Genomic DNA, 57,671 nt, shown 5'->3' on the forward strand with positions numbered 1-57,671 from the left:
GGTTGATACAGCTAAAGGCAAAAGAACAAGGGTTCAGGCAGAAGCAAAATTTTTGCGAGGTATGACTTATTTTGATTTAGCCCGTGCATTTGGAAAGGCCTGGAATGATGGCGATCCAACAATAAACCTGGCTGTTCCTTTGATATTAATACCAACAACAACAATACCAGGAATACAAAAACCTAAAAGGAACACCGTTGCCGAAATCTACGCACAGGCAATAGCTGATTTAACGAGTGCCGAAGCTAATCTTGCCGGGAGCAATCCACCGTATGCGAGTTCTTCATCAGCATCAGCTGTACTGGCACGAATTTACCTTACGCAGAAAAAATATGATTTGGCAGAAACAGAAGCCACAAAGATCATTAACAGCGGGCTTTTTAAACTGGTTGAACACTTCTCCGACGAATTTCAGAATCCACCACAAGCTACGCACGTATTTAACTCTACCGAAGACATATTTGCAATTCAAATTTCACCCCAGGCTGGATTTAACGCATTAAATGAAGTTTATGCAAGTGCCGATTTTGCAGGTCGTGGAGAAACATATATTTATCCGCAACATCTGGCGCGGTATGAAGCCGGTGATGATCGTGCCAATGAGTTTTACGATTTTACAAATGGCCCTTTTACAGCCAAGTTTAACAATACCTTTGGTAACGTAATTACCATTCGTTTAGCTGAGATTTATTTGATCAGAGCAGAAGCAAGACTTCAGAAGGCTACTACTGATCTGGCAGGAGCAACAGCTGATATAAATGTTGTAAGAAACAGAGCAAAATTGGCCAACACACCAGCGGTCGTAAAGGATTCCCTATTTGTGGTGATGAAACGGGAGCGTCGTGTTGAGCTTCCTTTTGAGGGTGTAAGATTGGGCGATTTAAAGCGTTATGAGGAAGATACCAATTCAATAGACGGCGATGGTAACCCGGTAGAAACCTTTCATTGGAACTCACCAAAATTGATATTTCCGATACCTAAACGTGAGCGGGATGCAAATCCAAATTTAACGCAGAACGAAGGTTATCAATAAATGCCTTCATAAAAATAAAACAAAAAGCCCCGGCCTTATACATAAGGCCGGGGCTTTTTGTTGTTCGGGATGTATTGGGGTAACCTATATCATTTGTCTTTGCGTTAGAGTTGGAGTTAAATACATGTGTTATTACAGGGGCCAAATCATAGAAACACAGATGTACGTACTGTAATATAGCCTACTTAACCTGGTCTATGCCATTACATGGATGACAAAAAAGCCCTTTCTTCAAATGGTTTTGAAATATGCGTATAAACAAAAGATGCCGCTCAATAACTGAGCGGCATCTTTTGTTTATACGATAGTTTGTAATGTTCTTACCTTGATTTAAAAGTTTTAGCTTTTTTAACACCATAGTGGGGTTTGCCGGTAGGATAAATTTCAGGTGCGCCAACCAGGGTCATCGCGCAGCGGAAACCAACTTCAGCACTGGCCTCATCCTGATCCATAAAACGGCGGCTGGCCGGATTTAACCAATAAGCCATATCGTTCCAGGAACCTCCCTTGTAAACTTTTGAACGGTTGTTAACAAGCGTAGTATTTCCGTATAAAGCCAGGTTAACGGTGTCTTTATCGCCCCTCAAATCGGGATTAAATGCTTTACCCGAATTGCGGACAGCTAATTGTGCATTAGCACTTGCCGCATTAGCAGCAGCCACGCTGCCATTAGCTGCCGGGGCAGCCTGTGTGGCGTTTGTCGAATCTGGACGTTGGCCTTGTAAGGCTAAAAGCTCACTGTATTTTAATTTTCTATTGGCTTTTGCCGGATCTTTGATCGGGCGACCGTATTTATCTTTGGCGTAAAGACCTTTTGATGGGTCGGCTAAACGTTTATTGGTGTATTCGTTGCCACGGAACGGGTTAAAGTCATCAAACTCTTCAAATGAGGTTTGGCGGTAAGTGTCAGCAACCCATTCGTTTACATTACCAGCCATGTTATACAAACCAAAATCGTTTGGTGCATATGAACGTACTGGCGCAGTGATATCCGCCTTATCATTCAGGTAACCTCCAACACCAGCATTATCGCCGGCACCACGTTTAAAGTTGGCCATTATTAAGCCCCGGGTTTTACTCTTGGCAGAGCGTACACCCAGGCCATTCCATGGATACATTTTACCGTCGTCGATATTTTCAAACTGGGTATTGCCTGCCAAAGCCAGCGCAGCGTATTCCCATTCGGCCTCTGATGGCAGGCGGTATCCTTGTTTCAGTATACCATCTTCCATACGTACGGGCCTTACGGGTTTATTGCCTTTGCCAGTGCCAGCCTGCGCGTTAGGACTCAGATCCGGCATCATTTTCTTTCCGTCAAATCCGGGGCCTCTTTGTTGGCCGTTAAGGTACATATCGTTATTGTAAGGCTCTGATGATGCCGCCGGCTGGCCATTTTTGCCACCATTCAAATCTTTCCAGGCTACCATTTTGCCCGATTCGCGTAAGATATTCTCATTGGTGCGGTCGGTACGCCATTGGCAATAATCCTGCGCCTGATCCCAGGTTACACCCACTACAGGATAATCCTGAAACGCGGGATGACGCAGATAGTTATCTACATAAGGCTCATTGTATGATAATGGTTTACGCCATACCAATGTATCGGGCAAAGCATCATAATATAACTCCCTGTCATTTGGAAAAGTAATAGCTGTCCAATGCAGATAATCAAGCCAATCCTGGTTTGATACTTCGGTCTCATCCATGTAAAAAGATGGAACGGTTACCCTGCGTTTTACATTATTATAGTCGTAAGCAACATCCTGGTCTGCACTGCCACCCATCACAAAAGTACCACCTTCAATGGGCACCAAACCGGGCCCTGGTGAGGGATGGGTTTGCCTGAATCGTACATAACCACCATTGTTTTTGTCGTTATAAGTGATCCCGGTTTTTTGCGAAGTTTCGTGTTGTTTACTGCAGCTGCTTACCACGGCACTTACAGCCAACAGCACGAAAGCAGATTTAGTAAAAAGTATTTTCATATTTTTACGGTTATATTATAAGGTAAATTTAGAAAAAAATGGGTATAATGCTACTGCGTATAAACCATTATTCAAAATAATTCAAACTATTATCAGACATTTGAACGAAAATTTGTTGAAATTAGTTGCACCGGTTTGCTTTTTTTGATTGAGCAATTGTTGCAATAGATCTTTAAAAATGCTGAGTAAATTTTGGGCGTACCTGTATATGAATTAAAATATTAAAGCTAAATTCACCCAATGAAGTTTTCTACCTTTCGCTATTTTGTTTATTCCGTGCTCTTTCTGCTACCAGTTTCGGTTATTGCACAAACCCCAGTAGGCACAAGTACTGATGGTAGTAGCATCAGGGCGATACCTGTTCAGGTTCCTTTTTTAAATATATCTCCAGATTCGCGCTCAGGGGCAATGGGTGATGCCGGTGTTGCTATTTCGCCAGATGTTAACGCCAATTTCTGGAACCCCTCTAAACTCGCATTTCTGGAGAGTAACGATGCGCTTTCATTATCTTACAGCCCCTGGTTACGACACCTGGTGCCTGATATCAGCCTTTCATACCTAAGTTATGCCCATAAATTAAGTGACCGTAATACCATAGGAGCGTCTATGCGTTATTTTAATTACGGCTCGGTACAATTAACGGATGATCAGTCAAATGATCAGGGTACTTACACCCCTAATGAGTTTTCGATAGATGGTTCATTTGCCCGTAAATTTGGCGAAAATCTTTCATTAGGATTAACACTGCGGTATATACGCTCAAGCATATCAAGTATATCTTTTGCACAGGGATCGGGACAGGTTAACAAACCAGGTAACGCGATTGCTGCAGATGTGTCATTATTTTACAAAAAGCCGTACGGCAGCGCTAATCTTTTTGCCTTTGGTGCCCATATCTCCAACATCGGTACAAAAATAGGCTACAGTGATGTAGGGCCTAAATACTTTTTACCTACCAATTTAAAATTGGGTGTAGCCAATACCTGGGAGCTTGATGAAACCAATGAGGTAACAGCCACTTTTGATATTAATAAATTATTGGTGCCAACACCTCCTATACGTGATGTAAACGGTAATATCATCAAAGGGCATGATGATGATGTATCTGTACCGGCAGGAATCTTCCAGTCATTTGGTGATGCTCCGGGTGGTTTTAGTGAAGAGTTGAAAGAAATTAGCTTCTCTCCGGGTGTCGAATACTGGTATAATCATCAATTTGCGGTTAGAGCCGGGTATTTTTATGAAAATCCGGATAAAGGCGACAGGCACTATCTTACCCTGGGTTTAGGTATGAAGTATAATATCTTTAATTTCGATTTTTCATACCTGGCGGCCAGTCAGCAAAATAGTCCTTTGGCTAATACACTGCGCTTTACCTTGTCGGCAAATTTCGGTGGCATATCAAATGTGGGCAGGAGATAATGGGTAAGATAAAAGTAGGTTTTGGGTTTGATGTACATCAGTTAAAAGAACAGCACCCATTTGTTTTAGGCGGTGTAAAGTTAGAGCACCATTCCGGCGCTTATGGGCATTCAGATGCCGATGTATTGTTACACGCTATTTGCGATGCCTTGCTGGGAGCAGCTAATTTGCGCGATATCGGATTTCATTTCTCCAATACCGATAATCGCTGGAAAGGGATTAGCAGCCTGGTACTGTTACAGCATGTGGTGGCATTGATCAAAGAAAAGGGTTTTAGTATCGGCAATATTGATGCTATGGTATGCCTGGAGGCCCCAAAGATAAATCCGCATATACCCGCCATGAAAACTTATATAGCCGAAGCCGCATCTATCAGCGAAGAGGATATATCCATTAAAGCCACCACTAACGAACAAATGGGCTTTATTGGCCGCGAAGAAGGTGTAGTAGCCTACGCTGTTTGCCTTATTGAGCGCGATTAAGGTTTACTCACCGGGATCAACTGTACCTCTAATATTTTCATTAAACCAGATTTCTTTATTTCAACCGGCGAAATGATTAAGCTATGTACGCCAGGCTCAAGAGTTACGGTACCCAATACATGTTCTGTAACTTGTGCGCCTTTTGGTATAGCATAAATGCTGTCTTTTACTTTAAAAGCGCGAATGCTTAACTCGTAAGTGCCTTCATCGGCATTATCTGCCACGTATTTTAAAAGTACTTTATAAGTGGCACGTTCAATTAATCTGAAATCCCAGTTTACAGATTGATGGGTGTTTTTCCAGCCATCTACATAATAGCTATTGGTTTTTCCATCGCCAAAACCAAATCCCTTACCTTCCAGGCGCGCGTCAAATGCTAATAACCGATTGGTTGTTTCATGATTGGCTAGTAGGCGCAAGGTATCCGTTTCTATTGACCCGGTAGTTTCCATTACCAGAACCGTGTTGCTGGTATCGGGGGCCTGGGCAGGTAAATGGATAACCATATCAAGGGGATCTATCCGGTTAAACTTTAACTCTTTTTTATCAGCTAGCTGCCAAACTTTATTAACCCCACTTTTTAAACCGCCCACTACCAGTTTGCCATTTTTTGGCCAGTTGAATACATGCAGATAGAGCAGGTTATTTTTTCTTGTCGATACGCCCCAGCTTTGATAGGGTAAAGGTGTTTTAGTAGTTTGATAAATACTTGCCGAGTTTTTGCTCATCCACCGGCCTATGCCTTGTAGAATGGTCGTATCCTCAGGTGCAAATTCACCATTACCCATTTGGCCTATGTTCATCAGTAGGTTACCTCCACGCGATGCTGCTTTGGCCAGTAACCGGATAAAAAAACTCACAGGTTTATGGCTCTTATCAAATTTCGAATAACCGTATGATTCATTGGTAGTAGGTATAGCTTCCCAGTCGCCGCTTGCCGGGAAAAACTCTGCAGGGCGGTCGCCGGTGTTTTTATAATCGCCCATTTGTAAATTACCGCTGCCCCGTGCCAGTCTTCCGTTCACTACAATATTGGGATCGGTTTCGCGGATGGCCTTCAGAATGCGAATGTTTTCTGATAGCGGTAGCTTTTGAGGCGTATCAAACCACAATATATCCGGATGATATTTGGTGATGAGTTCTTTTATCTGGGGGATGGCCTTTTTATCTACATAATTAACTGCTTTAGGTAATAATTCCGGATGCAGATCATACCAATCGCGACCGCCAAACAAATTTAAATCGCCTCCCGGATTTTGGTAATCCCAATCGTTACCCGGCGCGTCCGGATGCTCCCAATCAAAAGCATGTGAATAATAAAAGCCGAATTTAATGCCGTACTTTTTACATGCCGCAGCCAGATCAACCATAGGGTCGTGTTTCCAGGCGGTTTGTTTCACAATATTATAATCCGAAACCTGCGAATTGTACATGGCAAAACCATCATGATGCTTGGCTGTAATGATCAGATACCGCATGCCTGCATATTTGGCTGCCTGTACCCATTTATCGGGGTTAAATTTTACAGGATTAAACCGGTGCGCCAGTTCCAGGTAGGTTGAACGTGGTATTTTAGCCTTACGCATCAGGTGTTCGGCATAGCCGCCGGTATTTTTGCCATCCCATTCCCCGGCAGGTAATGAGTATATCCCCCAATGTATAAACATCCCAAAACGGGCATCACGCCACCAGGCAATCCGGGTATCCCGGGTTTTCATTGAAGTCGACCACCAACCATTCATGGCTTCGTCAATAGCCTTTTGATCACGCGCTTTAACGCTGTTGGCCATGGTTTTATCCTCATCGCCTTTATCCTGAGCTACGGTTGTTAACGCGGATATACTAAAACATAAAATCAACAGGTATGAAAGCCAGGAAGGGCATACTGCAGGTATCTTATTGGTCATTGGTCAAAAATAGGTACCGACCAATATCGTTTAATTCTCAACTTATTTAATGGCAGAATTGAGCATATCTATACACTCGATTGGCATGTGATCGTATTTTAGCTATTAGTATAATCGTAAAGCGGTAATAACTTTAACAGAGGGGGCATTGCGAAGAGCAAAGTAAGAGCCTCACCCAACCCTCTCCAAAGGAGAGGGCTTTTCCCAATGACGCTTTGAATATATTTTTAAACCTGATTTTCCTTTTCTTTCTCAACCTTAACGTTACCCGTACGTTTGAGTACACCCCAGCCGCTAAGCTCACCTTTTAAAGCTTTTCTGATAGATTTAAACAGCACATAATACATCAGCTGACGCCACATAAAGCGCTGCGGGATAATGTAAATAAGTTTTCGGTAATCCTCTTTTTCCATCCGGAAAGCGATGATCCCCACGATGAAATCGATCAAAACAAAGGCTACATAGTAGAACAGCATTTTCTCTGGCTTGGCGCCAAAAAGAGCAAATATCATCATCAGATCTGCCAATGGCGAAAACAAAGGCAATATGATCTGGAAGATCAAAATGTTAGGCATGCCCACCATCCCGAAGAATTTATACTTTTTGTTAAACAGGGCATCGCGGTTTTTCCAGAAGCTCTGTATTACGCCAAAACTCCAGCGGAAACGCTGTTTCAATAACATATTCACCGTTTCGGGCGCTTCGGTATAGGCAATCGCATCGGCGCAATTTTTTACAATATAGCCTTGCTTTAATATGCGCATCGTCAAATCGCAATCCTCGGCAAGCGTATCATAGGTAAACCCCCCGGCCTTAAATATAGCCGATTTCCTAAACGCGCCAATGGCCCCTGGCACCACGGTAATACTGTTAATGAGATCAAACGCACGGCGATCCATATTTTGCGCCGTGATGTACTCGATAGACTGCCAACGGGTTATAATATTGGTTTCGTTACCTACTTTTACCGTACCGGCTACCGCACCAATTTCATCATCGGTAAAATAGGTCATTAAATGATAAATGGCATCTGTTTTTAGCTGGGTGTCAGCATCAATACAAACTACATAGTCATTTTGCGCATGAGTAATACCGAAGTTAAGGGCTGATGCCTTACCCCCGTTTGGTTTGGTTAATATTTTAACCAGCGGATTGCCTTCATAAGCCGCGGTAACCACCTCAAATGTTTTATCTTTTGATCCGTCATCCACAAAAATGATCTCGAATGAAGGGTATTCTGTTTTTAATAAACTTTGTATGGTAGCAACAGCATTCACCTCTTCGTTGTAGGCAGGCACAATGATGCTCACCGGTGGCAACGGGAAACCCTCACCACGTGCTTTTACCATCTTTTTATTTTCGCTATGTTGCCTTACAGCCAGTATGCCAATTAAAACAATACGGCCAATAGCCAGGAAAATAGCTGATAAAAATATGTAGATCAGTATCCAGTTAATGTAAAAATAACCGTGTACGGCAACATCATATACCGGCCCCAGGATACCTGTATGCGGGTCGTTTGGTATAGGTGGCATCAGATCAGCCTTGGTTTTACCCAATACATCGGCAATGGTAGTAAACTGATACCCATGCGATTTAAAGAAGTGGATAATTTCGGGCAATGCCTTTACCGTTTCTTCGCGGGTATCGCCACCGGCATCATGCAGCAATATCATCGACCCATTATCTTTTTGCCTGATGGTGCGGGCAATAATACTGTCGGCTGTTACACCGGGTTGCCAGTCCCATGGATCAATAGATTCGCCAATGGTAATATAACTTTGCCTGCGGCTTTCCGCTACCGGGATAACCTCGGCGAGTGTTTGCGGCTCCGCATCAGCATTAAATGGCGGTCTGAACAGGATGGTGCTTCGGCCGGTTATAGATTCAATGAGCTTACGGGTGGAGTTAAGCTCTAAAATAACACGGTCAAGACTGATGGTTGAAATATCGGGGTGGAAGAACGTATGGTTACCAATTTCATAACCTTCTTCATACTCACGCCGTACCAGTTGCATGTTCTTTTCGGCCATGGAGCCTACTACGAAGAAGGCCGCAGGTACGTTTTCTTTTTTGAGGATATCTAAAATACGTGGCGTAAAGTCCGGATCGGGGCCGTCGTCAAAAGTTAAAACTACTTTTTTAGGCGCGTAGCCATAGCGGCGAATCACGTACTTGGTAGGTAGTTTAATATACTGCTGATTGGTAATGGTATAGCTGCTGGTATCCAGTTTTACATCTATTTGGCCTGTTGTTGGGGTGGTGATCAAGTCAAGCACTTCGCCTTCGCCATCATAATCAACGTTCACCCGGTTATTTAAACCTACCGTGGTTAATTTTTTCAGATCGATACCCGTTTTTCTTAAAGAGTCGATGGAAAGATTTTTCTGGAAATACGACCATAAACGCGGATCCTCAGATCCCAGGCGCCACAGTGCCACGCCACCGGTAGCCCAGTCATCGGCCATGCGGATCACATTAAAATTGGTGGCGGCATCCGTAAAATAAATGGTATGGGCAAGACTATCCTGATCAACATAATTAAAATGCAGATTGGCAGACAGGGGATCAAAAATGATCTTGCTTTTTTTCTCCTGGGCGGTACTGATGGCTTGTTGGTAACCTATGGCGTGACCAACACTCTTTTCTGGCCAGTCATATCCGCCGGCGGCAAAAGTCAAAATAACCTTTTCACTGGGTACCTTGCTGCAAACGTCATCCAGTATCTGTTCAACCCAGTGCTGGTTTGACAGGTCGCCGGCGTTGGTGGCATCATAATGCTCATCAATGGCCATCACAAAAAGGAAGTCGTTATAATGCTGCAGCTTAACCAAATCATAAGCTTCATCATCGGCAATTACGTTTTGGGTTACCAGGAAGTTTTTGGCATGTAAGGCTTTGTAAAGCTCCTGCAAAAAGGTAAGGTACTCTTTACTGTTGCGGTCTTTAATTTCATTAAAATCGACATTAATACCCTGGAATTTGTGTTTAGTGAGGCTGTTGATAATACTGCTGATAAAGCCGGTACGGAGCCTCTTGCTTTTAATGATCCGTTCAACGTCTTTAGTGTCAAAGCCACCGCTTACGTTATTGTAATTAACGTAGTTGGATAACATGACGAGCACCGGCTTATTGAACTTTTTATTGATATTGACAAGTCCGGTATCAATTTTAGTAATTACGGTATCAACTTTGGGTGCTATGGAAAAACCTTCGCTTACCACCATATCCAGGTGCCCCAGATTGGTGATCAGTGAATTATAAGCCTGAGGATCCCAGGCCAGGTAAAAGGCTGCGTTAATACGGTCTTTATTATTCGGGTGTTTAAGCTGGTGCAAACGCCGGGTTCGCTCCATAGCCTCAATCTCGGATTTTTGTATATTGAAGTACTTGAACTTGGTCGACCTTTTTAACTGGTCAAGCTCCTCTTTCGACATTTTTTTTGGAGCCGGATTCAGGTTAGGCAGATCGGGATAGTAGGTTGATTTAATGGTAACTATTACGGCTATTATCCCAATGATAAGTACTGCAAGAAGTACGCGGCTGAGCCACTTGAATTTATTCCATCTACCTGGTGAATCGGCTTGAAAAACTTGCTTATTTGAAGACATTAAGTGAGTTTACTTCTAAATTTAAAAGTACGGGTTACAGATGAAGATTTAATGAATGATATTGCTTTATTGATGTGTTTTGCCCGGCTCTATACCAGAAAAATCAACACCACATTTACAATTACCACCACATCCCTTTTTTGCGGTCAAACTCTTATACATCATACGGCTGATGTAAAAAATTGCGCCGGCAAAAAGTATGATTACTATAATGGTTTGAATATTCATGTCACAAAAATACTACATTTTTAATATATACCCTATTATACGTATAGACGTTCCGATTAGTATAAAGTTTAACGCTGTTGAAAGGCAATTGTTCCGCCAACCCAATCAAAATTTTGATTATAACGCACGCCTATCATTTTACCGCGACTAAGCCTGGCCAGGTTAATGGCTAATGTGGGTTTAGTATCGCCGTCGGGCCATAAGTATAGCAAGCGTATCTCGGCCTTTACGCCGCCATCCGGAGCTTGTACCACCGGTTCATAGTTTACCTTTTGCTGTAATATCCAGTTTTCTGGATCCATGATGTTTTTGATGTCATCGGGGGTAACGTCAATGATTACGCCCTGGCCGGCAAAAGAAAACAGGGGTTTAAGTACATAATTCTCCAGGTCGGCAGGTATTTGAGTTAACTCGTGTAAAAAATGTGTTTTGGGGATATGATCGCCATTCAGGTAAGGCATCGTAAATTTACTGATGCGGTAAAACCAGTTAGGGTGTGTTATCCACTCCACATCAAGCGGCTGGCGTATGTCAACTACCTGGTTAAAAATGTTGTCATCTCCCTCGATCTCATCAAATATCAGCCGGTTGTAAATACGCCTGATGCGTTTTTTTTCGCCATTTATCTCATAAAAAAGCTGATCGCCCTGTTGCTGCAGATCGCTTAAAGAAACAACCGGGATGCCCAGGTATCGCTGGGTAATATAAAAATCAACCGCGGTTTTTTGTTCGGGAGCGTTCACATCCATCAACACCACCTCATCGGGTTGGTAGGGGCCAAGGATGGTTTTTTTCAGCAGATCAAGGTAGGATTGTTCATGAAGGCCGCCAAAGTAGATGGTTTTGTCGTTATCGATATTAAAAACTTCACGATAAGTGTTGCCCAAATGAACCTGGAAACCATACAGGGAAGGAAAGCCCTGCAACTCGATCAGCTTAGGGACTATCCGGCCATCCGCATCCTTACAAACACCAAAATCAAGCGCGATGAAATGGGGATGATCATTTTCATTGGGCAAGCGCCATTTATGGGGGATGGAGCGCTCAGTAAGCTCTTTAAACCCGGGCTGCAAAATGGCATCGATGATACTATTACCCGCTACTACCAATTTATCGCGAAAGTCATCGGTCAGGAAAACCGGTGTTTCGGCTACGCGGAAAGTTACAGGGTTGTGCAAGCCTTCATTAAGACGGTTTAAAAATACCTGGTATTTTTCGGCTGTAAAATGCTCGTTAAATGTTTCTCTGGCTGATGGATCCATAGGTATAGGGTATAAAACAAACTTAACATTTTAAGGAGCAAGGAACAAAGATTTTTGGAGCAAGGATTTTTGGAACAAGGAGCAAGGGCTTTGGGAATAAGGGTAAATAGCAGAGGAGTGATATCGAATAACGAATTTTGAATTTCGAACACCGAAATCATTATTTCACATCCGGTACCTGATATTTAATGACATGGAATGCTTCGAATTATGGTTTACATGTAAACCCACTTTTTAATGATAAAATTTATATAAGTTATTGATTGTTAAATATATATGTCAATGTTAACCGTGAAAAGTGTAAACCATGTAAACCCAATTTGTAACAAAATGACCGCCCGTTTAGGGATTATGCTTAAACCCATCTTTACTCCAAAAATCCTTGCTCCTTATTCCTTGTTCCGAAAAATCCTTTCTCCTTTTACCTCAATTTTTCATTAATTTGCTTTGTCAATTAAAACCTGGCAATATCATTTAATGCAAAAAAATAAAAAGAGGATCGCGGTTGTTGGCGGAGGGAGCTGGGCTACAGCCAATATTAAAATGCTGGCTGATAATACTACAGAAAAGGAGATTTTTTGGTGGATGAGGAATGTGCAGGCGGTGGAACATCTGCATAAATTTGGGCATAACCCGCATTATTTAAGTTCGGTTGAAATCAAATTGCCAAAGCAAAATATTTCGGTTAATCTAAAAGAGATCATACAACATGCTGATATCATTTTACTTAATGTGCCAGCGGCATTCTTAAAAGATGCCTTAACCGGGATAACACCTGCTGACCTGGCCGAAAAAAAAATAGTATCAGCCATAAAAGGGATAGTGCCTGATGAGAACCTGATCATTGGCGAATTTTTAAACCGGAAGATGGGTGTTTCGTTTGATGATTTTATGGTGATTAGCGGCCCATGCCACGCGGAAGAGGTAGCGCTTGAAAAACTATCATACCTCACCATCGCATCGGGCGATACCGACCTGGCTGCCGAATTTGCCGGGATGATCAATACCCGTTATATCAAAACCATCGTATCCGATGATATATATGGCACCGAATACGGGGCTGTATTAAAAAATGTGTACGCCATTGCCAGTGGTATTTGCCATGGCGTAGGTTATGGTGATAATTTCCAGGCGGTACTGATATCAAACGCTATACGTGAGCTGGAACGCTTTGTCGACGCAGTGCACCCCATCAACAGGGATATTAAGGAGTCGGCTTACCTGGGCGATCTGCTGGTTACAGCTTATTCCCAGTTTAGTCGCAACCGTACTTTTGGTAATATGATAGGTAAAGGGTATACGGTAACATCGGCCCAGCTGGAAATGAATATGATAGCCGAAGGATATTATGCAGTAAATTGCCTACACGAGGTGAATAAACAATACAATGTGAACATGCCTATATGTGATGCTGTTTATGCCATTTTATATCAGAAAAGCCCTCCTGCATTTGAAATGAAGAATTTGGCCGAAAAATTGAGCTGATTTTGTAATTATAAACTAATTGCAATTCCATATGAAAAATCTATTCAAAATTGCCCTGCTTGCTGTGTGTACGTTTGTAATATCACCAGCTTTTTCACAAACTAAAACCAAGAAGGATACCAGCTTCTTTAAAAAAGTGGGCAACAAAACTGGCAAAGTCGCCACATCAGTTGGGCATAAAACAGCCGAAATTGCCTCCAAAGGCGCAGCGGGTGTAGCTGATAAAAAATATGCCGACAAAGTGGGCCCGGGTGGACAAACCATTTACATTGACAAAAACTCTCACTACTTTTATGTAAATAAAAAAGGGAAACATGTTTATGTTAGTAAAGCTAAATTGAAAGATAAACCCGTTGAGAAAAAATAACAAAACCCGGCAGCTCGGGATATGGGTATAAAAAACTAAATATGAAACATAAAGCTTTATTGATCCCGGCAGTTGGATTGATATTATTGGTTTTTGCCTGCAATAGGGCTCCGGAGCACCAGGTTAACAAAAAACTGGTTGGCAAATGGCAGTCAAAGGATGGTGAAACCAAGCTTGAAATAACCGACAAAGGATTTACGATGGACGATGGCAAGCCTGTTACTGAAGATTATTTTGTAACGAATGATACCATCTTTACTTCTTACCAGGGAAGTAGACCATTTACCAAATTCCTGATCAAAAATTTGGATGATCATAAGCTCACACTGTTTTACCCAGACTCAGACCTGGTTGAATTTGGCCGATAAAAAAGAAGCAAGATATTAGAATCAAGACTCAAGAAAACAAAAACATTGGGTTTTATCCTGATTCAGATGCCGGCTTTAATTTGGCCGCTAAAAAAACAAAAGCCTTCATGCTGCGGATGCAGCTGAAGGCTTTGTTAACAAAACTAAACTAAAACTAATGCTTCTTTACCAGAGAAGCTACATGAAAAACTATTTTCTTTTTAGAATCAAGAAGTAAGAGTCAAGAATCAAGATGAAATCACACTGCTCATGGATTTCTGTCCTGATTCTTGGTTCTAATCTCTTGACTCTTTGAATTAGAATCTTCTGCGACGTTCCGGACGCTCTTCACGGCTTTTGCCAGAGAAATCACGGAAACCACCACCGCTGCTGCTTCTTTCGCTGCTGCCACGATGACCACCGCCTTCACGACGTTCGCCACCACGGTAACCACCACCGCCTTCGCGACGCTCGCCACCACGATATCCACCTTCACGACGCTCGCCACCGCCACGGTATCCACCGCCGCTGCTGCGATTGTCACTGGTGCCTTCGCCAGATATTTCTATCCTAACCGGACGACCTTTATATTCGATCTCTTTATAAGCAGTCATTACTTTTTCTACATCCTCATGTGGAACTTCGAAAAATGAATAAACACCTTTTACATCAATTTTACCAACTGTACGGCCGCTTATTTTGGTAGTGTTGCAAATGTAACCCAGCAAATCGCCACGGTTAAATTCATCAACAGAACCTAAGTTTATAAATAAACGGGTATAAGCTGATGGTCCGCTTGATGCACCACGTTCCGGACGGTCGTCCCTGTCCCTGGTACGGCCTTCTTCGGCATTTGCATTCAGGTCCGGAGCATTTTTGTAATAATCAAGGAAACGGTTAAACTCGATAGAAGCAAAACGTTTGATAAAATCTTCTTTGCTTATATCTTTAAATTCCTCAATGATGCGTGGCAGGTATTGTTCAATCTGCTCCTCGTTAACTGTTACGTTATGTACTTTATGTACAATCGAGAACAGTTGTTTTTCGCAAACGTCAAAACCTGTAGGGATCTCGGCTTTTGAAAACTTTTTACCTATAACACGCTCAATTTGGCGTATTTTACCTAATTCTTTACCGTTAACGATAGAGATGGATACACCTGTTTTACCAGCACGGGCTGTACGACCGCTACGGTGGGTGTAATTCTCGATCTCGTCAGGTAACGAGTAGTTGATTACGTGGGTAACATCATTAACGTCGATACCACGGGCGGCAACGTCTGTAGCTATTAATAGCTGCAGGTTGCGTTCACGGTAACGTTTCATTACCTTATCACGTTGTTGTTGTGATAAATCGCCATGTAAAGAATCGGCATTATAACCGTCTTTGATCAGGGCTTCTGCAATATCCTGGGTCTCGATCTTGGTACGGCAAAAAACTATACCAAAAATATCGGGGTTAAAATCAACAATACGTTTAAACGCGGCATACTTGTCACGGGCACGTACTATATAGTACTCATGCTCAATGTTGGCATTACCGGTGTTTTTGGTGCCCATAGTAAGCTCAAACGGATTCTCCATGTATTTTTTGGCGATCCGCCTAACTTCGGCAGGCATGGTGGCTGAAAACAGCCAGGTTTTTTTCTCGTCGGGCGTGGTAGATAAGATATTATCAATGTCTTCCTGAAAGCCCATGTTGAGCATTTCATCAGCTTCATCCAATACTACGAATTTTACCTGCGAAAAATCTATCGCCTTGCGGTTGATGATATCAAGCATGCGGCCAGGTGTGGCCACTACAATCTGTACACCGCGTTTGATTTGGCGTAACTGATCGGAAATGCTTGCACCACCATACACAGCAACAACGTGAACGTTGTTCATATGCTTGGCGTAATTTTTAATGTCGTTCGTGATCTGTAAACAAAGTTCACGTGTTGGGCATAAAACAAGTGCCTGTGGATGATTTTCTTCGAAATCCAACAGCTCTAATAATGGTAGGCCAAAGGCAGCAGTCTTACCGGTCCCGGTTTGGGCTAATCCGACAAAATCGTTGCTGCCTGTTAACAATACCGGAATTGACTGTTCCTGGATTGGCGTTGGGTTTTCAAACCCTAACTCAGAGATGGCATTAACAATATCATGACGGATTCCCAGTTGAATAAATGGGTTCATGAATTAAAATAACGAATTTGGCAACATCGCCAAATCGGGCGCAAAGATAGGGATTATATATTTCATACACAATAGAAATGTTGATTTTTAAAAATATCATAACTTTTTGATAATTTGGGAGTTATGTTGGGTTGATGTTGTATGTGGGCATGGGAATTGAATTTCAATTTGGCAGTCGATTTTTTTTATGTAGGTTTAAAGCCGTTAATTAAGCTGAAATGAACGATCTGGAGTTATATTTTAATAATAATGATAAGCGGGTAATATATAAATGGGCTCATTATTTTGATGTTTATGAGCGGCATTTTAGTAAATACCGTGGTAAAGAAATTGTGATATTGGAAATTGGCACACTGCATGGCGGTAGTCTGCAAATGTGGAAAAGCTATTTTGGCGATAAAGCAAAAATTTACGGAATGGATATTAACCCGGCCTGTAAAGCGGTGGAAGAAGAGAATATTAAAGTGTTGATAGGCTCACAAACAGACCGTAATTTTTTAAGGCAGGTGAAGCGGGAAATTCCACCGATTGATATTTTAATTGACGACGGTGGCCATACCATGTTGCAGCAAATTGTATCATACGAAGAGCTTTTTGATCACGTTAAGCCTGATGGTGTCTACCTGTGCGAAGATATTCATACCTCGTACTGGCTCAAATATGGGGGCGGTCATAAAAGACGTGGGAGCTTTATTGAATACTCTAAAAATTTTATTGATCAGTTAAACGCTTACCATTCGGTCGAAAAATCATTGCCGGTGAGTTCCTTCACCCGTTCGGTAAATTCTGTGCATTATTATGATTCGATAGTAGTGGTAGAGAAACGCCCAACGCCGCAACCTACTTCGTCACAAACCGGAACTATCAAAACTCCGCCCATGAACCTGGAGGTTCACGGTGTTGCCAAGGTTAAAAAGAATTTAAGATATCGCCTAAAGCATATCGCCAATGTAGTAACCGCTTTTTTTAAACTGCCGTTCAAAAAAGGAAGCTTTGACTATTCATAAAAGGATTAAAAGATAAAAGGAGCAAGGAACAAGGACTTTTGGATCAAAGACAAAAAGCATCCTTATTCTTTGCTCCCCAAATCCTTACTCCTCAAACTATCTCAGTCTGTCCGCTGATTTTACCAGTTTTTCGTCGGGCTGTATACTTTTAGCCGCCAGAATCAGCAATACAATACTTAACGAGGTAAGGAATAATCCTATGCCCATCGTAAGGGTATCAAGCTGTACGCTGCCTATCGCTTTCTTAACGGTTTGGGCCATCCAAAAAACTGTAACCAATTAATACCGATATAGCGCTGCCGCCAACGGATTTGAATTTCGCTTTGGCGATCAGTAGCGTATGCAATTTAAATTATAATTTTTATATTTAAGGGATTAACTATTAGTCCATTATGAAAAACCTTAAAACCGCATTCGCAATCACACTTTTTACATTTATCGCCGGCTTTTGCAGCGCGCAGCAATTACCTGATAAGGATACGACCAAATACGGCCATAATCCGGCTGTGGGTAAGTATGCAGCTATCAGGGGATTTAAAATGTACTACGAAATTTATGGCAAGGGCCAGCCATTGCTTATCATTCACGGCAACGGCGGCTCCATCAATAACTTCAGGTACCAGATCCCTTATTTTGCTAAAAACTACCAGGTAATACTTGCCGATAGCCGCGCCCAGGGAAAATCAGTGGACGACAAAGATTCATTAAGTTATGAAATGATGACCGACGATCTGAACGTACTGCTGGATAACCTTAAACTAAAAGATGTTAATGTTATTGGATGGAGCGATGGTGGCATTGAAGGTTTGCTGCTGGCCATAAACCACCCGGATAAGGTAAAAAAACTGGCCATTACAGGCGCTAACCTTTGGCCCGATACCAGTGCGGTTGATGAGTTTGTGTACAACTATGCCTTTAAGATGAACCGGGTTGCTGCCGATACCATGAAAAAGATAAAAAACCCTACAGCAGAAATGAAAAACCAGGTAAAGCTTTTGCACCTGTTAACCTACGAGCCGCATATAAAGCTTGAAGCATTAAAGAAAATAACCTGCCCAACACTGGTAATTGGCGGCGATCATGATGTGCTGCGCACCAAACATACCATGCTTATTGCAGATAATATAGCAAACTCCTATTTATGGATCTTACCAAACTCCGGCCACTCCACCCCTATATTTTACAGAGATATGTTTAACCAGGTAGTTGGCGATTTTTTGAGCAAGCCTTATCGTAAAATTGAAAAATTCGGTAGGTTTGAGTAGTTGGTTGATTGAGTTGAATGGTTGATTAGGTGAGTGGTTCTAAGCAATCGCCCAGTTTCTTATACCCGCTACCGCAATCTGTCTGCTGATTTTACCAGTTTTTCGTCTTGCTGTATACTTTTAGCCGCCAGTATCAATAATACAATACTTAGCGAAGTAAGGAATAATCCAATGCCCATCGTATGCGTATCAAGCTGTACACTGCCTATCGCTTTTTTAACGGTTTGGGCCATCCAAAAGCTGTAACCAATTAATACCAGTATGGCGCTGTAGCAAATGGCTATCTGCTGTTTGCGGTTTTTGTATAAAAAAATAATCACCAATGGTATCAGGGCTACAATGGCGGTTATGGCGGTAAGTGCCGTAAAAGATTCTGTGCTTTGCTGGGCGCCGTTCGCATCCTGGAATATCCCGGTAACCATAACACTCACCGGTTTACCGGCAACATAAACGTTATGGGCCAATGGGAAAAAGAAAAGCGCGAACAGCACAAGGCTGGCAAACAACAGGTAAATGCTTTGAATACGTTGCAGCATGATATTAAAAATTATAAGGGCAAATATAATTGTTTTAATTGTTGCAGTACGGCATTTTATTGTGTCGTTGATTTTCTTTTTATGATAATTAATGCACTATATTTATAATTATTTTCTTAATTGATCGCTGTGATGACCAAGCCCCTAATTAGCAACCTATCGCCTCAGGATGTAAAATTCGATGATGCTCATTTGAAAAAGATATTTTTGGAGCACCTGAATAGTATTTATTGTGGTAAGCAACACCTGATACAGTTTTTTGATGAAATTGAAGGGCTGGCTACGTTGCAGTTTTTAAAGAACGCGATAAAGGAATGTTGCGACGATGCCCAGGATCAGCTGCAGCATCTGGATGGTATATTTAATTCCATTAATGAAGATCAATCAAAGATTAGTGTTCTGGGGATGAAAGCCATGACGCTCGAGGCTTATATATCGGCCATTAAGGCAGGTAAAACACCCATGGAACGCGATGTTTTTATTGTTTTTTACCTGCAACTCATAGAAGGCATTGAAGTTACTTATTTTAAAGTGTTGCGAAACCTGGCCAAAGCTATAGGCTATAGCAATACCTTTTTGGATAAACCATTTAACCAGGCTTTGGAAGATAAGATCATGTTTGAATCTATTTACAAAGAATACATTAGTGAGCCGGCTCATTGACCAGGAATAGTGCTCCAAATACTTATGACCAAATAATGAATACCCTTACCCTGCATATTATTAACTTTGTCGGGTGACCACTAAACAACGCTATTTTATTGAACTGGCTTATGATGGTACCAATTACCATGGTTGGCAGATACAGCAAAATGCTGTAAGTGTACAGGAACTATTAAATAAGGCCCTGGCTACTATTTTGCGCCAGTCCGTTGAAACTACTGGTTGCGGTCGCACGGATACAGGTGTGCATGCCCGCGAGTTTTTTGCACATTTTGATGTTATAGACGATAGTTCATTGACCATAGACGATAGTGAGAAAACAGAAGGAGGTGTTTCTACAAACCATAGGCCATGGACCATCGACTATGGACTAAAAGTGCGCGGCCTCAATTCCCTTCTTCCACCTGATATCGGCATAAAAAATATCATCCCGGTTCATGAGGATGCGCATGCAAGATTTGATGCTACCCAGCGTTCTTATCAATACCATATTCATTTTCATAAAGACCCATTTTTGCACGGCTATTCATGGATGGTGCGTGATGTGCCCGATATGGTGTTGATGAACCAGGCAGCGGCTATTATTATGGAGTATACTGATTTTAGTTGTTTCAGTAAATCAAACACCCAGGTTAAAACCAATAATTGTAAAATAACCCGGGCCGAATGGATAAAAACAGAGCAAGGCATTGTTTTCCATATTTCGGCCGACAGGTTTTTGCGTAATATGGTTAGGGCCATAGTGGGAACACTGATGATGGTAGGTAAGCTCGAAATAGAGCCCGAAACGGTGCGTGCCATTATAGAAAGTAAGAACCGCTCAAATGCCGGTACCAGCGTGCCCGCCTGCGGCTTATATTTAACGGAGGTGAAGTATCCATTTTTAGTATCAAGTAGTTAGTATCATGTATCACGATACTTTTATCTTATAACTATGATGTTGCAATCCACAAACACTATTGATCTGTTTTTTATTCGATATTTGCTAAGCTAAAGTCTTGATACTTGATACTAACTACTTGATACTATGTCAGAGGTAACCGGAAAAGCGCTTGATTGGAAACTGTTAAAACGGGTGATGCATTATGTAAAGCCCTATAACAGCACATTTGTAATTTCGGCATTTTTAACCGTTTTCCTGGCGGCTGGAGCATTACTACAGCCTATCCTGATACAACACACCTTAGATAACGATATCCTGAATGATAATTACGACGGATTGTTGTTTATGGTAGGGTTGATGATAACGCAACTCATCGTACTAACCATTGCCCAGTATTATCAAACCTATTTAACCAATGCCCTGGGGCAATCTGTTATCCGCGATCTGCGTATTGATATTTTTAATCATATTACCAGCCTCCGTCTTAAATACTTTGATCGTACGCCTATAGGTATGCTCATTACCCGCACGGTATCAGATCTGGAAACCATTGCCGATATATTTTCCGAAGGGTTGATCTCGATCATGGGCGATATGCTGCTGGTATTCGCGGTGATCGGCTTTATGTTATATGAGGACTGGAAGCTGGCCCTCATTACGTTGATCCCAATGCCCTTTCTGTTTGCATCAACCTATGTTTTTAAGGAAGCCATTAAATCCTCTTTTCAGGAAGTTCGCACCCAGGTTGCCCGCTTGAATACTTTCCTGGCCGAGCATATTTCGGGTATCAGCATCATTCAGTTGTTTGCCCGCGAAGATCAGGAGATGCGGAAGTTTAAAGATGTTAACCTGAAATATCGCGATGCCAACATTCGCTCTAATTGGTATTACTCGATATTTTTCCCGGTGGTTGAAATTCTGTTTGCCATTTGTATGGGTCTGCTGGTATGGTATGGCTGTAAAAGGATGTTATCAGATAGTCAGCTGGCTGCTATTTCGGCAAGACCGGGTGGTATCACTCCGGGCGTTATTACAGGTTTTATTGTATTGCTCAATATGTTGTTCAGGCCGATACGCCAACTGGCCGATAAATTTAACACCCTGCAAATGGGCATGGTAGGAGCCGACAGGATATTTAAGGTACTGGATACCGATGAGGTTGCTGTAGACACCGGTGAGATCAATACCGGCCGGCTACAGGGCGACATCGAGTTTAGCAAAGTATGGTTTGCCTATAATGAAGAGAATTGGGTTTTAAAGGACATCAATTTCCATATTAAACCCGGTGAAACGCTCGCATTGGTCGGAGCCACGGGCGCGGGCAAATCGTCAACTATTAATATCCTGAACCGTTTTTACGAGATAGGGGCGGGCAACGTAAAAGTCGACGGGCATGATATTCGCGATTACCAGGTAGAGTTTTTACGCTCACAAATTGCTACCGTGATACAGGATGTGTTTTTATTTACGGATACCATTGCCAACAACATCAGTCTGAATAATCAGGCCATCACCCGTGAGCAGATCATAGCTGCTGCAAAGGATGTTGGCGCGCATGAATTTATTGAACGCCTGCCTGGCGGCTACGATTATAATGTAATGGAAAGGGGCTCTACACTTTCTGCCGGACAATCGCAGCTGATCTCCTTTATTAGGGCATTGGTGTATAATCCGGCTATTTTGGTTTTGGACGAAGCCACATCGTCTGTTGATACCGAAACCGAAATGCTGATCCAGAATGCCATCAACAAATTGATGCAGGGTCGTACAGCTATCGTGATAGCCCATCGTCTCTCCACCATACAAAACGCAGATCGTATTATTGTGCTTGACCATGGTGAGATCATGGAAAGCGGCACCCATCAGGAACTTCTTAAAATTGAGAACGGTCATTACCGTAAGCTATACGATCTGCAGTTTAATTCGGCAGGGATAGCGAGATAAACCTCACCCAACCCTCTCCAAAGGAGAGGGCTACAAAAATATTTTTAGGAAGTCCTCTCCTTTGGAGAGGATTTAGGAGAGGTTGGCGCTGTCTTTACCGGTTCAACAGGTTGTTCTTCTTTTTCATGCTTTTTGGCAATGTCACCGCCATGCGGTTTATCGGCATGATATTGTTTATCTTCTTTGCGCACTTTACTTTTGCCGCCGTTGTCATTTGGCCTTTTGGTAGGTGTGTCAGAAGGTGAAGGTTTGTTGGGTGAGTTTGCTGGCTTTGTCATACTAAATAGAACAACAGGAGAAAGCTTTTTGTTTAATTTGTAAGTTGCAGACGTTAATAAATGTTAAAACTATAGATGTAACCGGTTAATAAACCATATTTATAACTAATAAACTTTTACCTTTAATGCAGGTTTGTTAATTTCGCACAAATCAGGATAGCAGATATCGGGATGGAGATAAATATCTCCGGGGCGATATTTGATATCTCAAATCTCACTTATGGAAGAATTTGAAGCAAGCGCGTCAGCAAAAAAAACAAAAACGATATACATATCAACCGTATTCGGTATAGCTATGGTATTGTTAATGGTAGGGTTGTTAGGCCTGTTTTTGGTATATGCCAATAATATTTCACGCTATGTAAAAGAAAACATAGTACTGAATATTTTTGTTGACGATGCCGCGCACGAAACCGATGTACTTCAGTTGCAAAAGCAGCTGGAAGGCAACGTGATGGTGAAACAAACCCAATATGTAAGTAAAGAACTGGCCGCGCGTAACCTCCAAAAAGACCTGGGCGAAGATTTTGTAAAGTTTTTGGGTTATAACCCCCTGTCGCAATCTATAGACGTTTACCTGAAGGCAGATTATACCAACAACAAGGATATTGAAAAATTCAAGACCGAATTGTTGAAGAATCCATTGATCAAAGAGGTTAAATACCAGCAATCTCTGGTTGATCAGATGAACCAGAATGTAACATCCATCAGTTTAATCATCCTTATTTTTGCCGGCATATTCGTGGTATTGTCTGTAGCACTTATCAATAACACTATCCGACTAGCTATTTACTCACAACGCTTCCTGATCAAATCTATGCAGCTGGTTGGGGCCACTAAAAGCTTTATCCGCAAGCCGTTTTTGCTGTATGGCATATGGCATGGTCTTTTGGGCGGATTGATCGCTATTATTTTACTGGTTGGTACACTGTATGTAGCTTATAGAAATATCCCAGACCTGGTTTTCCTGCAAAACTACACCGAATTTGGTATTGTGTTTTTAGGCGTAATAGGCTTGGGCATCTTTATATCGGGCTTCAGTACCTTTTTGGCAGTTAATAAATTTTTACGTTTAAAAATATACGACCTGTATAGGTAATTCAAAATTAAAAAGTCAAAATTCAAAACCTTCGGGTCGCGAAAATTCACTAACTCATTAATTCAATAATTCACCAATTAAAAGATATGGCACAACCAGTTAAACCAGCTTCAACTGTAAAAACAACGCAGGCAGCTAAACCGGTATCAAAAGCAACAAGTACCGAACCTGTACAGTTTATATTTGACAAAAGCAATTACAGATTGTTGATCATCAGCGTTGCTGTAGTCGCTTTTGGCTTTGTATTAATGGCAGGTACAACTGACATTTACAGCACTACCAAAATTGTGATAGCACCTATCGTTGTATTAGCAGGATTTGCCCTGGGCTTTTTCGCTATACTTAAAAAGCCGGCAACCAATTAATACCACAGCTGACACATTTCTAATCTACCCCTAATGAATATCATCCACGTTATTGTCCTGGCTATAATTGAAGGGATAACAGAATTTTTGCCCGTATCATCAACCGGGCATATGATCATCGCTTCATCCGTAATGGGCATAGCTGCCGATCCTTTTGTTAAGCTTTTTACCATTGCTATACAGCTTGGCGCTATATTATCGGTAGTGGTTTTATATTACAAAAGGTTTCTGCAGTCGGTTAATTTTTACATTAAATTATTGGTGGCCTTTATCCCGGCAGCCATATTTGGGGTGCTGTTCAGTAAAAAAATAGATGCCCTGCTGGAGAGCGCGCTAACTGTAGGCATTACTTTATTTGTTGGTGGTATCATACTGTTATTTGTAGATAAATGGTTCAATAAGCCAACCGTAAAGGCCGAAAAAGATATCAGTTATTTAACAGCCCTTAAAATCGGCTTTTTTCAGTGCCTGGCCATGATCCCTGGTACCTCACGTTCGGCGGCTACCATTGTTGGGGGGATGTCGCAGAAATTAACCCGTACCGCCGCTGCTGAGTTTTCTTTCTTTTTAGCTGTGCCAACCATGTTTGCAGCAACCGCCAAAAAGCTGTATGATTTTCATAAAGAAGGCCACATATTTACCGGCGAAGAAATTAAACTGCTGGCTATAGGCAATGTGATCGCGTTTATAGTAGCCATGCTGGCTATCAAAACATTTATTACTTTTTTAGAGCGTAAAGGTTTTGTGATATTTGGCTGGTACCGTATTGTTGTAGGCGCAGTTATTATCGGTTTAATATTGAGCGGCCATCAATTGCAAACAGTATAGTTTCTTAAAAACGTCCAACTTATAAAATTCAAACTGTCACCGTTCCGGAAAAACTTTTTAAACCTTTATTTTAACACTTTTCTGCTCGAAATGTGGGTGAAAATAGGTGGAAAATGCTTGAAAACTCATTCAAAACCATCGATTTTAACACTTTTTAACAAATTTTTGACAGGTTTTATTTTCTTTAAAAAGCAATAAAAATCTGATAATTAATAAGTTAATAAGAATTTAACTACTTTTGGGCCTCTTTTCTTCCCTTGTTAAATAGTTCTGATTATGATTTTCAAACAGGGCTGGTTTGATGAGCGAGTACCTTAAAGATACAAAAAACGGTTGGGATTCACAATGCCTCTTCTCAAATCCCCAAATTTTGATTCCGTACAATTTCCCTACCTTTGCCGCTTTAATAGCACTCATTGAAGAACACATATACTCACATACAGGAATTTGCCGAAGGGCAGTTGCTGCTGGTTAATAAGCCCTACAATTGGACAAGCTTTGATGTGGTGGGTAAAATCCGCAATTCATTTAAGCCGCTTAAACTTAAAGTAGGGCATGCCGGTACGCTTGATCCGCTGGCTACCGGCTTGCTGATCATCTGCACCGGAAAAATGACCAAGCAGATCGACACCTTCCAGGCCGAAGAAAAAGAATATACCGGTACCATGACATTGGGCGCAACTACCCCATCTTATGATATGGAAACTGAGCCCGATAATAAATTCGACACCAGCCAACTTACCGAAGAGCAGCTGCGTAATAACTGCAGGCAGTTTACCGGCGATATACAACAATATCCGCCGGCACACTCGGCCATTAAGATTGACGGCGAGCGTCTTTACGAAAAAGCCCGCAGGGGCGAAGAGGTGGAATTGCGTTTGCGAAGTGTGACCATCGCCGAGTTTGAACTGACGCGTATTGAACTGCCCGAGGTTGATTTCAGGGTGGTGTGCAGCAAGGGAACGTATATCCGGTCGTTAGTGAATGATTTTGGTGCTGCACTTAATAATGGGGCTTATCTTTCCAAACTCAGGCGCACACGCAGCGGTAATTTTCGGGTAGAGGATGCCTGGGAAGTAATGGAGCTGGTAACCATGATCAGGGAGTTAAAGACCGGAGAAGGGGCACCGGAAATATAAAGAGCTATTGTCATTTCGACCGGAGGGAGAAACTATCTCTTGAACGAAGTGAAAAATCTTTTGCGACTGATATGTCCCGCGCAAAAGATTTCTCCTCGTACCTCGTTCGAAATGACACTTCTTTTCTCCAACCTGTCATTTCGAACGAGCGGCTGGGGCAAAGAGGGCAGGGCGAGGAGAAATCTTTTACGCCATGTTCCCAATCGTGCGGAATTTGTACATTTAAAACATGTGGAATCATAACTACTATGTTTACATTACAACTAACCCTGATCGGACAGTACTGTATGTTGGTGTCACAAATGATATCAGCGTAAGAATTATTCAACACACAGAAAACAGGGGCACAAAGCGATCATTTACAGGTAAATACTATTACTACCTCTTGGTTTATTACGAGCATTTTACGCACATTGAACATGCTATTGAAAGAGAAAAAGAGATTAAAAAGTGGAGGAGAGAGAAGAAAGAGGCTTTGATTGCCGCAACAAATCCAAACTGGATATTTCTGAATGAGCAGGTGAGTGGGGAATAGTTTGGATTCAGGGTGTAATTCATGGCGCAAAAGATTTCTCCTCGCGCCACCGCACTTTTCATCCCCGGCTCGTTCGAAATGACAAGCGGGTATTGTAGGATATAAAAACAAACCAAACAATTACATCCCAAAGTCAAAATAATTGACTTTTATAGTCTTAACGGTCAAAAAATTAACTTTGTGTTTTTACGCATATCATGAGGGTTTACAATCATATTGACGAATTTACAGCGGTAAAAAACGCAGTGGTTACCATTGGTACTTTTGATGGGGTACACATCGGTCACCGTAAAATTATATCGGGGATAAAAGAAATAGCGGATAGCATAGGTGGCGAAACGGTTATATTAACCTTCTTCCCGCATCCGCGCATGATACTGCACCCCGAGGATGAAAGCCTGAAACTGATCACCACCATTACCGAAAAAGCGCAACTGATGGAGGATCTGGGTGTTGATCATTTGATCATTACCCCGTTTTCAAGAGATTTTTCGAACCAAACTGCCGAGAGCTATATCCGCGATGTACTGGTGAATAAAATAGGTACTAAAAAAATTGTGATCGGTTATGATCATCGCTTCGGGAAAGATCGCCAGGGTGGCTTCGAAGATCTGCAACGGCTTGGTCCTGTTTATGGTTTCGATGTGGTTGAAATACCCGAGCAGGACATCAACGAAGTAGCCATTAGTTCTACCCGCATCCGTAACGCCTTACTGAACGGGAAAATAGACCTGGCCAATTCTTTTTTGGGTTATCCTTTCTTCATTACCGGCACCGTGATCCGCGGCGACCAGATCGGCAGGCAATTGGGTTATCCTACCGCCAATATCGTGGTAGAAGAAAAATATAAGCTTATCCCAACCGACGGTATTTTTGCCGTAACGGTCACTGTTGCAGGCGAAAGGTATAAGGGTATGGCTTATATTGGCAGTCGCCCAACCGTAAATGGCCTTACCCGCAACATCGAGGTCAATATCTTTGATTTCGACCAGGAGATCTATAACCAGGCTATCCGCATGGAGTTTCACCACTATGTACGCGGCGACGTGAAATTTGCCTCCCTTGACGAACTTAAAGTGCAGCTGGCCAGGGACAAAGAAGATGTGTTGGCGCTGTTATAACCCCACCCAACCCTCCCCGAGGGGGAGGGCTTAAAACAAAAAGTTTTTCCGGAAGGTGAGATTTCAATGTTATTAAATTAAGAAAACGCATATGTTTCAATGGCGCTGTAGGCGCTACAGGTCGGTAGAAAATTCATTTTTTTAACATTTTAGCGTGCCATCGGTACGCAATTCCACCAAGTTCCGTACCGATGGCACGGTATTTTTATATGCTATTTTTCTACCGACCTTTGACCCCGCTGGGGTCAGCTCTTAATTTAATGACATTGGGGAAGATTATTCACAGTGTTTGTTTTCATGGTGTTCATGAGGGCTGCGCCGTTTAGAGGGTGTTATTAATGAACTCAGGCGAGCCGCTTTGAAAATTCAGAATAAACTTTTGGCTAAAGCCTCGTTTTAATTGTTAAACCTCCCGTCCCATAAATGGGACGGCAATGAATTAACCCCTCTTCCGAGATCCGTTTTTTTTCATTCATTGCCGTTGGGCTTTAGCCAACGGCTAAATTGCCATGTTCCAAAGGCTTTAGCCAAAATTTGTAAACGGGATATTTTTAAGGAGATTTCCCCCACAAATGAACTAATGAACCAGTGAACTAATGAACATTTTCGTACCTTTACCTGTCAATATGACTCAGTCTGTTGCCTTGGCGCAATTGTTGAGTTTGTTCGATTATATCAAAATAATATGTTAGATTTTATCAGTAAGCTTTTTGGAAGCAAATCAGAACGGGATGTAAAAGCAATACAGCCTATAGTTGAAAAAATTAAGGCTGAATTTGCGAAACTCGACAACATCAGCAATGATGAGCTTAGAGCTAAAACCATAGATTTTAAAGAAACCATAGCCCAGGGCCTCTCAGGCATTGATAGCGAGATACAAGCTATTAAAGACCGTACCGAGAATGAGCTGGATATGGATGTAAGCGAAAAGGTGGAGCTTTACACCCAGTTGGATAAACTGGAAAAAGACCGCAATAAAGAGCTGGAAGATATATTGTTGAATATACTGCCCGAAGCGTTCGCGGTTGTTAAAGAAACCGCCCGTCGCTTTGCCGGTAATAAAACCATTGAAGTTACTGCCACCCAGTTTGATCGTGAGCTTGCCGCAAGCAAAAGCAACGTGATCATCAAAGGCGACCAGGCTATACACCACAATACCTGGCTTGCTGCCGGTAATGAGGTTACCTGGGATATGGTACACTATGATGTACAGCTGATTGGTGGTATTGTACTGCACCAGGGTAAAATATCAGAAATGGCCACAGGTGAAGGTAAAACGCTGGTAGCCACGCTGCCTGCATACCTGAATGCGCTGGCTGGTCAGGGTGTACACATCGTAACGGTGAATGATTACCTGGCCCGTCGTGATAGTGAGTGGATGGGCCCATTATATGAGTTCCACGGTTTATCGGTTGATTGTATCGATAAGCATGAGCCAAATTCTGATGAGCGCCGCAAAGCTTATCTATCAGATATCACTTTTGGTACCAACAACGAATTCGGTTTTGATTACCTGCGTGACAATATGACACGTAGTCCGGAAGAGTTGGTACAACGTAAGTCACATTACGCCATGGTGGATGAGGTCGATTCAGTGTTAATTGATGATGCCCGTACACCTTTAATTATATCTGGTCCAATCCCTCGTGGTGATGAGCATGAGTTTTATGAGCTGAAACCACGCATTGAGCGTTTGGTTAACGCGCAGAAAGCCTATGTAAACGGCGTATTGAATGAAGCTAAAAAAGCCATTAACGAAGGTAATACCGATGTTGAAGGTGGCGGCTTAGCTTTATTACGTGCTTACCGTGGTTTACCAAAAAGCAAGGCTTTAATTAAATTTTTGAGTGAAGGCGGTAACCGTACTGTTTTGCAGAAAGTGGAAAACCACTATATGCAAGATCAGGGTAAGGATATGCCTAAAGTTGATGCCGAGCTTTTCTTTGTGATCGACGAAAAAAATAACCAGGTTGAACTGGCCGAAAAAGGTATCGAACTGATCACCTCATCGGGCGAAGATCCTCACTTTTTTGTAATGCCTGATGTAGGTACCGAAATTGCTGAGATCGAAAAATCGAGCCTGAGCGCTGAAGAAAAAATTGCCCGTAAAGATGAGCTGATGCGTGATTTCTCTATCAAATCGGAGCGTATCCACTCGGTTAACCAGTTATTGAAAGCTTATACCCTGTTTGAAAAAGATACAGAGTATATCCTGGATGAAGGCAAGGTGAAAATTGTAGATGAGCAAACCGGTCGTGTATTAGACGGTCGCCGTTACTCTGATGGTTTACACCAGGCTATTGAAGCAAAAGAAAATGTAAAGGTGGAGGACGCTACACAAACTTTCGCGACCATCACCCTGCAAAACTACTTCCGTATGTACCACAAACTTTGCGGTATGACGGGTACTGCTGTTACAGAAGCAGGTGAGTTTTGGGAAATATACAAACTGGACGTGGTAGAGATACCAACCAATACCCCGGCAAGTCGTGCAGACAGGCAGGATCTGGTTTACCGTACTGTTCGTGAAAAATATAATGCTGTTGCCGATGAGATCGTGAAACTGACAGAGGCCGGTCGCCCGGTACTGGTAGGTACTACATCGGTTGAAATTTCGGAATTGCTGAGCCGTATGCTAAAACTGCGCGGTATCAAACATAACGTACTGAATGCCAAAATGCACCAGAAAGAGGCCGATATTGTGGCCGAAGCCGGTAAAACAGGTACGGTGACCATAGCTACCAACATGGCTGGTCGTGGTACGGATATTAAACTGGGTGCAGGTGTTAAAGACGCGGGTGGTTTGGCCATTGTTGGTACAGAGCGCCATGAGTCGCGCCGTGTGGACAGGCAGCTGCGTGGTCGTGCTGGTCGTCAGGGTGACCCGGGTTCGTCTCAGTTCTTTGTATCGTTAGAGGATAACCTGATGCGTTTATTCGGATCAGAGCGGATCTCTAACCTGATGGTACGTATGGGTATTGAAGAGGGCGAAGTAATTCAGCACTCCATGATCTCCAAATCCATTGAGCGTGCGCAGAAAAAGGTAGAAGAAAACAACTTTGGTATCCGTAAACGTTTGCTGGAGTATGATGATGTGATGAACTCACAGCGTACGGTGATCTATACCAAACGTAAAAATGCCCTGTTTGGCGAACGTTTAGACGTTGACCTGAGCAACACTATATTTGATGTGGTTGAAGATATTGTGACCGAATACAAAGAAGCGAACAATTACGAAGGCTTTACGCTGGAAGTGATCCGTTTGTTCTCGGTTGATATTGAACTGGATATTGAAGAGTTTGCAGCAAAAAATATTACTGCACTTACCGACAGGACTTTCCAAACGGTAATGGACTTTTACAAACGCAAACAAGAAGCGGTAGCTCAACAGGCCTTCCCGGTACTGAAAGATGTATATGATACCCGCGGCCAGTATGTTGAAAATATTGTGGTTCCGTTTAGCGATGGTATCCATGGCATACAGGTTTCTGTACCCTTGAAAAAAGCGGTAGAGAACCATGGGACAGAGGTGTTTAAATCTTTTGAAAAGAACGTGACCCTGTACCTGATTGATGATGCCTGGAAAGAGCATTTGCGCGAGATGGATGAGTTAAAACAATCGGTACAGAACGCGGTTTATGAGCAAAAGGATCCGCTGTTGGTTTACAAGTTTGAAGCTTTTGAACTATTCAGAGGAATGCTGGCCAATGTGAATAAAGAGATCGTAAGCTTCCTGTTCAGGGGCGGAATCCCCGTTCAGCAGCAACCAGATGAGATCAAAGAAGCCAGACCGGAGCCAAAGCTTGATCTGCGTAAAATGAAAACCACCAAAGCCGAGCTGGTAAGCGAAAGCAATGGTATACCGATGGATGATTTCCGCGAGCAGCAGAAAGCCACCCCGGTTAGGGTTGAAAACAAGATCGGCCGTAACGACCCTTGTCCTTGCGGCAGCGGTAAAAAATATAAAAACTGCCACGGCGTAGGGCAGAATTAAGAATACACAATACGTCATTGCGAGGAACGAAGCAATCTCTATACTATACAGAGCGAACTTACCTGTTTGACCTGCCTGCGTAGAGATTGCTTCGTTCCTCGCAATGACGGTTTTTAATAAAGCAAACTAATGAAAAAAGCAGTATTTGATCATCAAGCTAAACCAGCCGTTATCAGATACTGCATTTTTTTTGTGCTGATCATAGCATCAACCCAGGTCTTTGCGCAGCAAACACACGGCAGGGTTGAGGTAGTTAAAGATCCCCTTGTGGATACGCTGATAGCTAAACGTTATGAGATGAGCAATGCGAGCGGTGTTCCCGTCGCCTTTTCATCTTACGGTTACAGAGTGCAGTTCTTCAGCGGCTCAAACCGCAAGGATGCTTATAACGCCCAGGCCAGGCTGCAAAGCGAGTACCCCGAGTTGCGTACCTACATCATTTATAACGAACCCAACTTTAAGGTTCGTGCCGGCGATTTCAGAACCCGGCTGGAAGCGCAGAAGCTGATGCAGGAACTGCGTGCTTCGTTCCCGAGCCTGTTCATCATCTCAGAAAAAATAAATCTACCCAAAACGGATACCAATGATTAAAGAACAAATACAGGAATTATCCCAAAAAATATTTAACGATGTAGTGGCTAATCGCCGCCATTTGCATACCAATCCCGAGCTATCATTTCACGAGCAAAAAACATCTGCTTTTGTGGCTGGCAAGCTGGAAGAGCTGGGTTTAACCTACGAAAAAATGGCCGATACAGGCTTGGTTGCTTTAATCAAAGGCGATTTACCATCTGATAAAGTAGTAGCCCTTCGTGCCGATATGGACGCGTTGCCGATTATCGAAGCCAATGATGTGCCCTACAAATCGCAGAATGTAGGTGTCATGCATGCCTGCGGTCACGATGCGCATACTTCATCATTATTAGGTACCGCCCGTATTTTAACAGAGCTGAAAAGCCAGTTTGCCGGTACAGTGAAACTAATATTTCAACCCGCCGAAGAGAAGCTGCCCGGTGGAGCCAGCCTCATGATCAAGGAGGGGGTGTTAGAAAATCCTAAACCGCAGGCCGTACTAGGGCAACATGTAATGCCTTTGATTGATGCCGGTAAGGTAGGTTTCAGGGCAGGCAAGTATATGGCCTCAACCGATGAGCTGTATGTTACCGTGAAAGGTAAAGGCGGCCATGGAGCCCAGCCACAACAAAACATCGACCCGGTAATTATTACTGCTCATATATTAACCGCGCTGCAACAGGTAGTAAGTCGTTTTGCCGACCCAAAGAGTCCGTCGGTATTATCATTTGGTAAGGTGATCGCCAACGGCGCTACCAACGTGATCCCGAATGAGGTTTACCTGGAAGGTACCTTCCGCACCATGGACGAAAAATGGCGCGAAGAGGCTCACAAACGCATGAAAAAAATGGCCGAAGGCATTGCTGAAAGCATGGGCGGCAGCTGCGATTTTAATATTATGCGCGGTTATCCTTTCCTGATCAACGAAGAAGTGCTAACTGCCGCAACCCGTGGCCATGCCGAAGATTACCTGGGTAAAGAAAATGTGCTCGACCTGGACATCTGGATGGCAGCCGAAGATTTTGCCTACTATTCACAAGTAGCTGACAGCTGTTTTTACCGCCTGGGCACCCGTAATGAAAGCAGGGGTATTACCTCATCGGTACACACACCAACCTTTGATGTGGAAGAGGACGCTTTTAAGATCAGCACGGGTTTAATGGCTTATCTGGCAATTAAGCAATTAGGAAACTAATCGAAAGAAACGTCAATAAAGCCATGTCATTGCGAGGAGGAACGACGAAGCAAGAGCCTCACCCCAACCCTCTCCAAAGGAGAGGGCTTTAAAATACTTTTTGAAGTCGCCCCCTTTGGGGGAGATTTAGAGGGGGCTCTTGCCACGCTGCGCTCGCAATGACATAGTGTAACAATTATGGCCAAATAACATCAATACCTTGATGAAAAAAACAATAATAGCGCTGGTATTAATCATTGCCTCGAGTTCTTCTTTCGCGCAGCAGATCAAGCGTTTTAATCCCGATACTATACGTACCATTGTAATCGACTCGTTGGTTGATATCAAATCGCACAGATTAAACGCGCAGGATTTTATTGATGCCGTACTGGCCGATACCAGTTTTTACAAGGCTTTTCAAAACATGAAACGCTACGGTTTTACCGCCGAGAACCGCATTTTTACTTACGATAAAAAGAACAAGGTTGATGGTAAAATCTATCGCAAGATCATCCATAGCAATGCGGCCGGCAAGCACCGGATGGAATATATAGCCAAAACCGATAGCGGAAACATGTTTAAAAAGAACGGCAAATACCAGCTGTATACCGTGGAAATGTTCGACTATATTTTCATGAATGCTTACAACTCCGACTTTACCAAGGGTGATGCCCTGCCGGGATCGGGAGGTAAAAATGAATCCTATAAAGACAAGCTGAAAACACTCATTTTTACCCCGGGGCGTAAGGTAAAAGGCATTCCTTTTATCAGCAGCAAAACCGAGATATTTGCTGGCGATATGCGCGGATATTATTACTACGAATTCGCGCGCGGTAAGTATCTGGATACTATTCCGGTTTACCGTTTCAGGGTGCGGTGCAAGCCAAGCACATCAGATGGTGATACCATGATCAAGGAAATGACTACCATATTTGATGAACGCACCTTCCAGATCCTGGGCCGTTATATCGATATGAAGTTCAGTAATATGTTTGTTGACTTTAATGTGCAGATGAACATCGAACTCAATAATTTTGGCGGCGAACTACTGCCGACCAAAATAACCTACCAGGGCAACTGGAATATCCCCTTCCACAAAGAAGAACGCGCCAGTTTTTTAATTGTGCATAAGGATTACAAAAAGGAATAAACCAATCAATTATAATTCTTCTGATAGATAGCCGGGGTAATGCCTGTCCACCGTTTAAAGGTGCGGGTAAAGGCGCTCAGTTCGTTATAGCCCAGCATATAGGATATTTCCTTAACCGGATAGGAGCCGGCTTTTAAATAAGTAATGGCTAGTGACTTGCGCACCTCATCGGCCACCTGCTGAAAGTTAATGCCTTCTTCTTTAAGCTTTCGCTGTAAAGTTCGCGCGCTAATATTAAAATTAGCCGCGATATCCTCCAACGATACAATACCGAGGTAAGAGTTAGCCAGCAAATAATTATGGATCCGGTTTTTGAGCGTTTGTTTTTCGGCCAGGGTATCTTTTAACGGGCTTACCTTTTGCAGCAGGATCTGCTGCAGTTCGTAATTAGCGGTAATGATCTGCTCGTCCCAGTATTTTTTGTCAAATGTGAGGGTGTTAGTAGCGGTATTCATGACCGGCTTGCAGCGCATTACGCGTTCATATTCGGCTAGGTTATCAATTGGCCTGCCGTAGCTGATCGCCCGTGGACTTATCTTTTTCATCATCAATCCATCCAGTTCATGCACCACAAAAACCATCAACAGATCAAGCGTTTGCACGGATGTGATGGAACTTTGCCAATCAGGCGCTGTGGGAATAAATGCTACCGAAAAGGAATCTTCATTTTGCTGCACTTCTAAAGAAAAAGCCGTGGTAATTAAATGGGTTAACGACGCGGCAATGGTTAAGGCGCCGCCAACGGTTTCGCTGCTCTTGATGATCTCCCCAACAATACCCAGCGCCGATAGCTGCAACGACTCGCCAAAGTGCAGGCCAAACAGGCCATCCTTACTTAAATGAATAGCATTGAGCCACAGGTCGCCCACCTGTTTGGGGCTAAGCGGCTGTTTATCCGTTTGCAACTGGGCCATGGATATGTTTGATAAACGGCACAGCGTTTCGGGCGACAGGTCGCGTTGTACGGCGTAGGCCAGTAAACTTATTGTTAGTTTTTTAAGCTGATCTTCCATGATTTTTTGATTGCTGTACTAATGTACCTGTAGTAAACGGCACTGCCAAAAATTGGCGCAATGTGGTAAGCAGATGTCGTGTAATGGTAAGTTATGAACAGGGTTTGCTCGCGACCTTTGGTTTATCAAAAAGAAAGGAAAACACCATGTCGCTATTCAAAACAAAGTATTTATCCCTCAAACTCACCAGTATACTATGCCTGTTGGCCACTACCGGTTATAGCCAGGCACAATTAACCAACACTATTCATCAAACAACAACAAGTAACATGAAAAACGAAGCAAAACAAGTAGTAACCGATTTTTTAAACGCCGTACAAGTAGCAGATATTGAAAAATTAAACACCCTGTTACATCCTGATGTGCAGTGGAGCCAGCCGGGTAACAGTCGCATTTCGGGCATTAAACATTCCAGTAATGAGGTGTTCCAGATGGTAGGTAAGATGTTTGAGCTATCAGCCAATACCTTAAAACTCACCGACATCAAATCCATCTGTGTTAGCGGTAACAAAGTAGCTTGTCTGCTGCATTGGAATGCCGCCCAGCCTGCCGGTGGTATTTTGGATGTGGATAATATTGATGTGTACACGGTAGAGAACGGCAAGATCATCAAGGTTGAAGTATTTACCGCTGATGAAGCTAAAGAAGAAATGTTCTGGGGCGATTGAGATCTTTATACCATTAGGTTATCCACAGAGACGCATCGCAGGCGTCTCTTTTTGTTTGATACTTATAATGAGGGGTTTAATATCTGTTTAAAATACCTTATTTTTAAGATGAAATCAGCAAACCGGCATTATCATGACCTTCAAGTTATTTATCAAAAACAAGCGTGTTGTGCTATATGGTGTGGCCTTGGCTGTGCTTTTGTTTTTATTGAAATGGCTCGAGTTTCATTTTATTATTATCAGTAACGCTTATGAGGTTTATATAGGCGTCATAGCTGTGCTCTTTACTTTGCTTGGGATCTGGCTTGCCTTAAAATTGACTAAGCCCAAAGTTGAAACGGTGGTAGTTGAAAAACCAGTTTATATCAGTAACCTGTCTGATTTTTCTCCAAATCAGCATGAATTGACCCGGCTTAATCTGAGCCGGCGCGAGCTGGAAGTATTAGAGCTAATGGCCGAGGGGCTAAGTAACCAGGAAATATCAGCACGTTTGTTTGTATCGCTAAATACCATTAAAACGCATTCATCAAACCTGTTTGATAAAATGGAAGTAAAACGCCGTACGCAGGCTATTGAAATGGCTAAAAGATTGTGCATTATACCCTAATAAAGCTCATACTTTGGTATGAAATGATGTTTCGTTCATCAAAATCACCCAAAAGTATGACCATAAAAATGTTTTGATCGTTCAACTTTGTCCTGTTAAACCAATTAAAATAAACATCATGAAAAAAAATGTACTTGTTTTTGGAGCAATCGCGGGAATCATCACAGCAGGATGGATGATGGTTGCCGTTGTTGGGCACTATAACAATCCAAACTTTGAGGGCAGTATGTGGATGGGCTACGCATCAATGATCGTGGCCTTTTCCTTTATTTTTGTCGCTGTCAAAAATTTCAGGGATAAATATAATAATGGCATTATCTCTTTTGGGAAGGCTTTTAAAATGGGGCTTTACATCGCGTTGGTGGGTTCAACCATATATGTACTGACATGGCTGGTTGCGTATTATTGTTTCATGCCCGATTTTATGGATAAATATGTGGCGCACGTTATCTCCAAAGCACAAGCGAGTGGGGCCAGCCAGGTCGAGATCGCCAGGCAAAAGGAACAAATGGCAGGTTATGCCAGTATGTATAAAAATCCGTTAGGAGTGATCGTGCTTACCTATATGGAGATTTTGCCCGTGGGTTTGGTCATTGCTTTAATAGCCGCATTGATCTTAAAACGCAAACCTGCTACTGAACAGACCATGCCAGTTGTTTAATAATTTTTAGGTCCCTTTTGCGGGAGGATATATTTCGCGAAACTCTGAAGAAGAAAAGGCATCCTTAAAGGATAAAACAAGGTGTCATGCTGAGCCCCGTCGAAGCATGGTGGGTTGGGCCTCTGACCACGCCCTTCGACAAGCTCAGGGTGACAGGCCCTTTTGTACTCGGTATCTACGATATATTATAATCAGAGACGCATGTGATGCGTCTCTACAAAAAAGCCAGATCTTTAGTGATGGGCCTTCCAGGTTTTTAGTTCCTCGGCTATAAAATGGTTTACCAGGTCGGCGTACATTTTTTCTATCGCGTCGGGGCAAAGTCCTTCGGCTTGTGCCCATGACCTTCTTTCGGTAAGCATGGCTTTAAACCGCTCGGGCGAGGCCACGTTGGTAGGGTTTCTTTTGAATTTGGCCGCCGCTTGTACATACTTAAACCGGCGACCTATTAATGCGATCACCAACCTGTCTATAGCGTCAATTTCCTGCCGTATATCGGTCATGTCCCGGCATTCATCGGGTTGGTTGCTGGTGGTCATCTTTTTATACTTATAGGGGGCTTAGCTTCGTTTTTTTTTCAGTGTAGCAACGATCATTTTTATACGGCCAGATCTTCCTCCGTAACAACCTGGTAACGCGCTTCATGCAGAATAGGGAAGTTGCAGGAGTTGGCAATAAAACACATTTTATTAGCTTCCTTATGCAGTTCCTCGGCCTTGTCAATCATCGCCTTGTCCATCACGGTGATCACCGGTCTTAACAATATCACGGTAAAGCAGCCACTTCCGTTCCTGTTTTCGAGCATTACGCCTTCGGCATTGTCTTCATAGGCAGTTACTACAACGCCTGCTGTAGTGCACAAATGCAGGTACCACAGCATATGGCAGGAGGAAACCGCTGCAACCAGCAGGTCCTCGGGATTGTGCTTTGATCTGTCGCCACGAAAATTTGGATCTGATGAACCTAAGATGCATTGTTTGCCATCAATGTTGATCTCGTGACATCGTTCATAAGCCCGGTAATCTTTAGTTCCGTTACCTGTATTACCAGTCCAGGTTACGTTTGTTTGATAATGATGATTTTTCATAGTGCAATATAAAGTAGGGTAGGCAGAACTCAAACCCGTTTCCTGCTATCGTTTTTTAATTAAGTTATATCCGCTAACCAGCATATAAAAGCCATAAGCAGAAGTGGCCAGGGCTACTCCAATACCCATTATGGTTAAATCAAGCGCCTGGGTATACTGGTGACCGGCCATCAGGATGATACCGGTTAAGGCTGCCAGGCAGGTCCAGGTGGCTAAATAATAGTCAATTTTTCTATTGAACACTTTTGCCATGGGGTAAAAGTGCAAACCAACAATCAGGGCAATGGCGGGTAACGTAAACTGTTGATATCCCAGCACCAGCAGTATAACCGAAACAACGGGAATAGCCGTTCCTTCAATACCAAAAATGATCCCGAAACGGGTAGCCATCATTTTACCTTCGGCCGCATCGCTGTCGCCGGTAAATTTGGGAAATCTTTGCGCAGCTATTAATATTGTAATGCCGTATACTACAAATATGACACTGAAAATAGAAAAAAGGATCAACACCGCGTGATGATCATAATGCTCCAGGCCACCCTGCGCTATCCCCGTCCACATCATGGTAAAAAGGGCCATGAGCAATAAGCCCCCACCAATACTGCGGATAGCTATTCTTGGTAAAACTTGTGAATCAATTGCCATGGTTTTATTTATTTACGCTGATTAATGATAAAGTGATACAACAACAAACTATCTGTTCTTTACAAAACTACAGGTGGTTAGCGGTAATAAATTGTATAAAAACGACATATAAGCAGGAGCAATGCTGCTATGCCTGCTATTTTTACTCTGCAGTTTTAATATGGCTCAGGTTTTGAATTTTACCCTCGCCGAACGACCAGTTTTCTTTGCCGCCGTTTTCTACCAGTGTGATGATCACATCATTGATCAGTACAGGGGTTTGGGCTGCTATTTTACCGGCGATGGCGGCGTATAGTTTTTCTTTTTGTTGATAGGTGCGGCCCGAGCCTGCCGTTATCTGCACGTACACCATATTGCCGCTGTGCGCTATACCCAGATAGTTTTTGGGGTAGTATAATTGCGAGGCCTCCAGCTCTTCAATAACATGAAAGTAATCATCCAGGGGTACATTAAATTCTGCCATTAATGATTCATGTACCGCCTTGGATATTTTGTCCTTGGCATCAGTAGCCAATGTTTTCAATAAACTTATTCGTACAAAAGGCATAAAACTAAATTATGGATAAATATTATACTAACTTATTTTAGATAAGTTTTTTAGCATTTTGTTACTTCTTAATGACAAAAACTTACTGATTTAGCACGATAATTACCTTCCCAAATTGTTCACCAATCGCTACGTAACGGAATGCCTCCTTTACCTGTTTAAACGTATAAGTTTTATCAATAACCGGTTTGATATCAAATACTTCAATGACCCGGTTCATGGCTTCAAAGCTTAACCGGCTGCCTACAAAAATTGGCCTTATACTGATCATTTTAACAAACAGCGGGGTAAGTACGCTTTTTAAAAGTGAGGTTGAATTGTTAACCACCCCGGCGCTGCTTACCAGTGTAACTTCGGCCCCAAAAGCAGCTGATTTTACCGACTGTTCAAAGGTGTCAATACCCCCGGTCTCAATCACCCGGTTCACGCCATTACCTCCCGTTAATTCTTTTACCTGCTGATGCCAGTCGGCATAGGTAGTATAGTTGATCACCTCATCGGCACCCAGGTTACGCAAGGCTTCAAATTTTGAATCTTTTGATGTTAACGCGATAACGCGGACCCCCATCATTTTTGCAAACTGAATGGCAAACACGGCCACGCCGCCACTGCCGATAGTAAGTACCGTATCGCCGGCCAAAACCGGGCGCGGCCCCGTTAATGCCGACCACGCCGTTAAAGCCGCGCAAGGCAATGTTGCCGCTTCTTCCCAGCTCAGGTTGGCAGGGATCCTGACCAGCCAATCTTCGTTCAGTAATACATATTCGGCCAGCATGCCATCCAGCGTACAACCCAACTGATCAATAATATCCATATCAATTTGCCCGTCGCGCCAGTTGGCAAAATAATTGCCCGCAACGCGGTCGCCGGTTTTAAAGCGTGTAACGTTGGCACCGGTTGATACTACCTCGCCTACACCATCACTTAAGGGTATGATACCCTGCTTTGGCGGCAGCGGATATACCTGGTTGAGTATATAAAGATCCCGGCGGGCAATGGATACCGCTTTTACTTTGATTAATACCTGGTTAGTACCGGGTGTTGGTACCGGGCGTTCGGTTAAGGTAATTCCGTCGATAGAGCCAAAATTTTCAATGATATACGCGTTCATGATGTGTTTTTATTTGATGGTGTAAACCTACCCCGGCAAACACATCAAATAGCAACCATTTCGCGACAGCCACTTACCACTTCACGACAAATAATCCCCAGTGATCAATAAAACTCAGGATACACCTTAAGTGCTTTAGCCTGCTTTTCATCGTGCCCAAAAATGGGGAAGGCCTTGTACTCCGTGGCGATAGCTTGGATCTTGTTTAATGACGCGGCCGCCAATTCCGGATCGGGAGCAGCATAAGGCACGTTGTTCCTGAAGTTAGCTTCTGTTAGCGCCGCATCGATACAAAGCAATACATAACCAGAACTTGCTGTATTGATGAGTACCGACTGATGACCGGGTGAGTGGCCAGGTGTTGATATCAACCGGATGTTATCGCACAGCTGGTAGTCGCCATCAATTACCTGGTAGTTCATCTCCCGAATGCGGCATGCCGGTGGGGAATAATTTTCATCGTCCAAAATGCTCAGCTCATTTTGCTGTACCAGAATGGGGGTACGGGTTTCCAGGAAATACGGGTTCCCACCGGAATGGTCGCTATGAAAATGGGTGGCTATCACCAGTTTGATATCTTCTAGTTGATAACCAACGCGTTTAAGCAGATTGGGGATGCGGTGTTCCTCATTCATATACATGTACAACAAACCGTCGAGCGGTGTGCCCCTGTAAAAATCGGAATTGTTCAGGAAAGCTTCGGCAAAGCCTGTATCTATCAGGATAGGTCCGTCGCTGGTGTCCAGTAAATAAATACAAAGCGGCGAATGGATCATCTGGGGGCTATCGGCCCCCAGATCGGTATTGAAGAAAAACGCTTTCAATATCCCATGGCCTGCCGGGATGATGTACAACTTATTTACGACAAGATCTTTGCTGAGCATACGGTTAATGTTTAAAATTTAAACAGCACTTTTCCTTCTTTTTTTGCTTCAACGGCGGTTTTGATAGCCTCCTGGTAATTATCAAGTGGAAAGCTCGCGGCAACTTCCATTTTAAATGCAGGATCGCCAATAATGGTTACCAGGGAATTTATAATATCAGTCTTTTGTTCGGCCGTTTTACTCTCCAGGTATGCCCTGACGCCAAATCCGTTGATGGAGATATTTTTGTATAGCACATCGGCGCTGTAAAGCTGTATGGGGTCAGGACTCAGTCTGCTGTAAATGATCAGTCTGCCACCTGGTTGCAGGCATTTTAAAACGTCGCTGCCGGTTTTGCCACCCACCGCGTCCAAAGCTACGTGAGCGCCTTTACCTTCAGTTACCTGTTGGACGTATTCGATCAGGTCATCTTTATTTACATTAATAACATGAGCGCCATAAGCGGTTAATGTAGCCGTACTTTTATCATCCCGTACGGTAGCTATCACATTTATGCCGCGCAGTTTGGCTATTTGTATGATCAATTTTGACACGACCGAATTGCCCGCGGTGATCAATAGCCAGTCGCCGGTCTTCAGATCGGCCCGCTCCAGTAAACCCAAGGCTGTAATCGGGTTCAGCGCAAACTGGATGGCTTTCTCTACCGGAAAATTATCAGGCAGCACCAGTACATCATCCTTTGACAGCGCCACATATTCGGCCCAGGCATTCCGGCTGAAAAAGGATACCAGGGTGCCAACCGGAAGATCGACACCTGGGCCTGTACTTTCAATAATGCCGGCCCCTTCCAGCCCTGCTATCTGCGGTAACTCGGGCTTGACCCGGTACGTTCCGCTAATGAAGAAAAAATCTGAAGGGTTTATAGGACTACCCAGTGGTCTTACAATTACCTGATTTTCCTTTGGTGTGGGTTTGTCAAACTGTTTTAATAGCAACACATTTTGAGGGTCACCCGTTTCTTCAAAATAGATGGCTTTCATTATAGGTTAGTCAGTTTTAAAGAGGCTTCGTTATAACGGCCGCCGGTGTCAGGGTATTTTAACAACAAGGCGCCTATTTCCTGCAAATCGGCAGTGGATAATTTTACATCAACGGCACCGGCATTTTCTTGCAGGTATTTACGTTTTTTGGTACCGGGGATAGGTATAATATCATCGCCCTGTGCCAGTACCCAGGCTAAAGCCAATTGTGCCGGTGTTGCATTTTTTTGTTGGGCTATATCAGCAAAAGCATGAGCCAGTTTTTGGTTGTTGTCCCAATTGTCCTCGCTAAAACGGGGCAGCATCCTGCGGAAGTCATCAGCAGCTAAGCCATCTTTACTTACGGTGTTGGTTACCAAACCACGGGCCAGCGGACTGTAAGGTACCAGTGAAATATTCAATTCGCGCAGGGTAGACAGGATATCACCTTCCACATCGCGGCTCAGTAATGAGTATTCGCTTTGCAGGGCGGCTATCGGGTGAACCGCATGTGCCTTGCGAATGCTGGCCGCGGACGCTTCTGACAATCCCAGGTAACGTACTTTACCTTCTTTAACCAGCTCGGCCATAGCGCCAACCATTTCTTCCACAGGTACATTAGGATCGATGCGATGAGCGTAGTACAAGTCGATAGTGTCGATACCTAAACGTTTCAGGCTTCCTTCCACCGCGTTTTTGATATGGGCGGGTGATCCGTCGAAATAAATATTTGAATTTCCGCTGCCTGCGTAAGGAGCATTGGGGTCACGGTACCTGAATCCAAATTTGGTAGCGATAAATACTTTATCGCGATTGGTTTTAAGTACTTTCGATATCAGTTCTTCGTTTTTGCCGTCGGCGTACATATCGGCGGTATCCCAAAAGTTGATGCCCAGGTCGAGGGCCAGGTTAAGGGTGGCTATAGATTCTTCATTATCAATAGGGCCATAGGCAAAGCTCATGCCCATGCAACCCAGGCCAATGGCCGAGAGTTTTTCGTTAGTGTTTCCTAAATTTCTGTATTCCATAGTGTTTCTGTTTTGATAGTACAAATATATAGCGACCACGAACCGTGCCGTTTACACTTATCAAACTAAAACCTATAAAATTCAAACAATTAAACGCGGAAGGCTTTTGGATTGAGTGTGGTTTGTTTTTTAAAGAAGTTATTAAAGTAGGCCGGGTATTCAAAACCCAGGCTGTAGGCAATATCAGCCACGTTCCAGTCGGTATACCGGAGCAGGGCCTTGGCTTCTTTGGCCACACGTTCGGCAATGTGCATGCTGGTGGTTTTACCGGTGCTCTCTTTCACTGCCCGGTTCAAATGATTCACATGTACCGATAAACGGCCGGCATAGTCGGCAGCGGTACGCAGCTTCAACGCATAATTGGGCGAATCGATAGGGAATTGGCGCTCCAGCAACTCCATAAATAAATTAGCTATACGGGATGAAGCGTTGCTGTGTTTAAAAAAAGTATCGGCCGGTTTTAGTTTAAGCGCCTCGTGTACAATAAGGTTTACATAATTGCGAAGCAGATCATATTTATACATATAATCGCTATCGATCTCATCCAACATTTTGCAAAATATATCGCTGATGATCTTAACCTGTTCATCATTAACAAAATAAACCGGGCTGCCGCCTACTTTAAACAAAGGCGAATCAATAAAACTTTCGCTGCGGTTGTTACTGCTGATAAAATCTTCGGTAAAGAGGCAAAAATAGCCGGTTTGCTGTACCGGGGCTGCCTCCCAGGAGTAGGGGATGGTTGGGTTGGAGAATACCAGGGCACATTTATCAAACGTGATACCCTTATCGGCATAATATAAAGTACCCCCGCCGATGCTCAATGATATTTTATAAAAATCGCGACGGTGATAGCTGGTCAGGTTATGACAGATCTCGCCCCGGGGGTATACATTAAAATGCCCGGCGCCACGTTGATTATCTGCCAGGGGCATCATCTTCATGGCAGGATGACCTTCGTAAAATTCTTCGATTGTTTCGGTTGGATGCATACTCAAAGTTATGAAATTCAAATAACCGGGAAGATGGCCGCAATGGATATGCAGCTATCACCATAAATCTTTACATTAAGATTGCAGCTTGGCTAACCGCTCCTTAGCCCGCTGAGGCAGGCCTGTGTTGCCGCTTTGCTTATCGTAGTTCAATTGAAGATGAGTGATGAGCCAAATGCCGTTCTGTTTTTCCAGTTTGGTATGGTAAGTTCCGGAAATTGTCCATACATCGTCGTCCATAAAATGATCGGCCTTGCCTACATAATCTGCATCGGCCTGGTTGCCGTGAAGTTTTACCCTGAACTCGGAGATCTGATGATGGGTGGAGTCAAAACCCGGCATAAAATGCGACCAAAGAGCTGTAATTTCCTGAGGCGTTTGTACAGAAGGTTCACCGCCCACCATTGAAGTATAGTCGTACAAAACAGTTTCCGCCATTACATTGTGCACTGATTCCCAGTCACGGGCATCAACGCTATTGAACAAATTTGTAATTGCTTGTATTATTTTATTGCCTTCCATACCTTGTTAGATGTTAAAATATTGAATTTGTTTCAAACTTAAACCTAATTAATTAATAATTTATCAATATCGGCGATGCATCATTCCAGGTGTCCGGTTTGAGTTAGCTGATCGTTGATGGTCTGTAGTTTTTCGATAATAGCCGCCCACTCGGCGCGTTGCTTTTTGACTCTTCGTGGAATTAGATAGAAATAAGCGAAAGCCATCCATGCGAATAAACAAATATACGCAACACTTCCCCAAATAGCCCCCATTTTTATAACAGGCTCAATCATAAATAAAGTCACACCAACAAATAGGGTGATCAGGTACAGTTTTACTAATTTGGTTTCAACAATTTCCTGTTTCCTTTTGATGGCCAATAACTCCTTTAAATAAGCAAAACTATCGGCCTCGGCATGGCTTTTAAACAAATCTAATAATAAACCATTGGAAATCAATAGATAAGCCACGAAACCGGTAATGGTAAGCAAACCACCTATAAGGGTGGTAATCATAGAGGAATGATAGCCGTAATAGAGGAAAACGATATAATAAATAGTTACGGCTATCAGTAAACCATTTGTCCAAAGCAATTTATTCCTCGTTTTTTTCTTCAGCCGGCCTGATCTTTTAATAACCTCCTTTATATCAGGTTTAACAACAACATCCTGCTGTTGCCAAATGGCTTTAAAATCAATATTGGTGCTCATACTTTTTGAATTTTTGTGAGAGCTTTTCTTTTATGCGGTAAACTTTTACCCTGATGTTGGTTTCGGAAAGGCCTACGATGTTCGCGATTTCGGCTTGTTTAACATCTTCCAGTTCCAATGAAATAATAATGCGATCGATCTCGGGCAGTTCGGCAATACATTTATACAACAGTTGCACCTGGCTATCAGTATCCGGCGGTGGTTTATCTTCCAGTTGAACCGGCATTTCGCCCTTGGGCATTTTACTTTGCTTTTCCAGTTGCCTTAAACAATGGTTAGAAGCTATACGATATATCCAGGTACCGATGGCCGATTCATTGCGAAACTGCGATAACTTTTGCCATACCGTAATAAAAGTTTCCTGGGTAACATCCTGCGCCCAGTCATGGTCATTCATATATCCCATACACAGGCGGAATATCTTGCTGTAATAAGTGTCGTATATTTCTTCGAATGACATGTTTTGAACTCCAGTCCAATGTTTATACGCCGTTAGATACCAACTTTTTTAAAATGCTACACTTTTATAAAAGTATTAAGGATAGATTGTAAAGTTTGCGCCACTCTTTCAAAAGTTTAAACAGGGACGCCAGAAATACGTTTATATTAGGATCATGATAAACCAATATGGCTGCCGATATTAATAAACAAGAGTTATTACCCCATTTATTCCGTACCGAATACCGCAAAATAGCTTCGGTGCTTTATAAGCATTTTGGTTTTGAATACCCCGAAATTGCTGAAGATATTGCCAGCGACACTTTTTTAACCGCATCAGAAGTATGGAGTTTAAAGGGATTACCCGATAACCCGGTGGCCTGGTTATATACCGTGGCCCGCAACAAGGCTAAGGACTATCTGAGGCGTGATAAACTTTTTGCCCAAAAGATAACCAGCAACCTGCAGGCAGCTTATGAAGGTCCCGAAGAAATGGTGATAGATCTGTCGGACGAACACATAAGGGATAGCCAGCTCCAACTGATGTTCGCCATCTGCCAGCCTATACTACCCGTCGAAGCCCAGATAGGTTTGGCGCTCCGTATCCTTTGCGGCTTTGGTATTAACGAAATAGCCGATGCCTTTTTATCCAACAAAGAGAGCATTAACAAAAGGCTGTTCAGGGCGAAGGAAAAACTGCGTGAGGAAAATGTAAAGATCGAATTTCCACCGCCAGCCCAGATCAGCACCAGGATACAGTCGGTTTTAACCACATTGTACCTGCTATTTAACGAAGGTTATTATTCCAGTAGCAAAGATACTACCCTGCGTAAAGATCTTTGCCTGGAGGCCCTGCGCCTGGCTGTTTTATTAACCGAAAATAAAAGCACCAATTTGCCCGATACCAACGCGCTTATTGCCCTCATGTGTTTTCATGCATCGCGTTTTGAGGCTCGTACTGACGAGCACGGAGAAATGATACGCTATGATGAACAGGATACCAGCTTATGGAATACCGAGCTAATAGCCAGGGGTAATGCTTACCTGCACAGGGCATCGCAGGGTGACCAATTAGGTAAATATCACCTGGAGGCAGGCATTGCTTACTGGCATACCATTAATACCGATACACCCCAAAAGTGGGAGAATATATTACAATTATATAACGGCCTGCTGCAAATTGCTTATTCACCCATTGCCGCCCTTAACCGCACTTACGCGCTTTTTAGGGCCCGGGGGAAACAGGAAGCCATAGCCGAGGCCGAAAAGCTGCAACTGAATGATAACCATTTATACCATGTTTTACTGGGCCATTTGTATACTGGTATCGACCAACAGACGGCCGTAAAACATTTACAAACCGCGTTGAAACAGGCAAAAACAACCACCGAGAAAAACCGGATTCGTAAGGACCTGCAAAAATTGGAGTAATTTTAAAAAAAGAATCAATTATGGCGTATGACGAATTATTAGCTAACCGGATACGGGAAGCCTTAAGCGAACAAGACCAGGTAAACGAGGTAAAGATGTTCCAGGGTTTGTGCTTTATGGTTAATGATAAGATGTGTGTTTGCATACGCAACCAGGATATGCTATGCCGTATAGGCACCGAGCAGGCGGTTATCGCATTGGAAAACGATAATTGCCGCCAGATGGTAATGGGCAGCCGGGTGATGAAAGATTTTGTTTTTGTGGAGGCAGAAAACCTGCGCACAGCGAAAGATTTTGACCATTGGATAAACCTTTGTCTGCAGTTTAACAAGATCGCAAAACCATCCAAAAAGAAGAAAAACAGTTAAATTATTCCCCCATAACTGTTTTTTATACAATTATATCACGTTGATTAATAATTTTTTCCTACTTTACTTCATCGATCGGCATCTACCTTTTTAGATTTTTTTTGGAATTTCTTTTATTTATGCTTATATCGAATGTAATTCTATCTTTGTTTTTTATTATAATTCGGATTATATAAGATGCTAAAATACTCTAAACAGACCAGGTTATTGCTGGCTGTTGACTGCATTATTTTTGGATTTGACGGAGAGGTTTTAAAACTATTACTGATCAAAAGAGGATTTCAGCCCGAGAAAGGGAACTGGAGCCTGATGGGTGGTTTTGTGCAGGGCAGCGAAAGTATTGACCAGGCAGCTAACCGGATCCTAAAACAATTAACCGGGCTGGAAGGGGTATACCTGGAGCAGCTATATACTTTTGGCGAACCCAACCGTGATCCTATGGAACGTACCGTTTCTGTAGCGTACTTCGCGCTTATTGATATACAAAAGTATCAAACTCAGATCAGTTCAGATTATCATGCAGAATGGTTCCAACTGAAACGGACACCCAAACTGATATTTGACCAGCAGGAAATGTTGGAGCAGGCCAAAAAACGCATCCGTTATAAAGCGGCCATGCACCCTATATTGTTTGAGCTTTTGCCTACCAAATTTACCATCCCTCAGCTGCAAACGCTTTATGAATGTGTTTTTAATACCACCATTGATAAGCGAAATTTTAGTAAAAGAGTGCTGGCAACCGGCCTGCTCATTAAGTTGGCCGATAAGGATAAAGCAGGCTCAAAAAGAGGTGCCTATTACTATCAGCTCAACATGCAGAATTACTACGCCAAATTCCAGGCTTTCATGAACTTTATCCCAAATCCGGATACACTTTAATTTTTATACTTCTTAAAGTTTTTTAATTAGTTCGCCGGTTTTTCGATCAAAAAATAAAAGTGATTTCAACAATCATTATCAAATTAATGCCGGTCTTTCAGGGATCACCTGAAGGACCGGCACTCTTTATTATACCGAATAATTAATCATCATCCGAGCCACCTTCGGCTTTTGATTCCAGGTAAAATGCTCCCTTTAGCGCTGCTTTGGCATTAGCTGGTAAACTGATCATCGGTTTAATTTCTACATAACCCAGTTCCATTACACCGGTTGCTACCTCGGCCTTTTTAAAACTGTAGCTGGTTGCTTTACCTCGTCCGGTTTGCTCATCGGTCACTATATAGATATATTGTCTGCCGCCGGAACGCACAACCGCATCGACCGGAACAGCCGGTACCGGGTGACTGCCTATATTGATGAGGGCGGTGACATACATTCCCGGGATCAGGTTTTTATGCTGCCGGTTATCGATCTCAGCATGAACAATAACACCCTTGCTTTCATTTTCAAAAGATTTGTTGATACCATTGATCTTCCCGGTGATCATCAGATCGCCCTGATTGGTGAGCTGAAAATTTACTTTTTGGCCGAGCTTTACCTGCATCAGATCCTTTTCAAATACGGTAAGGTCGCAATGGATCTTGGAATTATCCACCACTTCCATGATGGATGTGCCCGGCTGTACAAACGCGCCTGTATTGGCCGAGATCTTACCCACGGTTCCGGTGATGGGCGAAACTACCGGAAAGCTGGAAACAATATGACCACTGTTAATACGGTCTGGACTGATACTTAATTGCCTGAGCTGACTTTCAAAGGCTTTGATCCGCGAAAGCTCGGCGTTATAAGTAGCCTGTGCCAATTGAAATGATTTGCCTGTTCCGGCACCGGCATCCTGTAACTGGCGCTGGCGGTTATATTCAGCCTGCACATAGGTAAAATTGCTTTTTGCAGCCAGGTAATCCTGTTGTATTTTGATCAGGTCCTGGTTGCTGATGGTGGCCAGTACCTGGCCGCGTTTAACCTGCTGCCCCTCGAGCACACTGATATGACCAATGACCCCGCCCGAAAGGATACTTACATCCGCTTTGTTTTGGGGAGGAACAGCCAGCTGCCCGTTTGCCTTGATCACGGCATCGAGGTTCTTTTGAGCGATAGGGCCTATCTCAATACCTACATTTTTCATTTGTGCTTCTGTAAGCGTAATGTTATCCGGCTTCGCGATTTTTACATTGGCCGCTTCCTGTGGACTATCACTTTCTTTTTTTGTTGAATTGCCCGAACACCCGGTTAGCATAGCGGCACCAACGATTATCAGCACCGGTATAGCGTATTTATATTTTTGAATCTGCATTTTATTTTCCTTTGATATATTGAATTTGTATGGCCGACTGATTTAAGCGACTTACCGTTTCGAGGTAGGCAAGCCTGGTTTGTATAGCTGCTGATGTATTCTGGATATATTCGATATAACCTATCTCTCCCAGATTGAAGGATACCTGCGCTATTCTTAACTGTTCATCGGCTTGCTTTAATCCGCCGGAAGTATAATATTCAACCGCCTGTCTGAATTTTTGATATTGCTGTAGCTCTTGTTCATATTGGGTGCGGAGCTGCTGGCGGGTTTGGTGGTAATTGATCTCGGCTACCTGGGTCGCTATTTTTTCGGAACGGATCCGCGCCGTATAAGCCTTACTGAAAATAGGCACAGCAATACCCACCTGGAAACCACCGATTCGTGTACCCGGCGAGTAGCTCCGGTTGATGTTGGCCGGATCAAAGCCTGGGATGAGCAGTTGTTGGTTATATCCCAAAGTAAAATCGGGCATGAGCCGCGATTTTTCGACGGCTACCTTTGCCCTGGCCACTTCAATTTGCTGAAGGCCTTGGCCTACTTGTGGGTTATCGGCTACATTGGCCGTATCAGAGCGGAGATCAAGCAATATAGGTAGAGCACTTTCGCTCACAACTACCGGTTCATCCATATTCAATAATTGCTGTAATGCCAACTCATTACTGCGTAGGTCGGCTTGTGTGCCTATCCGGAGGGCTTGAATTTCCTGATACTTATTACGGGCACTGATCACTTCCAGCGCGGATGTTTCGCCTGTTTTTCGTCGTACCTCCGCTTTTTTTACAAAGCCGGAGTAAATGCTATCCTGATGGTCCAAAACCCTTAGCATTTCCCGGTTCAGAAGGTAAGCATACCAGGTGCTGCGTACCTGCCTGATGATATCAGCCTTCGTGACCGCACCCGAACTTTCGACCAACCGGGTTTGCTGATCCAATAATTTTCGCTGGTTTTTATAAAAGCCCGGCCAGGCAATGTTTTGGCTTATGCCGATGCTGTTATCAATATTGCCGCCGCTGGTAGGATCCTGGGTAAGCAGAAATTCGGTCTTGGGCAGATCGGCTGATGATTTTTGTAAAGCCCGGGCTTGATCAACCGATAGCCCCGCAGATCGCACTTTCAGATTTTGACTTAGTGCTTTGGCTATCGCGCTATCCAGTGTTAACTGTGTGTTTTGCTGCGCATTTGCCTTAGGTGCACTGGCTATGGCCAGCATGCCTGTGATCAACATAGCTGTCACTGCCTTGGGTAATTTTATTTTACTTACCTCTTTTCTATTAAACAGCAGGTAAAGGCAAGGCAGCACAAACAGGGTTAAAAACGTGGCGGTAACCAGGCCCCCAATCACTACGGTAGCCAGCGGTTTTTGTACCTCGGCACCAGCGCTTGATGATAGAGCCATAGGCAGGAAACCCAGCGAAGCTACAGAGGCGGTCATAAGTACCGGGCGTAACCTTGTTTTGGTACCTTCCAGTACACGGTCATAAATATTGCTCATGCCTTCTTCTTTTAGCTGATTGAAGTAGCCAATAAGCACAATACCATTTAATACAGCTACCCCAAACAGGGCAATGAAACCAACCCCCGCCGAAATGCTGAAAGGCATGCCACGAAGCAATAATGCCGCTATACCACCCATAGATGCCAATGGAACAGCTGTAAAAATGAGCAGGCTTTCCTTAACCGAGCGAAAGGTGACATACAGCAATACCAGGATAAACAGCAATGCAGCCGGAACTGCTATACCCAGCCGACTTTTTGCCGCCTGCAGGTTTTGAAACTGCCCGCCATAGGTCATGTAATAGCCACCGGGTAATTTTATCCGGCTTGCCAGTTTGTTTTGTATCTCGGTTACAGTTGATTCCACATCGCGGTCCTCTACATTGAAACCTACATAGATGCGGCGCCTGCCATCCTCGCGGGAGATCTGGGCTGGAGCATCTTTGATGCTAATATCTGCTACCTGGTTCAGCGGTACTTTATTGCCAGATGGGAGAGGGATCAACAAATTCTCTACGTTGGCAATATTTTCGCGCAGGTTGCGGTCCATGCGTACCACCATATCAAAGCGCTTCTCACCTTCAAATACTACACCGGCCACATTACCGGCAAATGCGGTTTTTAGTATCATATTCACATCGCTGATATTTAAGCCATATTGGGCCATCCTGTCGCGGTTATAGGATACCTGTATCTGCGGCAAACCGATCACTTTTTCAACATAAGGTTGGGTTACACCTTTTACTGTCGATATCTCCTTAGCTATTTTACCGGCCTCATCAGCCAAAACATCCAAATCTTCCCCATATATCTTAATGGCTACGTCCTGCCTGATGCCCGTCATCAGCTCGTTAAAACGCATTTGCATGGGCTGTGAAATGGAGGCGTGGATACCGGGGAGCTCTTCCAACACGGCCTCCATTTTTGCGGACATTTCCTCCCTGGTCGCAGCGCTTTTCCATTCAGACTTTGGTTTCATCGCCAGCATCATATCTGCCCGTTCAATGGGCATGGGGTCGGTAGGGATCTCCGAGCTGCCAATCCGCGTAACTGCCTGTTTGATCTCCGGGAAACGGTCCTTCAATAGTTTCTCCGCTTTCCCGAAGGTCTTGACCACTTCAGAAAGAGAGGTGCCTTGCATCATCGAGATCTCTACGGTGAGATCCCCCTCTTCCAGTGTAGGGATAAACTCGCCGCCCATACGGCTAAATGCCCATATCGAGATACCAAATAATATAAAAACCACTGCTATGGTCAGCACCTTCACCTTCAACACAGCTACCAGTGCACGCTGATAGATCCGCTGTAGGAAATTGATGATACGGTCAGAAATATTGATTTTATGTACTGTTTTCTTGCTCAGGAACAGGGCGCTGGCCATAGGTACATAGGTGAGCGATAGGATGAATGCGCCCAAAATGGCAAAGGCCACGGTTTGTGCCATCGGCCTGAACATTTTGCCTTCAATACCAATAAGCGATAATAGGGGAAGATAAACGATGAGGATAATGATCTGTCCAAAAGCTGCCGATTTCATGAGTTTGCCGGCGCTGTTTTGTACCTCGGTATCCATTTGTTCGGTACTGAGCTTTTCGATAGCATCCTGCTGATAGCGGCCGCTGGTAATATGATGCACCACGCTTTCCACAATAATTACTGCGCCATCCACAATAAGCCCAAAGTCGATAGCACCTAAACTCATGAGGTTGCCCGAAACGCCAAACAACCGCATCATCAAAAACGCGAACAGCATGGCCAGTGGGATAACGGAAGCAACCACCAAACCTGCCCTGAAGTTGCCTAACAGGAGCACCAATACAAAAATAACGATCAGCGCGCCCTCCAGCAGGTTACGTTTTACGGTGCCGATGGCACGATCCACCAGTTCGGTACGGTCAATAAAGGGCTCGATGACCACACCTTCGGGCAGCGATTTTTTGATCTGCACCATACGGTCCTTTACATTTTTGATCACCTGGCTAAAATTTTCGCCTTTTAGCATCAGGGTTACCCCGGCTACTACTTCGCCATCGCCATTTCGGGTTACCGCGCCATAACGGGTAGCGCTGCCAAACTGTACTATGGCAATATCACGTATCAAAACGGGTGAGCCCTTTACATTTTTAACAACAATTTTTTTGATGTCATCCAATGTTTTCACCTGCCCCAGACCACGGATAAAATAAGCGTTATTGAGCTGTTCGATATAGGAACCGCCTGTGTTTTCGTTGTTTTTTTGCAGCGCAGTATAAACATCGGGAATGGTAAGCCCCAGTGAATTAAGTTTATCGTTATCCAGTGCCACTTCGTATTGTTTAACAAAGCCGCCCCAACCGCTTACTTCGGCAACGCCTACGGTACCGGCTAACTGTGTGCGTACCAACCAATCCTGGATGGTGCGCAGATCGGTAGCAGTATACTTTTGCTCGTAGCCTTTTTTGGGATGGATCACATACTGATAAATTTCCCCAAGTCCGGTAGTTATCGGCGCCAACGTGGGCTGACCAAGATCGGTTGGGATACTGCTTTCCGCTTCTTTTAATTGGGCAGTTACTTGCTGGCGTGCCCAGTATATATCAATATTGTCTTTAAAAACTAGGGTTATAACGGATATGCCCGAACGGGATATAGACCGTTTTTCGACTATCCCGGCAATATTTGCCATAGATAGTTCAATGGGAGCGGTAATAAATTGCTCTACTTCCTGTGCGCCCAGATTGGGTGCCTGCGTAATGATCTGTACCTGGTTATTGGTAATATCGGGTTGCGCGTCGACCGGTAAATTGGCAGCGGAATAGATCCCGGCAATCACCAGCAACAGCGTCATGATCCCAATAGTTACCTTGTTCCGGATAGAGAACGCGATAATATGATCAAACATGAAATTTTTTTAAATTAATGCGACAATCCATGCCTCGTCACAAGTGACGGGCAAAAAAATTAAATTGGAAATTCGTATTAACTTAATTGAGGCGGCTGCCAGATAGCGATGTCCTGCTCAGATAAAGCAGGAATGATCAGATCGGGATATGGAATAAAAGTATTTTGCCGGAATGATAGAGCTTGTACCTCGAGATGAATGTCTCTAACACTTGAGCAGCAGGAGCAGGAGCAAAGTGGAGTACAAGCTTCGCGGCTGCAATCCTGATTACCATCATGCGCCTGTCTGATGGTCAGGTGCGTTTGAGTCCATACAGCATCATCCTTATCCTGGCACGGCATTACCGAGAGGAGGGAAACGTATAAGCTTATGATGATGGCTAAATATTTCATCGGGCACAAAGTTAGGCTATTTATACCAAAAACTCAATGGATATTGTTTGCAGCTAAGAAAGAGAGTAGGTTCAAAAAGATTTGCTTCATTAAAAAAGGCTTTACGATTTCGTAAAGCCTTTTTTGTTATTGTGGAGAATATTGGAAATTGAGTTGATGATGATCTCTTAACTGTCAATTTTTATGACTCTGGTCACTAAAAGCCATATCTTAAACCTACCTGGAATTGGTAAGGATTGCCGCTTAAAGAAGATACACCGGCATTGGTATTTACGGCATAAGCATATTGTTTGTTTACAGCGTCGAAGCTTTTAATGGTGTAAATTGAAGTTGTAGTAAGATTATGGTTTACACCCCAATTCTTATCTAATAAGTTACTAACGTTAAACAGATCGACAGATATCTCCACGTATTGTTTCTTGAAAAACGCTATTCTTTTGATAAGCCTCAGGTCGATCACCCCGTAAAATGGATTAACGCCACCGTTGCGTTCCGCAATTTTGCCAAAGCTTTTTGTAATGTAATCCTTCATGCCTTTTTCAACTTTAGGATTGTTCAATATCGCATTGATACCATCCTTTAAATATTGCGGGGTAGATGCGGAGTTAGGGTCATAAATGTAGGCCAGATCATTGCTTGCCACAAAGTCGCCATTAACGTTGCCGTTTACAACCAATGAATACCGGGTACCGCTGATGCCTGAGAATCTTAAACCAGCACTAAAACCGTGAAACGTTGGCGAGCTGCCATAAAACACAATCTTATTCCTGAACTGATTATCCGAATAATTCATCGTGCTCAAATTACGCGGGTCATCTTTTACGTATTGTACCAGCGTCGCTGTGTTCGCCACGTTTCCGTTGTAAGAGGTATTGTCTTTGGTTTGGTTCCAGGTATAGGAGAAAGATACCTCACCTTGTTTATAGTACCTGTAATCTGCATCAATAACAAATGCCATCTGATTTACCTTGCCTACACTTTCAAGTTCCAGCACCCGGCCTACTTGTGTGGTTTTTCTGCCCTGTGTCCAATCTGCCGAACCGTTAGTCGGGTTAATGGTATTCGCCGGAACATATACTCCGCGATTATCCTCAGCCGCGATCCGGAAATAAGGCTGATCCACGATATTCTTGTCCAGATAAGTGTAGTTGTTGCGCCCTAAGCTTATATAGGCACTCGCGGTAACCCGAAAGTTTTGTGCGAAGAAGTGGGAGTATGATGCATTAGCTTTATATACCGTTGGTACCTTGGCATCCTTACCGTTCATATTAATGGTTGCCAGCTTAGGTATCGCTGGGTTGTTCAGTAGGTCCTGCCCAGGTGCACTATTGGGATCTTTCCGGTAAGCTGGAAAGTTTGGCGTAGGTACCTGGCTGCCCGTAAGATCAACACTTAAGATATGCGAACCATCAAACAGCATGTTATTGATCATGGAGTAGGGGTTGAGCGCAGAACCTAAAATACCGCCACCAAGCCTGATGATATCCTTCCCGTTTTGACCTAAATCCCAGGTAGCCTGTATTCTGGGTTGTACTTGCAGGGTAGCAAGCTTATTGGAAGTATTTAATCCTAAAGTGTTATAAACTACCTGGTTAAAGTTTGCCTTGTCCAGGTAATCGGTATAATCTACACGGATACCAGCCGTCAGGTCAAATCCTGGGAATAATGTGGTTTGAACCTGTGCATACAAGTTTGGCGCGAGAATGTTGAATTTGATATTATGATCTGGTGAAACATAAATATCTCTTGCATAACGGTAAGGGGTAAGGTTGTTAAAATTAGTTAACCCCGTAAAGTAAAAACGTCCGTTTGTTTCGCTACCATAGATGGAATTCTGGTTGGTAAAAGATAAACCACCACCAAAGGTAAAGTTATATTTGCCCTTGGTCCAGTATACGTTATCGGTAAGCTGCGCTACATTATTATTGAAATAATCGCCGCCATAACGTTGCCCGCCTAATTGTATGGCAGTTGAATAAGTTGACCCGTCAGCAGCTGTGGAAGAAATATTCTGTACAATGGCGCGTGGAATATTGTCTGCAGGCAATTGACTGTTAGCAAACATTTTGTTGTATTCCCAATAATGCTGTATTTTAAGTTCGTTGGTTAGCGTAGGGCTTAATATACTACGTAACGACGCCATAACACTGTTATT

The 57,671-nt window shown here is 43.3% G+C and carries 53 protein-coding genes (2 of these 53 cut by a window edge); 27 read left to right on the top strand and 26 right to left on the bottom strand.

Annotated elements, in window-relative coordinates:
* A protein-coding gene (locus AC57BQ_RS26325) for a RagB/SusD family nutrient uptake outer membrane protein (protein WP_496409075.1) crosses the window boundary here: on the top strand, positions 1 to 1,033 show its 3' portion. The gene continues 380 nt to the left of window position 1, outside the view; the window shows 1,033 of its 1,413 coding nt (coding positions 381–1,413); the start codon falls outside the window, past its left edge; it ends in the stop codon at positions 1,031 to 1,033.
* 320 nt (positions 1,034 to 1,353) lie between these two features.
* Here AC57BQ_RS26325 and AC57BQ_RS26330 read toward each other — a convergent pair whose 3' ends face one another.
* On the bottom strand, positions 1,354 to 3,018 hold the full coding sequence (locus AC57BQ_RS26330; RefSeq protein ID WP_496409076.1) for an SUMF1/EgtB/PvdO family nonheme iron enzyme: 1,665 nt from the start codon (positions 3,016 to 3,018) through the stop codon (positions 1,354 to 1,356).
* Positions 3,019 to 3,258: 240 nt separating this feature from the next.
* On the opposite strand from AC57BQ_RS26330, the gene porV reads away from it, so the two are divergent.
* Together porV and ispF are read left to right on the top strand one after the other, a co-directional pair.
* The gene (gene porV / locus AC57BQ_RS26335; RefSeq protein ID WP_496409077.1) at positions 3,259 to 4,440 is read left to right on the top strand and encodes a type IX secretion system outer membrane channel protein PorV; all 1,182 of its coding nucleotides are present in this window, start codon (positions 3,259 to 3,261) and stop codon (positions 4,438 to 4,440) included.
* A complete protein-coding gene (gene ispF, locus AC57BQ_RS26340; RefSeq protein ID WP_166091114.1) occupies positions 4,440 to 4,922 on the top strand; it encodes a 2-C-methyl-D-erythritol 2,4-cyclodiphosphate synthase in 483 nt (160 codons plus the stop codon). Before porV ends, ispF begins: the two co-directional genes overlap by 1 nt.
* Here the strand turns inward: ispF and AC57BQ_RS26345 are convergent.
* From AC57BQ_RS26345 to AC57BQ_RS26360, 4 genes are all read right to left on the bottom strand, one after another.
* Positions 4,919 to 6,829, bottom strand: a complete 1,911-nt coding sequence (locus AC57BQ_RS26345) for an alpha-L-fucosidase (protein WP_496409078.1) — start codon at positions 6,827 to 6,829, stop codon at positions 4,919 to 4,921. The genes ispF and AC57BQ_RS26345 overlap by 4 nt on opposite strands.
* A 227-nt stretch (positions 6,830 to 7,056) precedes the next feature.
* Entirely contained in the window at positions 7,057 to 10,440 is a 3,384-nt protein-coding gene (locus tag AC57BQ_RS26350; RefSeq protein ID WP_496409079.1) for a trifunctional glycoside hydrolase family 18/polysaccharide deacetylase/glycosyltransferase family 2 protein, read from the bottom strand.
* Positions 10,441 to 10,506: 66 nt separating this feature from the next.
* Positions 10,507 to 10,668 (bottom strand): FeoB-associated Cys-rich membrane protein, encoded by a 162-nt coding sequence (locus AC57BQ_RS26355; RefSeq protein ID WP_496409080.1) that lies wholly within the window; start codon positions 10,666 to 10,668, stop codon positions 10,507 to 10,509.
* Between the two features lie 68 nt (positions 10,669 to 10,736).
* The gene (locus tag AC57BQ_RS26360) at positions 10,737 to 11,930 is read right to left on the bottom strand and encodes a hypothetical protein (protein WP_496409081.1); all 1,194 of its coding nucleotides are present in this window, start codon (positions 11,928 to 11,930) and stop codon (positions 10,737 to 10,739) included.
* 477 nt (positions 11,931 to 12,407) lie between these two features.
* On the opposite strand from AC57BQ_RS26360, the gene AC57BQ_RS26365 reads away from it, so the two are divergent.
* From AC57BQ_RS26365 to AC57BQ_RS26375, 3 genes are read left to right on the top strand one after another with little or no spacing between them, the layout of a single operon-like run.
* Positions 12,408 to 13,415: an NAD(P)H-dependent glycerol-3-phosphate dehydrogenase gene (locus tag AC57BQ_RS26365; RefSeq protein ID WP_496409082.1), complete on the top strand. Its 1,008-nt coding sequence runs from the start codon at positions 12,408 to 12,410 to the stop codon at positions 13,413 to 13,415.
* 31 nt (positions 13,416 to 13,446) lie between these two features.
* A complete protein-coding gene (locus AC57BQ_RS26370) occupies positions 13,447 to 13,782 on the top strand; it encodes a hypothetical protein (protein ID WP_496409083.1) in 336 nt (111 codons plus the stop codon).
* Between the two features lie 41 nt (positions 13,783 to 13,823).
* Entirely contained in the window at positions 13,824 to 14,150 is a 327-nt protein-coding gene (locus tag AC57BQ_RS26375) for a hypothetical protein (protein ID WP_496409084.1), read from the top strand.
* A gap of 296 nt (positions 14,151 to 14,446) precedes the next feature.
* Here the strand turns inward: AC57BQ_RS26375 and AC57BQ_RS26380 are convergent, their stop codons facing one another.
* Positions 14,447 to 16,306, bottom strand: coding sequence for a DEAD/DEAH box helicase (locus tag AC57BQ_RS26380; RefSeq protein WP_496409085.1), 1,860 nt, complete (start codon positions 16,304 to 16,306; stop codon positions 14,447 to 14,449).
* Positions 16,307 to 16,524: 218 nt separating this feature from the next.
* Between AC57BQ_RS26380 and AC57BQ_RS26385 the strand changes: the two genes are divergently transcribed.
* Positions 16,525 to 17,313 (top strand): class I SAM-dependent methyltransferase, encoded by a 789-nt coding sequence (locus AC57BQ_RS26385; protein WP_496409086.1) that lies wholly within the window; start codon positions 16,525 to 16,527, stop codon positions 17,311 to 17,313.
* A gap of 96 nt (positions 17,314 to 17,409) precedes the next feature.
* On the opposite strand, the gene AC57BQ_RS26390 is transcribed toward AC57BQ_RS26385, so the two are convergent.
* Positions 17,410 to 17,592: a DUF4293 family protein gene (locus AC57BQ_RS26390; protein ID WP_496409087.1), complete on the bottom strand. Its 183-nt coding sequence runs from the start codon at positions 17,590 to 17,592 to the stop codon at positions 17,410 to 17,412.
* Positions 17,593 to 17,705: 113 nt separating this feature from the next.
* On the opposite strand from AC57BQ_RS26390, the gene AC57BQ_RS26395 reads away from it, so the two are divergent.
* Positions 17,706 to 18,578: an alpha/beta fold hydrolase gene (locus AC57BQ_RS26395; protein WP_496409088.1), complete on the top strand. Its 873-nt coding sequence runs from the start codon at positions 17,706 to 17,708 to the stop codon at positions 18,576 to 18,578.
* A gap of 68 nt (positions 18,579 to 18,646) precedes the next feature.
* On the opposite strand, the gene AC57BQ_RS26400 is transcribed toward AC57BQ_RS26395, so the two are convergent.
* Complete coding sequence (locus AC57BQ_RS26400) at positions 18,647 to 19,114, bottom strand: DUF4293 domain-containing protein (RefSeq protein WP_496409089.1); 468 nt, start codon at positions 19,112 to 19,114, stop codon at positions 18,647 to 18,649.
* Between the two features lie 132 nt (positions 19,115 to 19,246).
* Between AC57BQ_RS26400 and AC57BQ_RS26405 the strand changes: the two genes are divergently transcribed.
* The 3 genes from AC57BQ_RS26405 to AC57BQ_RS26415 all read left to right on the top strand — a co-directional run bounded on the left by AC57BQ_RS26405 (position 19,247) and on the right by AC57BQ_RS26415 (position 22,604).
* A complete protein-coding gene (locus AC57BQ_RS26405; protein ID WP_496409090.1) occupies positions 19,247 to 19,777 on the top strand; it encodes a DUF892 family protein in 531 nt (176 codons plus the stop codon).
* A 73-nt stretch (positions 19,778 to 19,850) separates the two neighbouring features.
* Positions 19,851 to 20,678, top strand: coding sequence for a tRNA pseudouridine(38-40) synthase TruA (gene truA, locus AC57BQ_RS26410; protein ID WP_496409091.1), 828 nt, complete (start codon positions 19,851 to 19,853; stop codon positions 20,676 to 20,678).
* A gap of 126 nt (positions 20,679 to 20,804) precedes the next feature.
* Positions 20,805 to 22,604, top strand: a complete 1,800-nt coding sequence (locus tag AC57BQ_RS26415) for an ABC transporter ATP-binding protein (protein WP_496409092.1) — start codon at positions 20,805 to 20,807, stop codon at positions 22,602 to 22,604.
* Positions 22,605 to 22,648: 44 nt separating this feature from the next.
* On the opposite strand, the gene AC57BQ_RS26420 is transcribed toward AC57BQ_RS26415, so the two are convergent.
* A complete protein-coding gene (locus AC57BQ_RS26420; RefSeq protein ID WP_496409093.1) occupies positions 22,649 to 22,882 on the bottom strand; it encodes a hypothetical protein in 234 nt (77 codons plus the stop codon).
* Positions 22,883 to 23,102: 220 nt separating this feature from the next.
* Here AC57BQ_RS26420 and AC57BQ_RS26425 point away from each other — a divergent pair, with 220 nt between their 5' ends.
* The 10 genes from AC57BQ_RS26425 to AC57BQ_RS26470 all read left to right on the top strand — a co-directional run bounded on the left by AC57BQ_RS26425 (position 23,103) and on the right by AC57BQ_RS26470 (position 34,860).
* Entirely contained in the window at positions 23,103 to 23,981 is an 879-nt protein-coding gene (locus AC57BQ_RS26425; RefSeq protein WP_090473538.1) for a cell division protein FtsX, read from the top strand.
* A gap of 86 nt (positions 23,982 to 24,067) precedes the next feature.
* A complete protein-coding gene (locus AC57BQ_RS26430) occupies positions 24,068 to 24,346 on the top strand; it encodes a DUF3098 domain-containing protein (protein ID WP_496409094.1) in 279 nt (92 codons plus the stop codon).
* A 33-nt stretch (positions 24,347 to 24,379) separates the two neighbouring features.
* Positions 24,380 to 25,174 carry an undecaprenyl-diphosphate phosphatase gene (locus tag AC57BQ_RS26435; protein WP_496409095.1) on the top strand — a complete coding sequence of 265 codons (795 nt, stop codon included), beginning with the start codon at positions 24,380 to 24,382 and terminating at the stop codon, positions 25,172 to 25,174.
* Between the two features lie 416 nt (positions 25,175 to 25,590).
* Complete coding sequence (gene truB / locus AC57BQ_RS26440; protein WP_496409096.1) at positions 25,591 to 26,313, top strand: tRNA pseudouridine(55) synthase TruB; 723 nt, start codon at positions 25,591 to 25,593, stop codon at positions 26,311 to 26,313.
* A gap of 229 nt (positions 26,314 to 26,542) precedes the next feature.
* A complete protein-coding gene (locus AC57BQ_RS26445) occupies positions 26,543 to 26,848 on the top strand; it encodes a GIY-YIG nuclease family protein (RefSeq protein WP_496409097.1) in 306 nt (101 codons plus the stop codon).
* 197 nt (positions 26,849 to 27,045) lie between these two features.
* Entirely contained in the window at positions 27,046 to 27,969 is a 924-nt protein-coding gene (locus tag AC57BQ_RS26450; RefSeq protein WP_496409098.1) for a bifunctional riboflavin kinase/FAD synthetase, read from the top strand.
* A gap of 685 nt (positions 27,970 to 28,654) precedes the next feature.
* Positions 28,655 to 31,963, top strand: coding sequence for a preprotein translocase subunit SecA (gene secA, locus AC57BQ_RS26455; RefSeq protein WP_496409099.1), 3,309 nt, complete (start codon positions 28,655 to 28,657; stop codon positions 31,961 to 31,963).
* 129 nt (positions 31,964 to 32,092) lie between these two features.
* Positions 32,093 to 32,554 (top strand): SPOR domain-containing protein, encoded by a 462-nt coding sequence (locus AC57BQ_RS26460; protein WP_496409100.1) that lies wholly within the window; start codon positions 32,093 to 32,095, stop codon positions 32,552 to 32,554.
* Complete coding sequence (locus tag AC57BQ_RS26465; RefSeq protein WP_496409101.1) at positions 32,547 to 33,731, top strand: M20 metallopeptidase family protein; 1,185 nt, start codon at positions 32,547 to 32,549, stop codon at positions 33,729 to 33,731. The genes AC57BQ_RS26460 and AC57BQ_RS26465 overlap by 8 nt, the downstream gene beginning before the upstream one ends.
* Positions 33,732 to 33,933: 202 nt before the next feature.
* Complete coding sequence (locus AC57BQ_RS26470) at positions 33,934 to 34,860, top strand: hypothetical protein (RefSeq protein WP_496409102.1); 927 nt, start codon at positions 33,934 to 33,936, stop codon at positions 34,858 to 34,860.
* 5 nt (positions 34,861 to 34,865) lie between these two features.
* Here the strand turns inward: AC57BQ_RS26470 and AC57BQ_RS26475 are convergent, their stop codons facing one another.
* Positions 34,866 to 35,873 (bottom strand): AraC family transcriptional regulator, encoded by a 1,008-nt coding sequence (locus AC57BQ_RS26475; RefSeq protein WP_496409103.1) that lies wholly within the window; start codon positions 35,871 to 35,873, stop codon positions 34,866 to 34,868.
* A gap of 62 nt (positions 35,874 to 35,935) precedes the next feature.
* Between AC57BQ_RS26475 and AC57BQ_RS26480 the strand changes: the two genes are divergently transcribed.
* The 3 genes from AC57BQ_RS26480 (at position 35,936) to AC57BQ_RS26490 (ending at position 37,809) form a co-directional block, all read left to right on the top strand.
* Positions 35,936 to 36,541 carry a nuclear transport factor 2 family protein gene (locus tag AC57BQ_RS26480; RefSeq protein ID WP_496409104.1) on the top strand — a complete coding sequence of 202 codons (606 nt, stop codon included), beginning with the start codon at positions 35,936 to 35,938 and terminating at the stop codon, positions 36,539 to 36,541.
* Between the two features lie 133 nt (positions 36,542 to 36,674).
* Complete coding sequence (locus AC57BQ_RS26485) at positions 36,675 to 37,148, top strand: response regulator transcription factor (RefSeq protein WP_496409105.1); 474 nt, start codon at positions 36,675 to 36,677, stop codon at positions 37,146 to 37,148.
* Between the two features lie 118 nt (positions 37,149 to 37,266).
* The gene (locus tag AC57BQ_RS26490; RefSeq protein ID WP_496409106.1) at positions 37,267 to 37,809 is read left to right on the top strand and encodes a DUF4199 domain-containing protein; all 543 of its coding nucleotides are present in this window, start codon (positions 37,267 to 37,269) and stop codon (positions 37,807 to 37,809) included.
* 233 nt (positions 37,810 to 38,042) lie between these two features.
* On the opposite strand, the gene AC57BQ_RS26495 is transcribed toward AC57BQ_RS26490, so the two are convergent.
* From AC57BQ_RS26495 to AC57BQ_RS26550, 12 genes are all read right to left on the bottom strand, one after another.
* Positions 38,043 to 38,348 carry an isochorismate lyase gene (locus AC57BQ_RS26495; RefSeq protein ID WP_496409107.1) on the bottom strand — a complete coding sequence of 102 codons (306 nt, stop codon included), beginning with the start codon at positions 38,346 to 38,348 and terminating at the stop codon, positions 38,043 to 38,045.
* 59 nt (positions 38,349 to 38,407) lie between these two features.
* A complete protein-coding gene (locus tag AC57BQ_RS26500) occupies positions 38,408 to 38,896 on the bottom strand; it encodes an OsmC family protein (RefSeq protein ID WP_496409108.1) in 489 nt (162 codons plus the stop codon).
* Positions 38,897 to 38,941: 45 nt separating this feature from the next.
* Positions 38,942 to 39,541, bottom strand: a complete 600-nt coding sequence (locus AC57BQ_RS26505; protein ID WP_496409109.1) for a hypothetical protein — start codon at positions 39,539 to 39,541, stop codon at positions 38,942 to 38,944.
* A 142-nt stretch (positions 39,542 to 39,683) separates the two neighbouring features.
* Positions 39,684 to 40,088 carry a tautomerase family protein gene (locus AC57BQ_RS26510; protein ID WP_090473523.1) on the bottom strand — a complete coding sequence of 135 codons (405 nt, stop codon included), beginning with the start codon at positions 40,086 to 40,088 and terminating at the stop codon, positions 39,684 to 39,686.
* 82 nt (positions 40,089 to 40,170) lie between these two features.
* On the bottom strand, positions 40,171 to 41,199 hold the full coding sequence (locus tag AC57BQ_RS26515; RefSeq protein WP_496409110.1) for a zinc-dependent alcohol dehydrogenase family protein: 1,029 nt from the start codon (positions 41,197 to 41,199) through the stop codon (positions 40,171 to 40,173).
* A gap of 104 nt (positions 41,200 to 41,303) precedes the next feature.
* On the bottom strand, positions 41,304 to 42,083 hold the full coding sequence (locus AC57BQ_RS26520; RefSeq protein ID WP_496409111.1) for an N-acyl homoserine lactonase family protein: 780 nt from the start codon (positions 42,081 to 42,083) through the stop codon (positions 41,304 to 41,306).
* A gap of 11 nt (positions 42,084 to 42,094) precedes the next feature.
* Positions 42,095 to 43,063, bottom strand: coding sequence for a zinc-dependent alcohol dehydrogenase family protein (locus tag AC57BQ_RS26525; RefSeq protein WP_496409112.1), 969 nt, complete (start codon positions 43,061 to 43,063; stop codon positions 42,095 to 42,097).
* On the bottom strand, positions 43,063 to 44,070 hold the full coding sequence (locus AC57BQ_RS26530) for an aldo/keto reductase (protein ID WP_496409113.1): 1,008 nt from the start codon (positions 44,068 to 44,070) through the stop codon (positions 43,063 to 43,065). Before AC57BQ_RS26530 ends, AC57BQ_RS26525 begins: the two co-directional genes overlap by 1 nt.
* Before the next feature lie 89 nt (positions 44,071 to 44,159).
* Positions 44,160 to 45,062 carry a helix-turn-helix domain-containing protein gene (locus AC57BQ_RS26535; protein ID WP_496409114.1) on the bottom strand — a complete coding sequence of 301 codons (903 nt, stop codon included), beginning with the start codon at positions 45,060 to 45,062 and terminating at the stop codon, positions 44,160 to 44,162.
* Between the two features lie 75 nt (positions 45,063 to 45,137).
* A complete protein-coding gene (locus tag AC57BQ_RS26540; protein WP_496409115.1) occupies positions 45,138 to 45,584 on the bottom strand; it encodes a nuclear transport factor 2 family protein in 447 nt (148 codons plus the stop codon).
* Positions 45,585 to 45,664: 80 nt separating this feature from the next.
* Positions 45,665 to 46,276, bottom strand: a complete 612-nt coding sequence (locus tag AC57BQ_RS26545; protein ID WP_496409116.1) for a hypothetical protein — start codon at positions 46,274 to 46,276, stop codon at positions 45,665 to 45,667.
* Positions 46,260 to 46,736, bottom strand: a complete 477-nt coding sequence (locus AC57BQ_RS26550; protein ID WP_496409117.1) for an RNA polymerase sigma factor — start codon at positions 46,734 to 46,736, stop codon at positions 46,260 to 46,262. The genes AC57BQ_RS26545 and AC57BQ_RS26550 overlap by 17 nt, the downstream gene beginning before the upstream one ends.
* Before the next feature lie 167 nt (positions 46,737 to 46,903).
* Here AC57BQ_RS26550 and AC57BQ_RS26555 point away from each other — a divergent pair, with 167 nt between their 5' ends.
* The 3 genes from AC57BQ_RS26555 to AC57BQ_RS26565 all read left to right on the top strand — a co-directional run bounded on the left by AC57BQ_RS26555 (position 46,904) and on the right by AC57BQ_RS26565 (position 49,392).
* The gene (locus AC57BQ_RS26555; RefSeq protein WP_496409118.1) at positions 46,904 to 48,145 is read left to right on the top strand and encodes an RNA polymerase sigma factor; all 1,242 of its coding nucleotides are present in this window, start codon (positions 46,904 to 46,906) and stop codon (positions 48,143 to 48,145) included.
* Positions 48,146 to 48,165: 20 nt separating this feature from the next.
* On the top strand, positions 48,166 to 48,513 hold the full coding sequence (locus tag AC57BQ_RS26560; protein ID WP_496409119.1) for a TfoX/Sxy family protein: 348 nt from the start codon (positions 48,166 to 48,168) through the stop codon (positions 48,511 to 48,513).
* Positions 48,514 to 48,690: 177 nt separating this feature from the next.
* Complete coding sequence (locus tag AC57BQ_RS26565) at positions 48,691 to 49,392, top strand: NUDIX hydrolase (protein ID WP_496409120.1); 702 nt, start codon at positions 48,691 to 48,693, stop codon at positions 49,390 to 49,392.
* A 142-nt stretch (positions 49,393 to 49,534) separates the two neighbouring features.
* Here the strand turns inward: AC57BQ_RS26565 and AC57BQ_RS26570 are convergent, their stop codons facing one another.
* The 4 genes from AC57BQ_RS26570 to AC57BQ_RS26585 all read right to left on the bottom strand — a co-directional run.
* A complete protein-coding gene (locus AC57BQ_RS26570; RefSeq protein ID WP_496409121.1) occupies positions 49,535 to 50,746 on the bottom strand; it encodes an efflux RND transporter periplasmic adaptor subunit in 1,212 nt (403 codons plus the stop codon).
* Between the two features lies 1 nt (position 50,747).
* Entirely contained in the window at positions 50,748 to 55,124 is a 4,377-nt protein-coding gene (locus tag AC57BQ_RS26575; protein WP_496409122.1) for a CusA/CzcA family heavy metal efflux RND transporter, read from the bottom strand.
* 77 nt (positions 55,125 to 55,201) lie between these two features.
* The gene (locus AC57BQ_RS26580; RefSeq protein WP_496409123.1) at positions 55,202 to 55,516 is read right to left on the bottom strand and encodes a DUF6660 family protein; all 315 of its coding nucleotides are present in this window, start codon (positions 55,514 to 55,516) and stop codon (positions 55,202 to 55,204) included.
* 196 nt (positions 55,517 to 55,712) lie between these two features.
* Positions 55,713 to 57,671 carry the 3' portion of a TonB-dependent receptor gene (locus AC57BQ_RS26585; RefSeq protein ID WP_496409124.1) on the bottom strand. 1,215 nt of this gene lie beyond the right edge of the window, so only the last 1,959 of its 3,174 coding nucleotides appear in the window; its start codon lies beyond the right edge, outside the window; the stop codon is at positions 55,713 to 55,715.

This window comes from Mucilaginibacter sp. BGA-UO-ETr-C110 (assembly GCF_059567985.1).

Excerpts from the sequence above, each read along its gene's own strand:
- AC57BQ_RS26330 (WP_496409076.1), bottom strand. The coding sequence starts at position 3,018 with ATGAAAATACTTTTTACTAAATCTGCTTTCGTGCTGTTGGCTGTAAGT.
- porV (WP_496409077.1), top strand. The coding sequence starts at position 3,259 with ATGAAGTTTTCTACCTTTCGCTATTTTGTTTATTCCGTGCTCTTTCTG.
- ispF (WP_166091114.1), top strand. The coding sequence starts at position 4,440 with ATGGGTAAGATAAAAGTAGGTTTTGGGTTTGATGTACATCAGTTAAAA.
- AC57BQ_RS26345 (WP_496409078.1), bottom strand. The coding sequence starts at position 6,829 with ATGACCAATAAGATACCTGCAGTATGCCCTTCCTGGCTTTCATACCTG.
- AC57BQ_RS26350 (WP_496409079.1), bottom strand. The coding sequence starts at position 10,440 with ATGTCTTCAAATAAGCAAGTTTTTCAAGCCGATTCACCAGGTAGATGG.
- AC57BQ_RS26355 (WP_496409080.1), bottom strand. The coding sequence starts at position 10,668 with ATGAATATTCAAACCATTATAGTAATCATACTTTTTGCCGGCGCAATT.
- AC57BQ_RS26360 (WP_496409081.1), bottom strand. The coding sequence starts at position 11,930 with ATGGATCCATCAGCCAGAGAAACATTTAACGAGCATTTTACAGCCGAA.
- AC57BQ_RS26365 (WP_496409082.1), top strand. The coding sequence starts at position 12,408 with ATGCAAAAAAATAAAAAGAGGATCGCGGTTGTTGGCGGAGGGAGCTGG.
- AC57BQ_RS26370 (WP_496409083.1), top strand. The coding sequence starts at position 13,447 with ATGAAAAATCTATTCAAAATTGCCCTGCTTGCTGTGTGTACGTTTGTA.
- AC57BQ_RS26375 (WP_496409084.1), top strand. The coding sequence starts at position 13,824 with ATGAAACATAAAGCTTTATTGATCCCGGCAGTTGGATTGATATTATTG.
- AC57BQ_RS26380 (WP_496409085.1), bottom strand. The coding sequence starts at position 16,306 with ATGAACCCATTTATTCAACTGGGAATCCGTCATGATATTGTTAATGCC.
- AC57BQ_RS26385 (WP_496409086.1), top strand. The coding sequence starts at position 16,525 with ATGAACGATCTGGAGTTATATTTTAATAATAATGATAAGCGGGTAATA.
- AC57BQ_RS26395 (WP_496409088.1), top strand. The coding sequence starts at position 17,706 with ATGAAAAACCTTAAAACCGCATTCGCAATCACACTTTTTACATTTATC.
- AC57BQ_RS26400 (WP_496409089.1), bottom strand. The coding sequence starts at position 19,114 with ATGCTGCAACGTATTCAAAGCATTTACCTGTTGTTTGCCAGCCTTGTG.
- AC57BQ_RS26405 (WP_496409090.1), top strand. The coding sequence starts at position 19,247 with ATGACCAAGCCCCTAATTAGCAACCTATCGCCTCAGGATGTAAAATTC.
- AC57BQ_RS26415 (WP_496409092.1), top strand. The coding sequence starts at position 20,805 with ATGTCAGAGGTAACCGGAAAAGCGCTTGATTGGAAACTGTTAAAACGG.
- AC57BQ_RS26420 (WP_496409093.1), bottom strand. The coding sequence starts at position 22,882 with ATGACAAAGCCAGCAAACTCACCCAACAAACCTTCACCTTCTGACACA.
- AC57BQ_RS26425 (WP_090473538.1), top strand. The coding sequence starts at position 23,103 with ATGGAAGAATTTGAAGCAAGCGCGTCAGCAAAAAAAACAAAAACGATA.
- AC57BQ_RS26430 (WP_496409094.1), top strand. The coding sequence starts at position 24,068 with ATGGCACAACCAGTTAAACCAGCTTCAACTGTAAAAACAACGCAGGCA.
- AC57BQ_RS26435 (WP_496409095.1), top strand. The coding sequence starts at position 24,380 with ATGAATATCATCCACGTTATTGTCCTGGCTATAATTGAAGGGATAACA.
- AC57BQ_RS26445 (WP_496409097.1), top strand. The coding sequence starts at position 26,543 with ATGTGGAATCATAACTACTATGTTTACATTACAACTAACCCTGATCGG.
- AC57BQ_RS26450 (WP_496409098.1), top strand. The coding sequence starts at position 27,046 with ATGAGGGTTTACAATCATATTGACGAATTTACAGCGGTAAAAAACGCA.
- secA (WP_496409099.1), top strand. The coding sequence starts at position 28,655 with ATGTTAGATTTTATCAGTAAGCTTTTTGGAAGCAAATCAGAACGGGAT.
- AC57BQ_RS26460 (WP_496409100.1), top strand. The coding sequence starts at position 32,093 with ATGAAAAAAGCAGTATTTGATCATCAAGCTAAACCAGCCGTTATCAGA.
- AC57BQ_RS26465 (WP_496409101.1), top strand. The coding sequence starts at position 32,547 with ATGATTAAAGAACAAATACAGGAATTATCCCAAAAAATATTTAACGAT.
- AC57BQ_RS26470 (WP_496409102.1), top strand. The coding sequence starts at position 33,934 with ATGAAAAAAACAATAATAGCGCTGGTATTAATCATTGCCTCGAGTTCT.
- AC57BQ_RS26475 (WP_496409103.1), bottom strand. The coding sequence starts at position 35,873 with ATGGAAGATCAGCTTAAAAAACTAACAATAAGTTTACTGGCCTACGCC.
- AC57BQ_RS26485 (WP_496409105.1), top strand. The coding sequence starts at position 36,675 with ATGACCTTCAAGTTATTTATCAAAAACAAGCGTGTTGTGCTATATGGT.
- AC57BQ_RS26490 (WP_496409106.1), top strand. The coding sequence starts at position 37,267 with ATGAAAAAAAATGTACTTGTTTTTGGAGCAATCGCGGGAATCATCACA.
- AC57BQ_RS26495 (WP_496409107.1), bottom strand. The coding sequence starts at position 38,348 with ATGACCACCAGCAACCAACCCGATGAATGCCGGGACATGACCGATATA.
- AC57BQ_RS26500 (WP_496409108.1), bottom strand. The coding sequence starts at position 38,896 with ATGAAAAATCATCATTATCAAACAAACGTAACCTGGACTGGTAATACA.
- AC57BQ_RS26505 (WP_496409109.1), bottom strand. The coding sequence starts at position 39,541 with ATGGCAATTGATTCACAAGTTTTACCAAGAATAGCTATCCGCAGTATT.
- AC57BQ_RS26510 (WP_090473523.1), bottom strand. The coding sequence starts at position 40,088 with ATGCCTTTTGTACGAATAAGTTTATTGAAAACATTGGCTACTGATGCC.
- AC57BQ_RS26515 (WP_496409110.1), bottom strand. The coding sequence starts at position 41,199 with ATGAACGCGTATATCATTGAAAATTTTGGCTCTATCGACGGAATTACC.
- AC57BQ_RS26520 (WP_496409111.1), bottom strand. The coding sequence starts at position 42,083 with ATGCTCAGCAAAGATCTTGTCGTAAATAAGTTGTACATCATCCCGGCA.
- AC57BQ_RS26525 (WP_496409112.1), bottom strand. The coding sequence starts at position 43,063 with ATGAAAGCCATCTATTTTGAAGAAACGGGTGACCCTCAAAATGTGTTG.
- AC57BQ_RS26530 (WP_496409113.1), bottom strand. The coding sequence starts at position 44,070 with ATGGAATACAGAAATTTAGGAAACACTAACGAAAAACTCTCGGCCATT.
- AC57BQ_RS26535 (WP_496409114.1), bottom strand. The coding sequence starts at position 45,062 with ATGCATCCAACCGAAACAATCGAAGAATTTTACGAAGGTCATCCTGCC.
- AC57BQ_RS26540 (WP_496409115.1), bottom strand. The coding sequence starts at position 45,584 with ATGGAAGGCAATAAAATAATACAAGCAATTACAAATTTGTTCAATAGC.
- AC57BQ_RS26545 (WP_496409116.1), bottom strand. The coding sequence starts at position 46,276 with ATGAGCACCAATATTGATTTTAAAGCCATTTGGCAACAGCAGGATGTT.
- AC57BQ_RS26550 (WP_496409117.1), bottom strand. The coding sequence starts at position 46,736 with ATGTCATTCGAAGAAATATACGACACTTATTACAGCAAGATATTCCGC.
- AC57BQ_RS26555 (WP_496409118.1), top strand. The coding sequence starts at position 46,904 with ATGGCTGCCGATATTAATAAACAAGAGTTATTACCCCATTTATTCCGT.
- AC57BQ_RS26560 (WP_496409119.1), top strand. The coding sequence starts at position 48,166 with ATGGCGTATGACGAATTATTAGCTAACCGGATACGGGAAGCCTTAAGC.
- AC57BQ_RS26565 (WP_496409120.1), top strand. The coding sequence starts at position 48,691 with ATGCTAAAATACTCTAAACAGACCAGGTTATTGCTGGCTGTTGACTGC.
- AC57BQ_RS26570 (WP_496409121.1), bottom strand. The coding sequence starts at position 50,746 with ATGCAGATTCAAAAATATAAATACGCTATACCGGTGCTGATAATCGTT.
- AC57BQ_RS26575 (WP_496409122.1), bottom strand. The coding sequence starts at position 55,124 with ATGTTTGATCATATTATCGCGTTCTCTATCCGGAACAAGGTAACTATT.
- AC57BQ_RS26580 (WP_496409123.1), bottom strand. The coding sequence starts at position 55,516 with ATGAAATATTTAGCCATCATCATAAGCTTATACGTTTCCCTCCTCTCG.